The organism is Pseudomonas typographi, assembly GCF_014694385.1.
Classification (GTDB): Bacteria; Pseudomonadota; Gammaproteobacteria; order Pseudomonadales; family Pseudomonadaceae; genus Aquipseudomonas; species Aquipseudomonas typographi.
The window spans coordinates 55,872-112,570 of sequence record NZ_JAAOCA010000007.1; the positions used below are offsets into that span (position 1 = coordinate 55,872).

Sequence of the window (56,699 nt, forward strand, 5' to 3'; positions counted from 1 at the left end):
CAGGGTGCCGAACACGACATTGCTGCCGAGGTGGATCGGCTGTGCCGACAGCATCAGGCCGGTGAGAAACAGCCCCACGCCCGCCGTCGCGCTGGTCATGGGCCCGAGCGCGGTGCCGACGATAGCCGGCAGCGAAATGCCCGAGAGCGCGACCACCAGGCCCAGTACCGGGCCGATGAATATGGGCTTTTGCACCGAATGGCCCAGCGCCACGATGAACTGCCGGGCGGCGGAGGCGGGTTGCCCGTGCTGGTTTTCCTGGGCGCGGTGCATTTCGATCAGCGCCAGGGTCAGGGGCGAAATGGTGATCGACCCCACGGCGATCGCGATCGCCACGGGCAACGCCGCGCTTTGCCCGAAAATCGGAATCAACAGCGGCAACCCGATCGAGGCGAAATTGGGAAAGGCGATGGTCAGGGTTTGTACGGCCGAGTCGCCCAACGACAGTCTGTAGACGCGCCGCTGCACATAAAAAACCGCCAGATATACGATCAGCAACCCACCCGCGAGCACCAAGGCCAAGGGGCCGTTTTCGATAATCACCCGTTGCGGTGTGCGGGCAATGGATACGAAAAGCGTGAGCGGTAAGGCGAACTGCATCAACAACACATTCAGGCTCGCCACGTTCTGGTTGTCCACCAGGTGGCGCTTGCCCGCAAAGAAACCGAGCGCCAGCCCTATATAAACCGGGAGTAGCGCAGTAATTATCAACGTGACCATTTCAAGCCTCAATATGCCGAAGTTTTAACGAAGCATCAGGCGGAGCGTGCGGGGATAAGTCGGTTCGGGGTGTCAAGCGTCCTCGATATGTTTTGAAAGCCATTGTTCCACCCCTTCTAGCGAGCGAAACTCATCGAGGCTGCGCGCGGCGGTGTCGGGGTATGCCCGGGTAACCATGTTGGCCAGTGCGCGGCCTGGGCCAAGCTCCAGGAAAACCCGCGCACCCCGCTCATAAGCGCATTGCAAGCAATCTTTCCAATGCAAGGTATGGCCGATCTCATCGGCTAGCGCCTGGCTGGCTTGCGGCACCGAAAACACCGGTTGTGCATTAAGCGCACTCAACAACACGATATTCGCCGGCGGCGGCACTGGCGCGGCGGCCTGCAAGGCGGCGAAAAACTCAGGCACCACCTTGGCCAGGCACGAGGTGTGCGAAGCGACCCGAACGGCAAGGGGGTCGGCCCGCAGGGCGCCGGCCGCAAGGGCGGCTGAACATATCGCCTGCAGCGCGTTGCGCTGGCCGCCCACTACCGTGACGTCATCGGGGTTGATAATCGCGACATCCACACCGTGATCGCTGGCCAATCGTTGTACGGCCTCCAACGGCAAACCGCGAATAAAGGCCAGCCCATCGTCGGGTCCGCTGCCCTGGCTCATCAGGTCGCCACGGGCCTTGGCCACGCGCAGGGTGCCCTCTGGCGTCAGCAAGCCGGCGATGCCCCAGGCGGAAAGCTCACCCACACTGTATCCGGCCACGATCAAGCGGCGCGGCAACAGAGGGCCTATGGCCAGGTAGGCGGCCAGCGCCTGCGCTACACAAAGAATCTGCGCGGCGCGGTTATCGAACATCTGCTCACCGGCGTGCTGTACATAGGTGCGAGGGTCTTCGCCCAACAGTTCGCCAGCAGTTTGAAACAGCGGCTGCGCGGCGGGAGCCTGGCCGCTCAGGTCGAACATGCCGGGGTGCTGAGCGCCTTGCCCGGGGCAAAGGATCGCTAACATGGTTCACCTACTTGGCGGCGACCGGTCAGGTTTTTGGGCGGCGCGGCGAAGCGGCGCTCCTCTGCATCGATGAACAGCGTAATGCCAAGTAAATCGGCGGCGCCGCCTGGGCTGAGGTTGCGCGCCACAAAGCGGCGATGTATCTCGCAGGCCTGTTCCCGCCACGTGGCCATGGCGACCCCACCACCGCACAAAAAGCCGGCGGCCTCGGCCTGGGCAAAGTGCAACCCGCCCCGGCCGGCGCGGTACAGCAGGTTGGTATCGTCCAATACGGCAACTAACGCAAAACACGCCTGCACCCGGGCTGCCTGTTCATCGCCACGGGCCAGTTGGCGGCCGGCTCGCAACGCGACCAACCCGGTGCCGTAGGCGGCGGGGAAACCCCGTGCTGCTTCCTCTCGGGCGCCGCCCACCGCATAACGGCGGGTAACCAGGGCGCCGTGAGAATGCCCAGGTGCCGGGCCATTCAGAATCGACGGCCCCCAGCGCTCGGCCACGATACGCCCTAGGGGGGCCTTGGTGGGCAGGGCCGACCGCAAGCCCGCCGCCGCCACTAGCATGCCCAGCCCAAAAATAGCGCCGCGGTGTGTATTCACACCCTGGGTGATACCCAGCATATGTGCCTCTGCGGCGATACCGATTTGGCGAAGTTGCTCCATCTCGGCGTTCCTGGCGCCAGCGAGGGCCAACTGAACAAAGTAGGGCGCCAGCCCCTCGGCGCTGCGGTGTAGCAGGCTGGCATCCATATCACGGTGTGCGCCATTATCGACATGGCTGACCAAGCCCGGTTTAGGGTAGGTATCGACCTCCACATGCAAGCACTCCACGGCCAGTTCGCTCAGCTCGTGGGCCAGCGACATCGTAGACTCGGTGTACTCTGCGTGCGCGGCACAACGGGCTGTCATGGGCCTGTCTCCATAAAGTGTGGGCAGTTGGTGTACATATTCATAAGCGCTCGGCAAGCGGCGCGGCCTCCCCGCGCAGGAAGGCGGCACGGGGTTGCATAAGCGGCGGGCCAAAGCGCTTGACCAATACTTCAGGTGCTTCGTCGGCCAACTCTTGCCAATTCACCGCCCAGCCGTCTTGGCGCACGCACTCGCCATCGATGCGCATCGGCGCGGCTGCCGCGACCTTGCCCACGCGCCGCAAGCGGTCGAGCAGCCCCTCGCTATCGGCACCCAACTCGAATAGCAGGTCGAGGTCCGAGGTAGGGCTCAGGTAAGGCAAGCCGGTCAAGGCCGACCAAGCCAAGCTGCCGAAGGCCCGCACCTGAGGCGCCACCGCGAGGATTTCCGCGATAGCCGTACGCCACGAAGCTGGCGCGTGTTCCTGTGCATCGGCCAGCAATGGCGGGGGTTGCACCGCCACGATAGCGCGCGGTGGCAGGGTCAATACCAGGCGTTTTTTGCCAAGCGAAGGCGGCAATGGCAAGCCCAGCGGCACCTCACCAGTAGGGTCTTGCAGCAGTGGGCGCCGGACGATAACCGGCCGCCCGGCCTGCGCCCATTGCTCAGGGTAGGCCCCCGGGTTTCGCTCGCACAGGTGCCGCCACGCCGCGGGCTCAACCCACACCAGCGTGTGCCGGCGGCCCTGCCAGTGGCTGAGCATCACTGCCCTGCCAGGGCCAGAACCTGGTCGATGATGCGCTGCGCTGCCGGCCGCCCACCCCGCGCCAGGCCTAACTGCGCGCGGGTATCCTCGGCCGGCCATTGCGACAGCACGGTTTCTAACTGTTCGGCCAAGGGTTTGGCCGGGTCCCAGATTTGGTGCACAGCGCCGGTGGGAAAGAGGTAGTCCAGGCCCGGTGCGAACACTGGGTTGGTTTTGGCTTTTTCTTTCAACACGTCAATCGACAACTTGGTCACCCGCGAAACCGAGGGCAGGTCCATCACTTCAGGGGTGGCGCCCGGCAGCCCTACCAACACGGTGGCGGCGAGGGCCGTGGCGATGAAGGCACCGGCGGCCGTATGGCCATACAGCAGCCCGATCGAGCGGTGGCCGTGGAGTTCGGCCACGAACAACGCTTTGGCCAAGTGGGATAAGTATTCGTTCAGCCCCAATAGCTCATCATGCCGGCTCATGCGCTGGCTACTTGAGTCGATTACCAGCAGGATCGGCGCATCCCCCGGCGTGCGGGCGATGTCCAGCACCTGGCTTGCCAATTGGGCCGCATCCTCGATGCCGAGGGGCGTATCGTCGATGACGCCGAGAATATGCACATCCGTGCCGTTGCCTCGTTTGCCACTGCCGGACAGCAGCCCCTGCCTGGGCGTGGCTGAATAACCGGCGGGGAAAAGGGATTGAAGAATTTCATCGAGCTTCATCTGCACACTCCCGGACCGTTTGCGAAGCGGCAAGAAACGCTTCTGTAGGTAAGCTGGAAATCGACTCCGGCGCCTCTACGCCCAGCGCTTTCCAAATTTGCAAGCTGTCGGTCAGGCTGCCCAAGCGCTGTAGGCGCGTGGCCAGGCGCTGTTGTTCGGCCTGAACCAGCGCCAGGTCGAACCGGGCCTGTTTTGCCAAAGCCGTGCGTGCGGCGGCGCGGAAGGCGGCAATGTCATCCTCGACAAAGGCATCTACCGCGCCGATCAGGTACCGGTGCTTGCCACCCATGGTGCGCCAAACGAAAGCGCGGTCCTTGGAGTCGAACTCCTCCACACCATGGTTGGTTTCGATCACTTCGGGGCCGGAAACACTTAACCGCCCCTGCTCGGAAATCACCAGGCTCGAACAGCAGTTCGCGATCAAGCCACCGCCGCCATAACAACCCGCACGGCCGCCCAGCAGGCCAATAACCCGCACGCCATCGGCGCGGGCCAACAGGATGGCGCGGATGATCTCGGCGATCGATACCTCGCCAGCGTTGGCCTCTTGCAGGCGCACCCCACCGGTATCGAAGCTTATGAGTACATCCCGTTTGTGCTTGCGCGCTGCCCGGATCAGCCCGATCAATTTAGCCCCATGCACTTCGCCAAAGGCGCCGCCCATGAACCGCCCCTCTTGGGCCGCGGCATACACCCGCTGGCCTTCGAGCTGGCCTTCGCCAATCACGATGCCGTCGTCGAATTGCTTGGGCAGGTCGAAGAGGTCCAGGTGCGGGCTCATTTCGCGTTGCTCGGGGCCGATATATTCAGTGAAGCTGCCGCGATCCAACAGGCCGGCTATGCGCTGGCGCGCGGTGGATTCGTACCAACTGGTAATGGGCCGTAATGCATCGCTCATTGTGCGTTCTCCTCGATGAGCCTTACGCCTTGGGCGAGGCGCAAGGCCACGGTGTCTGGGCGTGCACCGCCATCATTGATGGAAATGCGCAGGCCACCCGCCGCCCGGCGGGCCACGAACTCTTCGACAACGGCTTGCCATACCGGCGCGAAGCCATGGGCGGCGGTCGCAATATTCACTTCGCACACGTTGGGTTCGCGTACGCGTTCTACCAACACCTCGAGATTTCCCGAGGCGACGACACCGGTGAGCGCCTGCTTTTGCGTGCCAGTGGCGGCTTTCGGCGCCTTAAGCGTAAAGGTTAGGTTTTCCATGGGAGCGGCCTCTTACCAATTGCGGAATTTGCTGGGCGGGTTATACAGCCCGCCCGAGGCGACCATGAGGTCTTTGACGGAGCGTGCGGCCAGCCAACGGCGGTCGGCGTCGAGCAGGTCGATGCCCAGGTCTTCCGGCCGTTGGATCACCCGGCGCTGGCGCAACTGGTCGACCAGGGCGGCGTCGCGGCCCCGGCCTAACTCGGTATAGCCCGCTACCCCACGTATCGCCTGTTCGCGCTCGGCGCTGCTACGGCACAGCAACAGGTTGGCGATGCCTTCTTCGGTGACGATGTGCGTCACGTCGTCGGCGTAGATCATCACCGGTGCCAGCTCCAGCTTCAGCTTGTCGGCGAGCAAGATGGCATCGAGGTTTTCCACGAACAGCGAGGTATTTTTGTCGCCGAAGGTTTCGCCAATCTGCACCACCAGCTTTCTGCCACGCCGTAGCGCTGGCGCCATGTCGGGGTTCGCTTCCTCGCCGGCCTTCAGCCACGGGGTGCTGGGGTGCCGGCGCCCGTGGGGGTCGGAACCCATGTTGGGCGCGCCACCGAAGCCGGCCGTGCGGGTAGCGGTAACGGTCGAGCTGTTGCCTTGAAGGTCGATCTGCAAGGTCGAGCCGATGAAAATATCGCAGGCGTACAGCCCGGCGGTCTGGCAAAACGCCCGGTTCGAGCGCAGCGAGCCATCCGCGCCGGTGAAATAGACATCGGGGCGGGCGGCCATGTAGTTTTCCATGCCCACTTCCGAACCGAAGCTATGGATTTGCTGCACCCAGCCGGCTTCTATCGCCGGTATCAAAGTGGGGTGCGGGTTCAACGCCCAATGTGTACATATTTTGCCCTTAAGCCCAAGCGCTTCGCCATAGGTGGGCAACAGCAACTCGATCGCTGCCGTGCTGAAGCCGATACCATGGTTGATGCGTTGAACCTGATAGGGCGCATAGATGCCTTTGATGGCCAGCATCGCGCACAGAATCTGAGTCTCCGTGATCAAGGCGGGGTCGCGGGTGAACAGCGGCTCGACGTAAAACGGCTTGCCGGTTTCCACCACAAAATGAACCCTGTCGCCGGGTATATCGACACGCGGCACGCTGTCGACGATTTTTTCGACTTGGGCGATGACCAAGCCCCCCTTGAACGCCGTGGCTTCGACGATGGTGGGGGTGTCTTCGGTATTGGGGCCGGTATACAGGTTACCGTGCTTGTCGGCGCAAACCGCAGCGATCAAGGCGATATTCGGTGTCAGGTCGATAAAGTAACGCGCGAACAACTCAAGGTAGGTGTGCACGGCCCCCAGTTCGATCTTGCCGTCGGCCAGCATGGTGGTGATACGCCGGGATTGCGGCCCGGAATAGGAATAGTCCAGTTTGCGGGCGATGCCGCGCTCGTAAAGGTCCAGGTGCTCTGGCAATACGATCCCTGATTGCACCATATGCAGGTCATGAACCTTCTGCGGGTCCACACCTACCAACCCCTGCGCAAGCACCTGTGCTTGTTTTTGGTTATCGCCTTCCAGGCAAACGCGGTCGCCTGGATGGATAACGGCTTCTAAAAATGACGTCAGCTTATCTACCGCTACTGCCTTGCCTTGCGCGAACTGGCCGCCCGCGGCAAGCCGCCGTTGTCGTGCGTCATTCTGTGTGGTCCAGCTACCCATCGAAATGACTCCGTTGGTGGGTTCAGGAATCGACGTTTTCAGGCGGGGTGTTTCAACCCCACCCGACACCGCCGGGCCTTCATGCTCATTAATTAGTTAGCAACGTATCGAATTGGTTTAGGCAGGATGCTGACCTGCGTCAACTTTGGAACGAATTAAAAAAATATAAAGAACCGCTCAAGGGCGCGGGTTTTGGCCGTTTTGCGACGGTGGGGATGGTGGCGGGACGCCAGGTTTCACCTGCAACCTGAAGGTAGGCTGGAGTATTCCCTCGGAGAGGGCAGGCTGCCAGCCCTGCCGACAGTTGCCTATACCATGCACACCGCGGGCGAAACTCATGAGGCTACGGATAGCCGTGAGCCCTGCTGCCGTGTTTAATAAAACATACAATAACGGGGTTATTGTGGCTAAAGTGTCAAATATATTGATAACCATTTGTCCGTGCATTAGGGTAGATCGACTAAGCTGTGTCAGCTCACCACCGACACGGTTCGCATCTACACGAGGAGACACGCCCAATGACCACTTTGACCCGCGCCGATTGGGAACAACGCGCCAGCAGCCTTGAAATCGAAGGCCGCGCGTTTATCGATGGGCAGTACACCGACGCTGCTGCCAGCGCGGTGTTCGATTGCCTGAGCCCCGTCGATGGGCGTTTGCTGGCCTCCGTGGCCAGTTGCGGCGAGGCCGACGCGAACCGGGCCGTGGCCAACGCCCGCCAAGTGTTCGAAGCGGGCAGTTGGTCTCGCCTGGCCCCAGCCAAGCGCAAAGCCACGTTGCTGCGCTTCGCCGGCCTGATCCGGCAGCATGCCGAAGAACTGGCCTTGCTCGAAACCCTCGACATGGGCAAACCGATCAGTGACGCATTGAATATCGACGTAGCCGCCTCGGCCAACGCCATCGCCTGGTGCGGCGAGGCCATCGACAAGCTGTACGACGAAGTGGCCGCTACGCCCCACGACCAGCTTGGCTTGGTGACTCGCGAGCCGGTGGGGGTGGTCGCCGCCATCGTACCTTGGAACTTCCCGCTGATGATGGCCTGCTGGAAGCTTGGCCCGGCATTGGCCACCGGTAACTCGGTGGTCCTCAAGCCTTCGGAAAAGTCCCCGTTGACGGCCATTCGCGTCGCCCAGTTGGCCGTGGAGGCCGGCCTTCCCAAGGGCGTGCTCAACGTGCTGCCCGGCTATGGCCACAGCGTGGGCAAGGCGCTGGCCTTGCACATGGATGTGGACACCGTGGTGTTCACAGGCTCCACCAAGGTCGCCCGGCAGTTGATGGTTTACGCCGGTGAATCGAACATGAAGCGGGTATGGCTCGAAGCCGGGGGCAAGAGCCCGAACATCGTTTTTGCCGACGCCCCCGACCTGCAAGCGGCCGCCGAGGCAGCGGCCAGCGCAATCGCCTTCAACCAAGGCGAAGTGTGCACGGCGGGCTCGCGGCTGCTGGTGGAGCGCTCGATCAAAGCGCGCTTTTTGCCGATGGTGGTCGAAGCGCTGAAACAGTGGAAACCCGGCAACCCGCTGGACCCGAATACCAATGTGGGTGCGTTGGTCGATACCCAGCAGATGAACACGGTGCTGTCGTATATCGAAGCCGGCCACCAGGAAGGCGCCACGCTGCTGGTCGGTGGCAAGCGTACCCTTGAAGACACCGGCGGCACCTATGTGGAACCGACGATCTTCGACGGGGTAAGCAATGCCATGCGCATCGCCAAGGAAGAGATTTTCGGCCCGGTGCTGTCGGTACTCGAATTCGACACGGCCGAGCAAGCCATCGCCATCGCCAACGATACCCCCTATGGCTTGGCCGCGGCCGTGTGGAGTTCGGATATCTCCAAGGCCCACCTGACCGCCAAGGCGCTACGCGCCGGCAGCGTATGGGTGAACCAATACGACGGCGGCGACATGACCGCGCCATTCGGTGGTTTCAAGCAGTCGGGCAACGGCCGGGACAAGTCGCTGCATGCCTTCGACAAATACACCGAACTCAAGGCCACTTGGATCAAACTGTGATACCAAGCCGCCGGCTTTGCTGATCACCGGAGCGTTTCATGCGTTGGGGTACCTATTTCGCCGTGCTGGCATCGGTGTTGAGCGTTGGCTTGGCACTGGGCATGAGCATGCCGCTGGTCTCCCTGCGCCTGGAAGGCTGGGGCTACGGCGCCTTCGCAATCGGGGTGATGGCGGCTATGCCCGCGGTGGGTGTGCTGCTCGGGGCTGGCATGGCCAGCCGGCTGGCCGCGCGTTTCGGTACTGCGGCGCTGATGCGCGGTTGCTTGGCCGGCGGCGCGTTGGCCATCGGCCTGTTGGCGCTGTTGCCCAGTTACCCGGTGTGGGTAGCCCTGCGGCTGGTGATCGGCAGTATCCTCACCATTCTTTTCGTGCTGGGCGAAAGCTGGATCAACCAGCTTGCGGTAGACCGCTGGCGCGGCCGGCTGGTGGCGCTCTATGGCAGCAGCTACGCCTTGAGCCAACTGGCCGGGCCGCTGCTGCTCGGGGTGCTGGGCACGGAACGTGATTACGGCTTCTGGCTGGCAACGGCGCTGTTGCTGGCGGCCCCACTGTTACTGCTGGGCCGTACCGGGGCGCCGGCAGCCGAAGCGTCGCGGGTGACCTTCAGTGCGCTGTTTGGCTTCTGCCGGCAATTGCCGATGATCGCCTGGGCGATTGCCTTGTTCGCGGGCTTCGAGGCACTGATTCTTACACTGTTGCCGGTGTATTGCCTGCAGCAGGGGTTTTCCACCTCGGTGGCGTTGTACATGGTCAGCACCGTAGTGGTGGGCGACGCGCTGCTGCAACTGCCCATTGGCGCGCTGGCCGACCGGGTTTCACGCCATGGCTTGTTCCTCGGCTGTGCGATCAGCTTGATGGTGGTCAGCTTGTTAGTTCCGCTGGTTATCCACAGTGTGCTGATCTGGCCACTGTGGGTATTGTTCGGCGCCAGTGCCGGCGGCTTGTTTACCCTCTCGCTGGTGCTGATCGGCGAGCGCTTTCGCGACGACGAGCTGGTGCGTGCCAACGCCCACGTTGCGCAACTGTGGGGCGCCGGTTGCCTGATTGGGCCGCTGCTGGCCGGTGCCGGTAGCCAGTGGGTGAGCGGCCATGCCTTGCCCTGGATGATGGCGGCCGGCGCCTTCGTGCTGGTGCTGTTGGCGCGGGCCAGGCCGGCCGCCTGCGCGGTGGCGGATTAAAGCAGCCGCTCCAGCCCAATGGCCTGGCTTACCCAGGCATTGAGCCGGCGCCACCAGCCACCGGGCTCCCGGGTGAGCCTGTGCAGGCGGCCGTTGTCTTCGGTGGCCCAGGTCAACTGCTCGCCCTGCAACTCAACCTGATAACTCAGCGCCGGCGACATCCCCTGCAGCGCCAATTGCCGGGTCGCCTGGGCCAGCTCGGGGCTGTCGACCAATACGCCCACTTCGGTGTTCCACAGCACCGAGCGCGGGTCGAAATTGAACGAGCCGAGGAACACTTTGCGCCGGTCGAACACCATGGCTTTGCTGTGCAGGCTGGAGTCCGAGCTGCCATGCAGGGGGTAATGGAATGCGTTATCTTCGCCGGGCTGGCGGCGTAGTTCGAACAGTTTTACGCCGTGTTCGAGCAGCGCCTTGCGGTAGGGCGCGTAGCCGCCGTGCACGGCGGGCACGTCGGTGGCCTCCAGGGAATTGGTCAGTAGACTGACCTGCACGCCGGTATCAGCGGCGCCGGTGAGGTAAAGCAACCCGGTTTCGCGGGGTACGAAATACGCTGAAACCAATATCAGCTCTTGGTTCACCGCCAGCAGTTCAGGTGCCAGTTGGGTGGTCAACAGCAGGTGCGGGTCCGGCGCGCCTTGGGAAAGAATCTTGCTAGGGGCGTCCCACAGTACCTTGCTGGGTGCCCAGATCAGTTGCTGGCGCCAGTTGTCGAGTTGCGGGTGCTGGCGGTAGCTCATCAAGCGGTCGTAGAGTTTTTTGCGCTTGGCGCTGGCCTCGGCGAGCGAGCGTTCCAGGTCGCGCCGCAGGCCGGCCAGTGCATCGTTGCGGGCGGCGCCGTAAACCTCGCCGATCGGCCGGCTGAGCGCGCTGTTCCAGTATTGGTCGAAGCTGTCGCCCAGTTCCCGCGCGACCGGGCCCATGCCGAGCAAGTCGATGTCAGTGAAATTAAGGTTCGGTTCGGCGTCGAAATACTCATCGCCAATATTGCGCCCGCCAACGATAGCGGCGCTGTCGTCGGCCAGCCACAGCTTGTTGTGCATGCGCCGGTGCTGCTGGCTCAAGTTCATCAATCGCCCCAGCCCACGGGTTACGCCGGTCGCGCGGCCCAGGTGCAGCGGGTTGAATAGCCGTACCTGAATATTCGGGTGGCTGGCGAGCGCGGCAAGCACGTCGTCGAGGCCATCGCTGGTGGTGTCGTCGAGCAGCATGCGCACCCGCACTCCACGGTCGGCGGCCTTGATCAATTCATCGAGCAAGGCCCGAGTGCTCAGACCGTCCTGGACGATGTAGTACTGCAGGTCGATGCTCGACTTGGCGTTGCGAACCAGCTCGGCACGTGCCCGGAACGCCGCGCTGTTGCCAGGCAACAGGTAAAAACCGGAGAGGCCGGCATGGGTGGCGGACTGCGCGAAGATCGGGCGCCCCAGGCTCGACTGCCCGGCTGGGAGCATTTCACTGTGCTGCCGGTGGCTGGGTGGGCTAGCGCAGCCGGCTGCCAGCAACAGTGTGAACAACAGCATCAGGTGCTTCACGCAAAGAGGGTCCGCTCAGGCAAGTGGGCATGTGACACCGAAACGCCAGGCAAGTTAGCCCGCGGCCAGCAACTGCGCGGCGGTTTGCCCCACCTTGCGCACGGCGTCTTCTATCTGCGCGGTGGGGCGTGCCGCGAAGTTCATCCGCAAGCAATGGCGGTATTTGCCCGAGGCCGAGAAAATACTGCCCACGGCAATTTGCACGCCCTGGCCCTTCAGCGCTTGGTTCAGCGCCACCGAATCGAAGCGTTCAGGCAGCTCCAGCCACAGCATGAAACCGCCGCGCGGGCGGCTGACCCGGGTGCCGGCAGGGAAGTAGCGCCGCACCCAGGCGGTCATTTCGTCGCGGCTTTGCTGGTATTGGCCACGCATGCGCCTTACATGGGGCTCATAATGGCCGCCGGCGATGAAGTCGGCGATCGCCAACTGCGGCTGTGTGGCGGTGCAGCCGCTGCCGATGTACTTCATGTGCGCGACTTGCTCCTGGTAGCGCCCCGGCGCCACCCAGCCCATGCGCAGCCCCGGCGCGAGGGTTTTGGAAAACGAACTGCACAGCAGCACCCGGCCGTCGGTGTCGAACGACTTGATCGTGCGCGCGCGTGGGTACTCGTAAGCGAGGTCGCCGTATACATCATCTTCGATGATCGCCACGTCGTAGCGCTGCGCCAGGCTGAGCAGGGCGCGCTTATTGGCCTCGGGCATGATGTAGCCGAACGGGTTGTTGCAGTTGGGGTTAAGTTGGATCACCTTGACCGGCCACTGCTCCAGTGCCAATTCCAGGGCCGGTAGGCTAATGCCAGTGAGTGGGTCGGTGGGGATCTCTAACGCCTTCATGCCGAGCCCTTGCAGGGTTTGCATCGAGCCGAAGAAGCTGGGCGAGTCTACGGCCACGATATCGCCCGGTTGGCACAGCGCCCGCACGCTGCACGACAACGCCTCGTGGCAACCGGCGGTGATCAGTATGTCATCGGCGCCCAGCCGGCAGCCGGAGTTCACCAGCAGGCGGGCGATCTGTTCACGCAGCGCCGGCGTGCCAGGTAACGTGTCGTAATACAGCCCCGGCATGTCCAGGCGCCGGCTCAAGCGGGCGAGGCTGCGCAGTAAGGGCTTGAGGGTGGGGCTGGTGATGTCTGGCATGCCGCAGCCGAGCGCGACTGTATGTTTGCTCGGGCCTTCGCGGACCATCTCGACCACCTGGTCCCACTGGGAAATATCCACTGGCCGTTGAGTCGCACGGCTCACGGCCGGTAGCGCGGGCAAGGTGGCGCCCGCGGTGGCGAAAAACCCCGATTTTGGCCGGGGCGCGGCCAGGCCAGAATCTTCCAGCACCCGGTAGGCCTGCTGTACGGTGCTCAGGCTGACCCCATGCTCGGCGCTCAGTGCCCGCACAGACGGCAAGCGATCACCGGGCCGGTACAACCCTTGTTCGATGCGTTCACCCAGCAATTGGGCCAAATGGAGGTAGAGCGTCATTCACCGGATACCCATACAGATGAGGAATTTTGACGCCATACAGGGCCCGGCTGGCGTTATCTGTATGGTAAATATCCCGAGGTGCTGAGTCTGTATTTAAATAGGCATTAAATCCATTATTTTCTTCCATACAGATAAGCTTTGGAAGGAACAGTACATGGAGCAGATCCGCGGTGTACCCCTGCGGCTTTACCCCACCGAACCTGAACGCCAATGCTGCGTTGCGGCCACCCATGAGGTGGGCGGCCCTGCTGGGCTCGGCTGGCTGGGGGTGTACATTCACCGCTGGCGCACCCGCCAGCAACTGCTGGCGTTGGACCTTGCGCAGCTCAAGGATTTGGGCCTGAGCCGCGCCGATGCGCAGCGCGAAGGGTGCAAACCTTTTTGGAAGGGCTAGCGTGCTGTGTTGAACCCGAAACGGCTATAAGGGCGTGCGCCGCGCAAAGGCGGCGCGCGGTCAGTCTGGCACCGGCAAGTTGAGGCTTTCCTTTACCTCTTCCATCACGATGTAGCTTTTCGATTCACGCACATGGGGCAGCTTCAGCAAGATGTCGCCCAGCAGCTTGCGGTATGAAGCCATCTCGGAAATCCGCGCTTTTACCAGGTAATCGAAGTCGCCCGACACCAAGTGGCACTCCAGCACGTGGGGTAGCCGCAGCACCGCCCGGCGGAAATCGTCGAAGGTGTCGCCCGATTTATAGTCCAGGCTGATTTCGACGAACACCAACAGGCTACCCTTAAGATACTGTGGGTTAAGCCGGGCGTAGTAGCCCATAATGATCCCTTCGCGTTCCAAACGGCGCACTCGCTCCGTGCATGGGGTGGTCGACAAGCCCACTCGCTCACCCAATTCGGTGAATGACAGTCGCCCGTCGGCCTGCAACAGGCGCAGGATGTTGCGGTCGATTTTGTCGAGTTCGCGTTTGCTCTGGTGCTGGGTTCGCATAGGCAATGCCACTCCAAGGGAGCTGTTTCAGCCGGGAATTATCGCCAAATATAGCTTTTTATATAGTGAAAAGCACTGCTTTGCCCTTTCTATACTGCCGCCATCGAAACGTTCTCAAGCATTTTTCGCGCGCTAGGCCGTGCAAGGGGTGAACATGCGTGTGCTGGTACTTGGCGGTGGTGTCATCGGCACCACCAGTGCGTATTACCTGGCCCGCCAGGGCTTCGAGGTGGTGGTGGTCGAGCGCCAGGGCGGCGTGGCGCTGGAAACCAGTTTCGCCAATGCCGGCCAGGTGTCCCCCGGGTATGCCTCGCCCTGGGCCGCGCCAGGTGTACCGCTCAAAGCCATCAAATGGCTGTTGCAACGCCACGCGCCCTTGGCGATCAAGGCCACCGGCGACTTCGACCAGTACCTGTGGATGGCGCAGATGCTGCGTAACTGCACCGCCCACCGCTACGCGATCAACAAAGAGCGCATGGTGCGCTTGTCGGGGTACAGCCGCGATTGCCTCGATGAGCTGCGAGCCGAAACCGGCATCCGCTACGAAGGCCGCGCCCTGGGCACTACCCAGTTGTTCCGCACCCAGGCACAACTGGATAACGCCGCCAAAGACATCGCCGTGCTTGAGCGTGAAGGGGTGCCCTTCGAACTGCTCGACCGTGCCGGCATCGCTCGCGTGGAGCCCGCCCTGGCCGACACCGGCGACCTGCTCGTCGGTGCCTTGCGCCTGCCCGACGACCAGACCGGCGACTGCCAGATGTTCACCACACGCCTGGCCGAGCTGTGCGTGGGGCTGGGGGTGCAGTTCCGTTTTGGCCAGCAGGTGCAGCGCCTGGACTTCGCTGGCGACCGCATCAACGGGGTAATCATCGACGGTAAGCTGGAAACCGCCGACCGCTACGTGCTGGCTTTGGGCAGTTATTCGCCGGCCTTGCTCAAGCCATTGGGCGTAAAGGCCCCGGTGTACCCGCTCAAGGGCTACTCGATGACCATCCCGATCGTCGACGCGGCCATGGCACCGGCCTCGACCATTCTCGACGAAACCTACAAGGTGGCGATCACGCGGTTCGACAACCGTATCCGCGTGGGCGGCATGGCCGAGATCGCAGGTTTTGACCTGTCGCTGAACCCACGGCGCCGTGAAACGCTGGAGATGATCGTCAACGACCTTTATCCTCGCGGCGGGAACCTGCAAGAAGCAAGCTTCTGGACCGGCTTGCGGCCGACCACCCCCGATGGCACGCCCATCGTTGGGGCTACGCCCTACCGCAACCTGTTCCTCAACACCGGCCATGGCACCCTGGGTTGGACCATGGCCTGCGGCTCCGGCCGGCTGCTCGCCGACCTGATGGCGCGTAAAAACCCCCAGATCAGTGCCGAGGGCTTGGATATTTCCCGCTACGGCAAACACCCGGAGATTGCAAAGCATGCCCATACAGCGCCAGCACACCAATGAGCGCATGAGTGAAATCGTGACCCACAACGGCACGGTGTACCTTGCCGGCCAAGTGAGCAACGACGAAAGCGTTGGTATCGAAGAACAAACCCGGCAAACCCTGGCCAATATCGAGCGCTTGCTCGAAGCCGCCGGTACCGACAAAACCAAGCTGTTGTCGGTGACCATTTACCTGCGCGACATCGACCGCCACTTCGCCGGCATGAACAGCGTTTGGGACCAATGGCTGCCCCAGGGCGTGGCCCCGGCCAGGGCTACGGTGCAAGCCAAGCTCTGTGAGCCGTGGATCCTGGTGGAAATGTCGGTGACCGCCGCTACCAACTGAATGCGCCCCACGCCCGGCCCGCTTGGCGCGCGGCCGGGTTTTCTTTGCCCGTAACCCGAATTGACAGAAGACCGCCATGCGCCCAGCCCGTGCCCTGATCGACCTGCAAGCCCTGCGTGACAACTACCGCTTCGCCCGTAAGCTTGCCGGCAGCCGAGCCTTGGCGGTGATCAAGGCAGACGCCTACGGCCATGGCGCGGTGCGCTGCGCGCAGGCCCTGCATGCCGAGGCCGACGGTTTTGCCGTGGCCTGTATCGAAGAAGCGCTTGAGCTGCGTGCCGCCGGGGTGCAGGCGCCGGTGTTGTTGCTCGAAGGTTTTTTCGAGGCCACCGAGCTTGCGCTGATCGCGGAACACCGGCTGTGGTGCGTGGTGCATTCGCTGTGGCAACTGCAAGCCATCGAACAGGCCAGCCTCAGCCAGCCGATCCAGGTATGGCTCAAGCTCGACACGGGGATGCACCGTGTTGGCCTGCAACCCGGCGACTATGCCGCGGCGTACCGGCGCCTGCAGGCCAGTGGTAAGGTCAGCAAGGTGGTGATGATGAGCCACTTTGCTCGGGCCGACGAACTGGGCAGCCCTGCCAGCAACGACCAAACCGCGGTGTTCCGGGCCGCCACCCAGGGCCTGGGCGCGGAAACCAGCTTACGCAACTCACCGGCGTTGCTCGGCTGGCCCCAACTGCCCAGCGACTGGGTGCGCCCCGGCATCATGCTGTATGGCGCCAGCCCGTTCGAAGAGGCCCAGGCCAATGCTTCGCGGCTCAAGCCGGTAATGACGCTGGAATCGAAAGTGATAGGCGTGCAGCAACTGGGCCCCGGTGAGCCGGTGGGCTACGGCGCACAATTCGTGACCGACAAGCCCATGCGCGTGGGCGTGGTCGCCATGGGTTACGCTGACGGCTACCCGCGCCACGCGCCCACCGGCACCCCGGTGTGGGTAGCCGGCCAGCGCAGCCGGCTACTGGGGCGGGTGTCGATGGACATGCTGAGCATCGACCTTACCGAAGTACCGGCCGCGACCGTGGGCAGCCCGGTAGAGCTGTGGGGGCGCAATGTACTCGCCAACGACGTCGCCAGTGCCGCCGGCACCATCGCCTACCAACTATTTTGTAATGTGCGGCGCGTGCCGCTCGTTTATCAAGGTTGACCGCGTTGAAGGGCGGGCCGTGTTGTAAATACTGAACAGGGTTGCCATGATACCTGTCCGAACCACAACGGCCGCGCCTTCACAAGGAACCCCCCATTGGACGTCGGTGAACGACTTCAAGCCATTCGCAAGCTCAAGGGCTTGTCTCAGCGCGAACTCGCCAAACGCGCGGGGGTGACCAACAGCACCATCTCGATGATCGAAAAAAACAGCGTGAGCCCCTCGATCAGCTCGTTGCGCAAGGTGTTGAGCGGCATCCCCATGTCCATGGTCGAATTCTTTTCCGAAGAGCTAGAAGCGCAAAACCCTACCCAAATCGTGTACAAAGCCCACGAACTGATCGACATCTCCGACGGCGAAGTGACCATGAAGCTGGTCGGCAAGGCCCACACCGGCCGCGCCATTTCGTTCCTGACCGAAACCTACCCGCCAGGCGCCGACACCGGCACCGACATGCTCGCCCACGATGGCGAGGAAACCGGCATCCTCATTGAAGGGCGGCTTGAATTGACCGTGGGGTTGGAAACCTTCGTGCTCGAGGTGGGCGATAGCTACTACTTCGAAAGCAGCCGGCCGCACCGCTTTCGCAACCCCTTCGACGTGCCGGCACGGTTGGTCAGCGCGGCGACGCCTGCAAATTTCTAGGTTTCAGCGGGGCCGTCGCAATGGCCTCCCAGGCCGGCTTTTCTTGCGTGGCCTGATGGCCCCTCTGCAACCCGTTATGCCTGCCCAAAAATAGGTGGCGCGCACCGGCGCGATTACCCACTGAACATTGCCCCACGCCCCCCGGTCCAACCACCATTCCCACCCCCCGAACGGAGGCGACGCCGGTGGAATATTGTTCGATCGACCGAGCGGTGGACGCGGCGCTGGAGCGCCTGCCGGCCCATATCCACATGGGCCTGCCGCTGGGCCTGGGCAAGCCCAATCGCTTCGTCAACGCCCTGTATGCGCGTATCAAGGCCCTGCCCGGGCGCCCACTCACGATTTACACGGCGTTAGTGCTGGGCCGGCCGGCGTTGGGCGATGGGCTGCAAAAGCGCTTGCTCGAGCCGTTCGTGGAGGCGGTGTACGGTGACTACCCGGAGCTTGAATTCCTCGCGGACCTACGCAGCGGTAACTTGCCGGCCCACGTGAGCGTGGAGCAGTTCTTCATGCAGCCGGGCGCATTGGTCGATTGCGCGCTGGCGCAACAGAGCTACGTGAGCAGCAACTACAGCCACGCCGCGCGTGACATCGACGCGCGCGGTTTGAACCTTGTGGCGCAGTTGGTGGCGCAGCACCCGGCGCGCCCCGGGCGTTTGAGCCTGAGCTGCAACCCGGACCTCACCCTGGACCTGTTGCCGCGCCTGGCCAAACGCCGCGAAGCGGGGGAGGCGATTATGCTGTTGGCGCAGGTCCATGAGCACTTGCCTTACATGCCCGGCTCGGCCGAATTGGACGAGGGCACGTTCGACCTGTTGCTCGATGAGCCGGAGCGCAGCACGTTGTTTTCCACGCCGAACATGCCGGTGGGCACCCAAGACCATTTCATCGGCCTGCTTACCAGCGCGCTGATCCGTGACGGCGGTACGTTGCAGGTCGGCATCGGTTCAATGGGCGATGCCCTCACCGCCGCCCTGCTCGCGCGCCAGGCCAATAACAGCGCGTACCAAGCGTTGTTGGGCGAACTGGACCTTACCGCCATTCAGCCAACCCTGGACCGAGAAGGCGGCACCGCGCCATTCGCCAAGGGCCTGTACGGTTGCAGCGAAATGTTCGTCAATGGCTTGCTGGTATTGGCCGAGGCCGGCGTGCTGCGCCGACGGGTGCACGCCGATGCCGAGCAGCAGGCGCGGGCCAATGCCGGGGCGAACGAGCCCGGCGGGGTGCTGGCCCATGGCGGGTTTTTCCTGGGCCCGCAGCGCTTTTACGAACGGCTGCGCGACTTGCCACTGGAGGTGCGCGCGCAGTTCGACATGACAGCCATCAGCTACATCAACGAGTTGTACGGCGACGAAACGCTCAAGCGCCTGCAACGCGTGGATGCGCGCTTCGTCAACACGGCGGTAAAGGTCACCTTGCTGGGCGCGGCGGTGTCGGACCAACTCGACAACGGGCAGGTGCTCAGCGGTGTAGGCGGGCAGTACAACTTCGTGGTGCAAGGCCATGCCCTGGAAGGCGCACGTTCGGTGCTGGTGTTGCGCAGTTGGCGCGAAAGCGGCGGGGCGGTGAGTTCGAACATCGTTTGGGATTACGGGCACTGCACCATCCCGCGGCACCTGCGTGACATCGTGGTGACCGAGTACGGCATCGCCGACCTGCGCGGCAAAACCGACGCCCAGGTGATCGAAGCGTTGGTGAACATCGCCGACTCGCGCTTTCAACCCACCTTGATCGACCAGGCACAAATGGCCGGTAAGCTGCCACGGGATTTTCGGCTGGCCCCGGGTTATGCCGTGAACACCTTGGAGCGCCTGGAAGCGATTCGCGCGCGGCATCCACAGTTGTTCCCCGAGTACCCACTGGGCTGCGATTTCAGCCGGGTGGAGCGCGACTTGCTGCGGGCGCTGAACTGGCTCAAAAGCAAGTATCACCTCACCGAGCTGTTCGACTTGGGCAGGGCTGCCCTGGACGCCCCGGAGCCGAGCCTGTACCCGGAGCACCTGCAGCGCATGCAACTGGCCGAGCCCCACGGGTTGCGCGAAGACGTCCAGCAGCGCCTGCTGCTGGCCGCCCTGCAGGCTACCCGCCCGCCCGAGCCGCTGGGGTTGCTGGCGCCCTGATCAGTCGAGGAAGGTCACGCGACCGCTGGCCAGGGAACTCACCCGGGCCAATGACTCGACCCGGTACCCTTGGGCGTCCAGTTCGGCGCGGCCGGCCTGAAATGACTTTTCGATAACGATACCCAGGCCGGCGAGGGTTGCCCCGGCTTGCTGGATGATCGAAATCAGCGCCTGGGCCGCGCGGCCGTTGGCCAGGAAATCATCGATGATCAGCACGTGGTCATCAGCGCCCAGATGGCGGGGTGAGATGGCCACCATGCTGTTGTGTTGCTTGGTGAACGAATACACCTCGGCCACCAGCAGGTGTTCGGTCAGGGTGAGCGAGGCGTGTTTGCGTGCGAAAATCACTGGCACGCCCATTATTAGCCCGGTCATCACCGCCGGGGCAATGCCGGAGGCTTCCAGGGTCACGATCTTGGTCACGCCCGTGCCCTCGAAGCGGCGGGCGAACTCAGCGCCGATGGCGTGCATCAGCTGTGGGTCGATCTGGTGGTTAAGGAAGGCGTCTACCTTCAGTACCTGCTCGGAGAGCACGATGCCTTCTTCGCGAATTTTTTGCTGCAGTGCGTGCACGGTGAGTCCTCGGTTCAGCGCTTGAGCATGGCACGGATGTCGGCCAATGCGTGGTTGCCGCGGGCGGCCTTGACCTCGACGGGGGCGTCTTCCTGGCCCTCCCAGGTGAGGTCGTCGGGGGGCAGTTCGTCGAGAAAACGGCTGGGCAGGCAGTCGATCACTTCGCCGTATTGCTTGCGCTTGGCCGCAAAGGTAAAGGCCAGGGTTTGCCGCGCGCGGGTGATACCCACGTAGGCCAGGCGGCGCTCTTCTTCGATGGTGTCTGCCTCGATGCTGGAACGGTGCGGGAGGATTTCCTCTTCCATGCCCAGGATGAACACGTAGGGGAATTCTAGGCCCTTGGACGCATGCAGGGTCATCATCTGCACGCCGTCGGCCCCTTCTTCTTCCTCCTGCTGGCGTTCGAGCATGTCGCGCAGTACCAGTTTGCCGATGGCATCCTCGATGGTCATGTCGCCGTCTTCGTCTTTTTCCAGGGTGTTCTTCAGCGCGTCGATCAAGAACCACACATTGCTGATGCGATAGTCGGCGGCTTTGTCGCTGGAGCTGTTCTGGCGAATCCAGTTTTCGTAGTCGATGTCGGTGACCATGCTGCGCAGCGCCTGGATCGGCTCGCTCAGTGCCACCTGCTGGCGCACGTTGTCCATCCAGCGCTTGAAGCGCTGCAAGCGGTCGACGAACCGCGCGTCCAGATGCTGGGCCAAGCCCAACTCGTCACAGGCGCCATACATCGACACCTCGCGCTCGGTGGCATAGTTGCCAAGTTTCTCCAGCGTGGCCGAGCCGATTTCCCGCCGTGGTACGTTGATCACCCGCAAAAAGGCATTGTCGTCATCGGGGTTCACCAGCAGGCGTAGGTAAGACATCACGTCTTTCACTTCTTGGCGGGCGAAGAAGCTGGTGCCGCCGGATAACCGGTAAGGCACCTGGTAGTGCTGCAGCTTGAGCTCGATCAGCTTGGCTTGGTAGTTACCCCGGTAAAGGATAGCGAAGTCCTTGTAGGGGCGGTCGGTACGCAGGTGCAAGGTGAGGATCTCCATCGCCACCCGCTCGGCTTCGGCTTCTTCGTTCTTGCAGCGGATCACGCGGATCTCGTCACCATGGCCCATCTCGCTCCACAGCTGCTTTTCGAACGCGTGGGGGTTATTGGCAATCAGCACGTTGGCGCAGCGCAGTATCCGGCTGGTAGAGCGGTAGTTCTGTTCGAGCATCACCACCTTCAGCGAGGGGTAATCGTCTTTGAGCAGCATGAGGTTCTCAGGCCGCGCACCGCGCCAGGCGTAGATCGATTGGTCATCGTCGCCGACCACGGTGAACTGGTGGCGCAGGCCGATCAGCAACTTTACCAGCAGGTACTGGCTGGCGTTGGTGTCTTGGTATTCGTCTACCAGCAGGTAGCGCACACGGTTTTGCCAGCGTTCGAGCACATCGGGCTGTTCCTGGAACAGCTTGACTGGCAGCAATATCAAGTCGTCGAAGTCCACCGCGTTGAACGCCCGCAGGGTGCGTTGGTAATGGGCATACACGATCGCAGCAGTTTGTTCGCGGGGGTTGCGTGCTTCGGCCAGGGCCTGCTCGGGTAGCACCAGGTCGTTCTTCCAGGCGCCGATCATGTGCTTGATCTCGTCAGCGCCGTCGTCGCCGGAGTACTCCTTTTGCATGATGTCGGTCAGCAGGCTTTTGATGTCGGACTCATCGAAAATCGAAAAGCCGGGTTTGTAACCCAGCCGCGCGTGCTCCTTGCGGATGATGTTCAGCCCCAGGTTGTGGAACGTGCACACGGTAAGCCCGCGAGCTTCGCCGGGGCGCAGAAGGGTGCCGACGCGCTCTTTCATCTCGCGCGCGGCCTTGTTGGTAAATGTCATGGCCACGATGTACTGGGCGCGGATGCCGCACTGCTGGATCAGGTGGGCGATCTTGCGGGTAATCACGCTGGTTTTGCCGGAGCCTGCGCCGGCGAGTACCAGCAGCGGGCCGCCGACGTAGTTCACGGCTTCTTGCTGCCGGGGGTTGAGTCGGGACATGGGGGGCATCTAAACCGGTAAAAAGGCCGTGCATTTTAACAGGGTCCGGCCCGGTTGCCGCGGCCACCTGACGTAGCGCAACGGTTGGCGCAACAAAATTTGCCGGATTTGATACTTTGCATCAGGATGCATGCGGAACTTGTTGCTTTTGCCGCTATGGCAAGTCATTAAGATTCGTGTGTTTTCAATTGAGGCCAGCGGCTTCCAGCCCGCCGGTACTGACAATGCTAAGGAGCTCGCGTGGCTACGCCGCTAGAACCTACCCGCCTGCTATTGCTGGCTGAACAGGCGGTTTGGGCTGCAACGTTGCATGAGTGCCTGGCACCGTTTGGCGATGCTTATGTGCTGATCAGCGCGCCGAGCTGGGCGGTGGTCAGCAGCTTGTTCGAACATGACCGCCAGGCCGTGCTGCTGACCACGCCCAAGCTGCAACCGGCAGACCTGGCCTGCCAGATGGCGCAAGTGCTGTTGCTGGAAGCCGAACCTGCCGAGCCGCCGCAAAGCGCCAGCGACTGGTTGGTACGCAGTACCCTCAACCCGGATACGTTGCGCCGTTGCCTGCGCCATGTGCGCGAGCGCACCTCGCTGGAAAGCACGCTGCAGCGCCTGGCCGAGGAAGACCCGCTGACCGGCATCGCTAACCGCCAAGGCTTCCAGACCCTGCTTGCCGGCCGTTTGGCCAGTACCGAAGGCCGCGGCTTGGCACTGGGCCACCTGGACTTGGATAACTTTCGCCACGCCAACGACTCACTGGGCCACCAAGCCGGCGACCGGCTGATTCTGCAAGTGGTCGCGCGGCTCAAGGCGCAATTGGAGCCAGGTGACTACCTGGCGCGCCTGGGCAGCGATGAATTCGCCCTGCTGCTCGACACCCGCGGCGACGCGCAACGCGCCGAGCGCATGGCTGAGCGCATCGTCGAGGCCATGGCCGAACCCTACTGGGTCGATGGCGAAAGCCTGCTGCTCGGCTGTAGCCTGGGCGTGGCCCATGGCCGCGCCAAAGCCGGCGCAGACCCACTGATGTGGCACGCGCACATCGCCATGCAGCAGGCCAAGGGTATCCAAGGCTGCACCTACCATGTGTTCAACGAGCGCATCAACCGCAACGCCCGGAACTTGGCAGACCTCGAAAGCGAGTTGCGCCGGGCTTTGCGGCGGGACGAACTGGAACTGCACTACCAGCCGCGGCTGGACCTCACCAGCGGGCAGGTGGTGGGGCTCGAGGCGTTGGTGCGCTGGCGCCATGCCGAACGTGGCCTGTTACCGCCCAGCGAGTTCGTGCCCCTGGCCGAGCAAAGCGGGTTGATCGTACCCTTGGGCTACTGGGTTATCTCCCGGGCACTGTACGACATGCAGAACCTGCGCGAAGCAGGCGTGGCGCCGCTGCACATGGCGGTTAACCTGTCGTTTCGCCAGTTCCAGGACAGCCAGCTGCTCTCGGCCCTGAGCCGGCTGATCGACGAGCGCGGTATCGATGCCAGATGGTTGGAGTTCGAGCTGACCGAAACCGCCGTAATGCGCCGCAATGAGTTAGTGCGGTACACCATGGACGCGCTGGGCAAGCTAGGGGTGCGTTTTTCGCTGGATGACTTCGGTACCGGGTTCTCCTCGTTCGTGCATTTGAACAGCCTACCCATCGCCCTGCTCAAGGTAGACAAAAGCTTCGTGGAGGGCATGGAGGCGCGCCCCGAGAACCGCCAACTGGTCCACGCCATGGTGAACCTGGCGCATAACCTGAACCTGGAAGTCGTCGCCGAAGGCGTGGAAACCTCGGCGCAAATGGAGTTGTTGCGCAGCTTCGGCTGCGACCAGGTGCAGGGTTATCTGATCAGCAAACCGTTACCGATGGTGGCGTTGCAGGCGTATTTGCAGCAGCGCCAGAGCGCCGCAAGCGGCTGACCCGCCATTCGAAACCCAGGCACAGCGTGGTGGCCGCGCAGCCCAACCCCGCGGCCAGGCCCCACCAGATGCCTTGTGGCCCCCAACCCGCGTGGAACGCCAGCAGCCAGGCGATAGGCGCGCCGATCAACCAATAGCAACACAGGCCGATCAAGAACGTGAGGCGGCTGTCTTTGAGGCCGCGAATGGCCCCCATGGCGATGGTTTGCACGCCATCGAACAGCTCGAACCACGCGGCCACCGCCAACAGGCTGACCGCCAAGCTGAAGACCGCGGCAAAGGCTGGGTCGTTGGCGTCGATGAACAGCCCGATGATGGCCTTGGGCGCTAACCAGAACAGCAGCGAAAAGCCCAACATCACCAGTGCGCCAAAGCCGATGCCGACCCGCCCGGCCTTGCGCGCCAGGTGCAACTCGCCCGCCCCGTGGTGGCGGCTGACCCGTAGCGTGACCGCATACGAAAGCCCCACCGGCACCATGAAGGCGACCGATACCACTTGCAGGGCGATCTGGTGTGCGCCCAATTGGGCGCTGCCCATGGTGCCGATGCACAGCGCCGCAAAGGCGAACAGCCCCACTTCGACGGCGTACGTACCACCAATAGGCAAGCCGAGGCGCCATAGCTCGCCCACACTGCGCCAGTCTGGCCGCCCTAGGCCCCTAAGGATCGCAAATGCGCGATAAGCCGGCGCCGCGCCGATGTACAGCGCCAGCGCCACGGCCATGCCATTGGCAACGATGGCAGTGACCAAACCGATGCCGGCCAAGCCCAACCTTGGCAGGCCGAACCAGCCATCGATCAGCGCCAGATTCAGCAGCGCATTCAGCCCGGCCGCCAGCAGGCTGATAATCATCACCGGCCCGGCCTTGCCCATGGCGCTGGTAAAACCGCGCAACGCCATGAACGTCATGGCGCCGGGCAGGGCCAGCGGTAATATCCGCAAGAATTGCTCGGCGTGGCCGACGTTCTCGGGCGTTTGCCCCAGTAGCGCCAGCAGCGGGCCCAGGTTCCACAATAGCAGCGCCCCTGCCGCGCCCAGCAGCCAGCCCAGCCATAACCCCGCCCGCGCCAGGCGCGCAGCGCCGGCGGCATCGTTGGCACCGTGCCGGTTGGCCACCAGGGTGCCGACCGCCGCAATCACGCCGAAGCAGAAGATCGCCACGAACGAATAGCTCGCCGCGCCCAGCCCGCCACCGGCCAAATCCTCCGGGCTGAGCCGCGCCATCATCAGCGTGTCGGTCAATACCATCAGCATGTGCGCCAACTGCGAAGCGATCAGCGGGCCGGCCAGCTGTAGCAGGGCGGCCAATTCGGAACGGGTGGTGGCGCGGGGCATAGTGAGTTTTTCTAAGCGAACGGGTAGAGAGTGGGGAGGCGGGAGTCTGCGCCTTGCGCTGGCGATGCGCAAAAGGATAATAGCGATGGCTGGCATGAGTTTAACTCATGCTGGAGCCCCCCATTGGCTGCAGCGCATGGGTCTGGCCGAACACGTGCCATTACAGGGCGGGCAGGTATTCGATACGCTGGAGATGGGTATGATCGCCGCCGCCCGCGGCTACGGCGTGTCGATCGGTGACCTGATGATGGTCGCCGAGGATGTCGCCCAAGGCCGCCTCGCGCTGCCCTGGCCCACCGCAGTGCCCAGCGGCGAGCGTTACTACCTGGTGTGGCCGCGGACACGCCCGGGGGGCGATCGGCTGCAGCGGCTCAGCGAATTCTTGCAACAAGAGGTGGCCGCTACCGTACTGCCGCAGGTAACCATCCTTCAGTAATGGCTAATCAATAGCTAATTATGCGCTCAGGTATTTTGAGTGGCTGCCGATATAGGCTGCGAGGGAACAGCCGTTCCATAACACTTTCAACGTTACATCAGGTGCCACGCAGACCGGTTTCAGCCGGCGGCCCAGGAGCTCAACTTGACCCAGCCTCGTGCACGCATCGCCTCGCAGCTAGGCCTCGCCTTGGCGATTATCTTGATCGTCGTCATCAGCCTCAGCACTGCCCTTGCCTTGCGCTCGCTCAGCAGCGCCAACCTGGCCACCCGTGAAGATCACATGGCCAGCGAAGCGCGCTTGCTGGCCGACCAACTCGACACCTTCCAGAACACCTTGCGCATCAGTACCCAGCGCCTGAGCGGGCTGTTCGGGTCCCGTTTCGCCGCCGGGCTGGCGCTGGCCCCCGAGCAACCGGTGATGGTGGCCGGGGCCAACACCCCTGGGCTGTTGCTGGGCGATACGGTATTGAACAACAACACCCATGAGGTAGACGATTTTCGCAAGATGACTGAAGGCGTGGCCACGGTGTTCGTGCGCAGTGGGGATGAATTCGTGCGTATCAGCACCTCATTGACCAAACAAGACGGCAGCCGCGCAATCGGCACCCAGCTCGACCACGCCCACCCTGCTTACCCGCGCCTGCTCGCCGGCCAAGGCTATGTGGGCGCGGCGGTACTGTTCGGGCGCAGTTACATGACCCAGTACACGCCGGTGCGCGATACCAGTGGCAAGGTGATCGCCGTGTTGTTCGTAGGGTTCGACTACACCGAGGCGCAAGCGGCGCAGTTCGAAAAACTGCGCCAGTTTCGCATTGGCAAAACCGGCTCGCTGGCCCTGCTCGATGCACAGAACCATTGGCTGGTGGCGCCGTTTGGCGTGAGCGCCCCCGACCAGGCCGTACAGGCTATCCAGCCAGCACTCGCACCGGCCCACGGCGGTTTTTGGAGCGACGGCCAGCAGGGTTTTTATTCCCTGGCGGTGCCGTTCGCCCCAGGGCCTTGGCGCGTGGTAGCAAGCATGCCCAAGGCCGAGCTGAACGAAGTGACTTGGGCGGTAGGCGAGCAATTGGTGATCGGCAGCCTGTTGGCCACGTTGATCGCCGTAGCGGTGGCGGTGTGGCTGCTGCGCCGGCGCCTGGCCCCGCTCGGTGCGCTGGTGGCACAGGCTGAGGCGTTGGGCGCCGGGGATCTCGGTGCACGCTCGGCGGTGGCCGGGAACGACGAAATCACCCAATTGGCCGCAAGCTTCAACCACATGGGTGAGGCCCTGGCCAGCATGGTGCAGCATATTCGCGATGCCTCCGAGCAGGTGAACCACCGCGCCAAAGCCCTCAACGGGCTCTCCAGTGGCGCTTACGAAGGCATGGAGCAGCAGTCGGACGAGATCACTAGCATGGCGGGGGCCGTGGAACAATTCAGCGCCACTTCCCAGCACATTGCCGAGAACATGAGCAGCACCGAGCGCATGGCCCGCGACAACATGCAGCACACTCAGGTCGGGCGCGCATCAATGGACCAGGCCTCGGCTTCGTTGGAGCAGATCGCCGGCGCGCTGGGCGAAACCGCCAAGGTGATCGATACGTTGGGCCAGCGTTCACAAGAAATCGGTGGCATTGTCAGTGTGATCACCTCGATTGCCGAACAAACCAACTTGCTGGCCCTGAACGCCGCTATCGAAGCGGCCCGGGCAGGCGAGCAGGGCCGTGGCTTTGCCGTGGTGGCCGACGAAGTGCGCAGCCTGGCCTCGCGAACCCGCCAGGCCACGGACGAAATTTCCCAGATGATCGGCAGCATCCAGCAGCAAACCGCCCAGGCCGTGCAAACGATGGAGCAAGGTAACACGCTGATGCGTGAAGGCTTGGAGCGCAACGGCAAGGTCGCCAGCGCGCTGTCGAACATCGACCAGCAAAGCCGCGCCGCGGGCGAGCAGTTCGCGGCCATTGCCACCGCCACCCAACAACAGAGCACCACGGCGACGGTGCTCAGCGGCAACCTGCACAGCATTGCCCAGGTCAATAGCGAGCAGCGCCAGGTGGTCTCCGAGCTGGCGGTAACGGCCCAGGAACTGGACGCGCTAGCCGTTGAACTGCGCCGGGAAGTCGATAGGTTCAGGGTTGCACATTGACCCGCTTGCAACGTTAGGCTCGCAAGCCACACGCGGCGGGCCTAACGCCAGGCAGCCAGGGCCAGCTTCGCCGGCCCCTAACGTTTGCCGCTTACTGCTCCATGTCGATCACGATCCGCCCCTCGATCGTGCCGGCGCGCATCTGGTCGAACACGCCATTGATGTTTTCGAGCTTTTCGGTGGCCACGGTGGCCTTGACCTTGCCTTCAGCGGCGAAGTCCAGCGCCTCTTGCAGGTCTTGCCGGGTGCCGACGATCGAACCACGCACGGTGGTGCCGTTTAACACCATGTCGAAGATCGACATCGGGAAGTCCCCAGGTGGAAGGCCGTTCAGGGTGATGGTGCCGCCACGCCGGGTCATGCCCATCGCCTGCTCGAAGGCCTTGGGCGATACCGCCGTGACCAATGCCCCGTGGGCACCGCCGATCTGTTCCTTCAGGTACTTGGCCGGGTCCAGCTCGCGGGCATTGACCGTGACCGTGGCACCCAGCCGGCGTGCCAGGTCGAGCTTGGCGTCGTCGATATCCACTGCCGCTACGTTCATGCCCATGGCCTTGGCGTATTGCACGGCCATGTGCCCAAGCCCACCGATGCCCGAAATCACTACCCACTGGCCGGGCTTGGTTTCGGTCATCTTCAAGCCCTTGTACACGGTCACACCCGCACACAGTATCGGGGCTATTTCGACGAAGCCGATAGTGTCCGGCAGCTTGCCCACATAGTTGGCATCGGCCAGGGTGTACTCGGCAAAGCCGCCGTTCACCGAGTAACCGGTGTTCTCCTGGGTTTCGCACAGGGTTTCCCAGCCGCCCAGGCAGTGTTCGCAGTGGCCGCAGGCTGAGTACAGCCACGGCACGCCCACGCGGTCGCCTTCCTTCACGTGTGTCACGCCCGCGCCCACCGCCACCACATGCCCCACGCCTTCGTGTCCAGGAATGAACGGCGGGTTGGGTTTGGCCGGCCAGTCGCCTTCGGCAGCGTGCAGGTCGGTGTGGCAAACACCCGAGGCGGCGACCTTGACCAGAAGCTGCCCCGGGCCGGGGGTGGGCACCGGCACTTCGCGTATCGCCAAGGGCTGGCCAAAGGCATGGACGACCGCGGCTTTCATTGTTTTAGTCATGAACCGTTCCTTAATAGTGGAGGCGTGAAGGCGCCGATGTGGGCGCCACCGAAAAGGAGCAAGCCCCGGGCCGCTCACCGGAACGCCTCTACGTCAGGGCTTCGGTGTGTGGTGTGGGCGCGCCTAGTACAATCTTGAAACATTTTAAGTGACAGAGTGTGCCGGCGCCGGCACAGCCGGCATTGACCCACAGCAGCAAAAAGGTTAATCAGCACGGCCACGCGCTATGGAAGCCGAACGTTTAAGGACCCCGCTACATGAACAAAATAGCAACCCTCGGCGCCGCCGTTGTCATCGTGGTTGGTGTCGCGGCCATCGGTGGTGCCTGGTACACCGGCACCCGCATCGAGCCACTGCTCAACGAGCAGGTGGCCAACATCAACCAACAATTGGCGCCCGCCCTGGCCGGGCAGGGCTTAAGTGCCAATGTGGCCCTGGTATCGTTCGAGCGGCATGTGTTCTCCAGTGAGGCGCACTATGTGGTCACGGTGCAAAGCCCGGACCTCAACGGCGGCGCACCGGCCGCCCTGAACGTCGCCGAACACATCGAGCACGGCCCGTTTCCCTGGTCACGGCTCAAAGCGCTGGATGTGCTGCCGGTAATGGCCAGCAGCCAATTCACCTTGCAACGCAGCGGCGAACTGCAACCCTGGTTCGACCTGACCCACGGCGCGGCACCGATCAGCGGCCAGGCCACGTTGGGCTACGACCAAGCGGTGAATGCGAGCCTTCAGGTGTTGCCACTGCGTTGGGCCGACCCCCGCGGCACCCTGGCGTTTTCCGGCCTGAACGCCCATGTCGAGGGCAACGCCGAGGGTAAAAAGCTGCAAGTGACCGCTGCCCTGGACCACCTCGATGCCCTGCTGCACGGCCCGGAGGGCGATGCGCACCTGCAACTTCAAGGGGTCACGCTCAAAAGCGGCGGGCTGAAAGGGCAGTCCGGCTTTTACCTGGGCACCAGCGAAGTGCAAGCCGCCAGCGGCCTATTGGCGCTGCCGAACGAACCGGCCGTGGCGCTGGAAGGCTTTTTGGGCGTAGGCAGCCTTGAAGAAATCGACGGCAAGCTAAAGGGTTCCACTGACTACACCCTGGCCAGCCTGCAGGTGGGCGGCAAGCCTATCGGCAGCTTGCAGATGCGCTGGGTCATCGACCGCTTCGATGCCGCCGCCACCCAGGAGCTGATCACGCTGTATCAAAACAAACTGCAACCCCAGGCGCAGGCCGCCGCCGAGGCGGGCGTACCGTTCACCCCGCAATTGAGCCCCGCCGACCAACTGCTAGTGCAAGCCAGCGCGCTGCGCTTGCTCGCCGGCCAACCGCACATCGCCTTGGAGAATGTCGGGCTCAAAACCGCCAATGGCGAAAGCCACTTCAGCCTTGCCCTGGACCTGGCCAAACCGGCCGACCTGAACCAGCCCGCCGAACAACTGCTGCAGCAGATGATCCAGCGCCTGGATGCGAAGCTGGCCGTGTCGACGCTGAGCCTGAAGGACCTGGCCACCGTCCAGGGCCAACTGCAAGGCCAAACCGACGCCGCCATCCTTGCCCGCAACGCCGAAGGCGCCGCCAACCTCGCCGCGACACTCGCCACTTTGCAGGGTGTAGGCCGGGTCGAAGGCAATGACATTCGCTCAGACCTGCACTATGAAAACGGCGTGGTCGACTTCAACGGGCAGAAGATGACGCCGGAGGCGTTTGTGCAGTTTATGGCGGCAAAGGTGGGCAGGGGGTAAGGGCGCGGCTGATCGAGAGTAGGGTCGGTGGCGGGCGGCCGCTGGCCGCTAAGGGAGCGCCTGGGTTTTCCGTCGCGTTGTAAACCAACAGGTGAACGAACACTTGGAACGGGGGCGGCAGGCGTGCGCGCGATCGATGCTGGCCACGAAAAAAGCACCACAGCGCCAAGGCCTTTACCGATATAGGGTGCGCCAGAAAGGGTTGTGAACATCCTCGGGCTGTACGACCTTGATAAGGTTGTGATCAAGCACTTCGAAGCATGTGAGCACATGCGCAACCGCATCCAGCGCATCGAAGCCGACATGCACTGCCACCTCTAGGATGGCGGTTGAGGGGTTAGCCGATGCGTACACGACGTTACGACCGGGCGAGTTCCAGCGGCCACCCGGCTTGTGGGCCCTCACGCCACTGTACCGAGTGTCCTTGTAGAGCTCGCGATCAAGGCGCCATGTGTACCCTGAGCCAGACCAAGGCAATGGGTTCACTGATGCCGTACTCGATGCGCTCCAGATAATCCTCGAGGGTCTGAAGCGCCACGGGGTTGTCGATAACGTCCAGCGGCACGTCGCCTGCGCCTTTCTCAATCAGCTCGGTCAATGCAATAGTGGGCTTGGTCGCCGCGGTTCTCCTAGTCAGCGTTTTTTTCTTCGCCAACTCATTGTCAGCCAAGAACCACGATGACCAATTTCTTTCGCACAGGGCGCCTTCGGTGGGTTCGGCTACACCATTTCCCAGGACACGATCGGTGCTCAATTCCTGGACCGTTGGATTCGACTTAATTTTTCCCAATTTTCCATTTGTTACGACACCGGATTTGAGATATTTTTTCCTGGATATGCGCCAACTCCCTGATAAAACGGGGCTTTCAAGGCTTGCTTTTAAGATAGTCTGACACCCCTATCAAGATAATTTACCCCATGGCTAAATTTCTCCACCACGACCTAGGTCTGTTGAATCCCTCCTATGACTCGCCGCTTGTCGATGTGCTTGGCGAGCTTGAGCACCTGCGGCGGTTGAGGTTGGAGGGCGACACCCCCGCCCCCGTTTTTTTCCAATTGAAGTCGATTTTCCATGCGCTGGAGAGCCTAGGTTCAGCTCGGATCGAGGGCAACCATACGACCCTTGCCGACTACATCGAAAGCCGGGTTGACGGCACCGCCGATAGCACGGACCAATTGCTGGAGGTCGCGAATATCGAGAGAGCCATGGACTACATTGAACAGGTCATGGCGCACGGAGCTGCTCTTTCTGAGCGCACGATCCGCGAGCTTCATGAAATGACAGTTCAAGGATTGGAACGGGAAGGAGACAGGACGCCAGGAGCTTATCGCAACGGCGTTGTGAAGATTGCGCAGTCCGAACACTTACCTCCCGATGCCATCCAGGTACCGGGCTACATGGAGGAGCTTGTCAGTTTTGTAAATCGAGCCGACCCTTCGAAATACGATCTGATGAAGGTTGCGCTGGCCCACCACAGATTTGGCTGGATTCACCCCTTCGGTAACGGCAATGGGCGGGTGGTGAGATTGCTTACCTATGCGCTTCTGATGAAGTACGGTTTCAATGTAAACACCGGGGGGCGTGTGCTGAACCCCACCGCGGTGTTCTGCAATGATCGGGAAAAGTATTACTCGATGTTGGCACAGGCTGACAAAGGTACACCAGAAGGTCTGGAAGCGTGGTGTGGCTATGTTCTTGAAGGAATCCGAGACGAGCTTGCGAAAGTAGACAAGCTAACGGATTACAGCTACCTAACGAACTCCATCCTTTTCCCAGCCCTCAGTCTCGCCAAGGCCCGGGAATGGATTACCGCGCCGGAAGAACAAATACTGGCTTTGGCTATTAAGTTGAAGGTGGTGAAATCGGCCGATATCGCGAAGGTATTGCCCAAGCTAAACAGTGGGCAGCGGACTTATCAGGTTAGAAGACTGGTAGATCGAGGGATGTTACTGCCTATCTCGGCTGGAGCGCGTCAGTACACCATCGGTTTCTCGAACAACTACCTCATCAGGGGTGTAATCAAAGCGCTGGGGGATGAAGGCTTCATCCCAGAGCCCTTGGGTAAGCTATAGGCGACGAAGCCGGATCGATTGCGGGCGCCCAGCAAAGCGGGTTGCAGGCGCGCGGAAGGCTGCCGGCTAACGATGCCCAACGACACCCGGGCGATGTGCCGTGAGGCAGCGGCTCAGATCCCGCTGGTTAAAGGCGTACCGGCTGTGGCCGCTGGATTAGCCACAACAAAAAACCTCTCGCTAGGAGGGCTTTGTTTGTCCGTTGCGCCCCTGAATCAATAGGGGGGCTAGGCGGCTAACATAAACGCTTGAATTCTATGGTGCACTCGGCGGGATTCGAACCCACGACCCCTGCCTTCGGAGGGCAGTACTCTATCCAGCTGAGCTACGAGTGCAACGCGGGCGCCATGATACCCATCCGATGCGGGCGCGTCCATGCCTGATGGTGTTGCAAGGTTTTGAGCAGGCTATGCTTTATGCCCAACGGCTGTGGCTTTAGTGAAGATACGGTAAGCCAGCCAGGCAGCCCGCTCGGGCTACACCTCGCAGCAGACCTGCTGCCATAGGTGGCCTGTTCTTTTTTTCGAACACCCCTTGTCCTTTATAAGCATAGAACCTAGGATCACGTTTGAGATTCCGAACGTTCTTGTTATCCGCAGCGCATCGCGGGGAATGAATGCGCGCCAGTGGCTTCTAACCACCAAGCCCCTAAACAACCAGCGAGGCGCTACGCTGCACAGCGGCGCCGAAGGACCCCGATATGTCACTCAAAGACGCGAACCTGTTCCGCCAGCAAGCCTACATCGACGGCGCCTGGGCCGATGCCGACAGCGGCCAGACGCTGAAGGTGAATAACCCCGCGACCAATGAAATCCTCGGCACCGTACCGAAAATGGGCAAAGCCGAAACCCGCCGTGCCATCGAGGCGGCCGACAAAGCCCTGCCGGCTTGGCGCGCGTTGACCGCCAAAGAGCGCGCAGCCAAGCTGCGCCGCTGGTATGAATTGATGCTGGAGAACCAAGACGACCTCGGCCGCTTGATGACCCTGGAGCAGGGTAAGCCGCTGGCCGAGGCCAAAGGCGAGATCGTCTATGCCGCCTCGTTCCTCGAGTGGTTCGCCGAAGAAGCCAAGCGCGTATACGGCGACACCATCCCCGGCCACCAGCCGGATAAACGCCTGATCGTGATCAAGCAGCCGATCGGTGTAACCGCCGCCATCACACCGTGGAACTTCCCTGCTGCGATGATTACCCGCAAGGCCGGCCCGGCCTTGGCCGCCGGTTGCACCATGGTGCTCAAGCCTGCCTCGCAAACCCCGTATTCCGCGCTGGCGCTGGCTGAGCTGGCCGAGCGTGCGGGTATCCCCAAAGGCGTGTTCAACGTGATTACCGGCAGCGCCGGCGAAGTGGGTGGCGAACTGACCAGCAACCCGATCGTGCGCAAGCTGTCGTTCACCGGCTCTACCGATATCGGCCGGCAACTGATGGCAGAATGCGCCAAAGACATCAAAAAGGTATCCCTGGAACTGGGCGGCAACGCGCCGTTTATCGTGTTCGACGACGCCGACCTCGACAAGGCCGTAGAGGGCGCGATCATCTCCAAATACCGCAACAACGGCCAAACCTGCGTGTGCGCCAACCGCCTCTATGTGCAGGAGGGCGTGTACGACGCGTTCACCCAAAAGCTCAAGGCGGCGGTGGAAAAACTCAAGATTGGCAACGGCGTGGACGAGGGTGTGACCACCGGCCCGTTGATCGACGAAAAAGCCGTGGCCAAGGTCAAGGAACACATCGAAGACGCCTTGAGCAAAGGTGCCAAGGTGATCAGTGGCGGCAAGGCCCATGCCTTGGGCGGCACCTTCTTCGAGCCGACCATTTTGGCCGACGTGCCCAAGAATGCCTTGGTGTCCAAGGATGAAACCTTCGGCCCGCTGGCGCCGCTGTTCCGCTTCAAGGACGAGGCCGAAGTGATCGCCATGGCCAACGACACCGAGTTCGGCTTGGCCTCGTACTTCTATGCCCGTGACCTGTCGCGCGTGTTCCGCGTGGCCGAAGCGCTGGAGTACGGCATGGTGGGTATCAATACCGGGCTTATTTCCAATGAAGTCGCGCCGTTTGGCGGTGTAAAAGCTTCGGGGCTGGGCCGCGAAGGTTCCAAGTACGGCATCGAGGATTACCTCGAAATCAAGTACCTGTGCATCAGCGTGTGATGCGCATGGGCCGGCGCCAGCCGCCGGCCCGATAACCCAGGCGCCGCGGCCCCAGGGCAGTCGATCATCGTATGCTGCCGTGGCCTTGCCGTTGCGCTCAATCCTTGAGCGTGCCGACGATGAGCGGCAAATGAGGCTTTTCATGAGCAAGACCAACGAATCCTTGATGCAGCGGCGGATGGCCGCCGTTCCCCGTGGCGTGGGGCAGATCCACCCGATCGTTGCCGACCATGCGAAAAACTCAACGGTAACCGACGTCGAAGGTCGCGAATTCATCGACTTCGCCGGCGGTATCGCGGTGCTGAACACCGGCCACCTGCACCCGAAAGTGATCGCGGCGGTCGAAGCGCAATTGCACAAGCTTACCCACACCTGCTTCCAGGTACTGGCTTACGAGCCTTACATCGAGCTGTGTGAAAAAATCAACGCCAAGGTCCCGGGGGCCTTTCCCAAGAAGACCTTGCTGGTGACCACCGGCTCCGAAGCGGTGGAGAACGCCGTGAAGATCGCCCGGGCGGCGACCGGCCGCGCCGGTGTGATCGCCTTTACCGGGGCCTACCATGGCCGCACCATGATGACCTTGGGCCTTACCGGTAAGGTGGCCCCGTACTCGGCCGGCATGGGGCTGATGCCGGGCGGTATCTTCCGCGCGCTGTACCCCTGTGAATTGCACGGCGTGAGCGTGGACGACGCGATCGCCAGCATCGAGCGCATTTTCAAGAACGATGCCGAGCCCAAGGACATCGCGGCAATCATCCTTGAGCCCGTGCAGGGCGAAGGCGGTTTCTACGTAGCGCCCAAGGCGTTCATGCAGCGCTTGCGCGCGCTGTGCGACCAGCACGGCATCCTGTTGATCGCCGATGAAGTGCAAACCGGTGCCGGGCGCACGGGCACCTTTTTCGCCATGGAGCAAATGGGCGTGGTGCCAGACCTGACCACCTTCGCCAAGTCCATCGCCGGGGGCTTCCCACTGGCCGGTGTGTGCGGCAAGGCCGAGATCATGGACGCCGTGGCCCCTGGCGGCCTGGGTGGCACCTATGCCGGTAGCCCGCTGGGCTGCGCGGCGGCATTGGCCGTGCTCGATGTGTTCGAGGAAGAAAAGCTGCTGGAACGTTGCCGCGCGGTGGGTGAGCACTTGACTGGCAAACTGCGTGAGCTGCAAGGTAAATACCCGGTGATCGGGGACGTACGCGGCCTGGGTGCGATGATTGCAGTGGAGTTGTTCGAAAACGGCGACGCCCACAAGCCTAACGCAGCCGCGGTGGCATCGGTGGTGGCCAAGGCGCGTGAGAAGGGGTTGATCCTGCTGTCTTGCGGCACTTACGGTAGCGTGCTGCGCATTCTGGTGCCGCTGACCGCCGAAGATGCGTTGCTGGACAAAGGCCTGGAGATCCTCGACGCCTGTTTTGCGGAGCTATAAGCTGCACACCAAACCCGTGAGCACCACACCTGACAAGGCGTCGGTGCTCAATGGGCAACCCGGCTTGAGGGCGCGGTAGGGGCGGCGGGGCCATTACCTACCCTTCGATGATTTGGTTCTTGCCCTGGCGCTTGGCCTGGTACATGGCGGCGTCGGCACGGGAATAAAGGTTATCCAGCGCCTCGTCGGTATCGAGGATGGTCGTGAGCCCTTGGCTTACCGTAACCCCATACTGCTTGCCGTTGTAATTGAAGCTCAGCCGCTGGATCTCCCGCTGCAGCCGTTCGGCGATCTGCTTGGCCATGTCGGCGGCACAGCCGGGGAATACCGCGGCGAATTCTTCACCACCGATGCGCCCGAATACGTCACCGCGGCGCAGGGTGCCCTTGCCGACTTCGGCGATGTGCTGTAGCACGGTGTCGCCTTCCTGGTGGCCGTAGCTATCGTTGATGATTTTGAAATCGTCGATGTCCAGCAACAGGAACGACATCGGTGAACCTTGCAGGCGCGCCTGTTCGAATTCGCGGTGCGCGCATTCGAAGAAGTGCCGGCGGTTGCTGCTTTGGGTGAGCACGTCGGTGGTGGCCAGGCGTTGCAGTTCGCCCTCCAGGTGCTTTTTTTCCGTAATGTCCTCGGCGATGCCGACCACCACCACTAGCTTGCCGGGCTCCTGCTGCTGGCTGATGAAGCATTTGTCGCTCAGCCAGCGGATTTGCCCATCGGCGCTGATAATGCGGTATTCGCGGTCTTCGATGGAGCCGCGCTCCAGCACTTCGGCCAAGCTGCGTTCGGCGTAGTCGAGGTCATCCGGGTAAATGCTGTTGCGCCATTCGTTGTAGTCAGCCAGCAATAGCCCCGCGGAACGGCCAAAAATGCGTTCGTAGGCTGGGCTTACGTAGATCATTTGCTGGCTTTGCCAGTCGAACGCCCACAGCACAGCGTTGACGCTGGCCAAAAGGGTGCTGAACAACTGTTCACGCTCGCGCAACCGTGCGGCTTCGCCTTGCGCGTGCATCAGGGCCAACAAGGTTTCAGCGGCTTCGGGCATCGTGGCGATAGGCGGCTGCGGCGTCTGTTTGTTGGCCATCATCACGGCTACTCAATCACGGGGTAGGGAAGCCCCACCGGTAGGCGCCACGAACTGGCCCACTGATGTTGCGAAGTACTGGCTAGGAGTAGGTTTTACCCGCGAAGTTCCCGTGTGCGCGCCGTTTCGCGGGGCGTCAGATAAACGGCGTCAAGCCCCCGCGGGGCGCAGGGAATAGGTTTTGAGTTGGGCGGCGAAGTCGTGCAAGGCCTGGATCCCGCTGGTTTCGGCCTCATGCACCCAGGCTTTGATCGCAGCTAGCATATCCTGGCCATTGGAGCGGGTTTCGGCCCAGATTTGCACGAGTGCCAGGCGTTTTTCGTAGATCACCTTTAGCGCCTGGCTGTGTTCGAGCATGCCCTGGATGCGTTGTTGGTGTTGCGCGTCGAGCAAACTGGTTTCCCGCGCCAGCAGCCGTTTGGCACGGCGAAAGCGATGGCGCATCGACTGGTCGGCCCGCGCCAGTTCCAGCCTTACCAGCGGTGCGATCACCTGCCGGCGGTATTGGGCCATGATCTGGAAGCGGTTGTTGAGAATGGCCATGGCCGTGTCCATGTCTAGCGCGGCTTTGCCCTGGACGCGGTGGGCGACGGGTGCCACCCGCTGCACCTTGGCCAGGCGCACCGCGGCGAGCACGCGAATCCAGAACCAACCGATGTCGAATTCCCACTTGCGCGCCGACAACTTGGCCGAGTTAGGGTAGGTATGGTGGTTGTTGTGCAACTCTTCGCCACCAATGAGCACCCCCCACGGCACCAAATTGGTGGCCGCATCGCGGCACTCGAAGTTGCGGTAGCCCACCGCATGGCCCAACCCATTTACCACACCGGCCGCCCACACCGGAATCCACATCATTTGCACCGCCCATACGGTCATGCCGAGCACGCCGAACAGGGCCAGGTCGATGATCGCCATCAAAGTGATACCGCCCAGGGGGTAGCGGGAGTAAACCCTGCGCTCCAGCCAGTCGGTGGGGCAGTTCTTGCCGTAAACCTGCAGTGTCTGCTGGTTTTTCGCTTCTTCGCGATACAGCTCGGCGCCGCGCCGCAGCACTTCGCCCAAGCCCTTGATCACCGGGCTGTGCGGGTCTTCTTCGGTTTCACATTTGGCGTGGTGCTTACGGTGGATGGCCGTCCATTCACGGGTGTTCATGCCAGTGGTCAACCACAGCCAGAAGCGGAAAAAATGCTGGACCGCCGGGTGCAATTCGAGCGCGCGGTGGGCGGAATACCGGTGCAGGTAAATCGTTACGCTAAGGATGGTCACATGGGTGAGTAAAAGCGTGACCCCTGCCACAGCCCAGGGGCTGAGATCGAGCAGGCCGTTGTACCACATAGGCTGAATACCCTCGGTGCAAAAGTGATGGCATGGGTGAATGTATCAGTGGCGTACAAAATAACGCCAGTAGGGCTAAGCGGTGAACCGATAGGGGGGCGCTTACAACCATTGCCCATGGGCGAGCGCAGTGGGTCGCACGTTCCCTACGGCAATGCGTTGTAGGCCGGTATTGCCTGCCGGTGAGCCGCGGGGGGTGCAGCCAATTATTGGACAGCCTATTTTGCAGCAGTGCCCCGATTGTGCACTGGCAATTGGTAAGTGGATATGTCTAGGCGCTTAGCGGGCTGCGATACACATTACTGTGTGTAGATTTTTCGTTATATTAACATTCTTAAACATTATTTTTAAGAATATGCTGGCCCTTCTATAGTGCGCTCGTACCCGCGAACACCGCCCAACCTTTTCCCAAGGAGCATGACCATGAGTGCACCACTGCGTAGCGTCGACGGACAAGACGAAGCCGCCATCCTGCGCGAAATCCAAAGCGCCCTGCGTGACCTGCGCTTCGGCGCGGTGGAAATCACCGTGCACAATGCCCAGGTGGTGCAAATAGAGCGCAAGGAAAAATTCCGCTTGCAGAACCCAAGCAGCAAAGCTCACTAAAATACCGCAAAACCTTACCCGACTGGACCGCCGGAGGGCCTCGAGAATGACCCCAATAAACGCAAGCGTTCGCCCGCCCATGCGGTGTTAACGTGCGATAACGAAAAAAGCCAACGCCACTACCGAATTGCCATTAGGAGCAACACACCATGTCTTTGCGCCGTTATGCACTGGCTGCCGCTATCAGTGCTGTTTTCGCAGGCCCCGCGATTGCCAAGGATTACTCCCTGCTCAATGTGTCTTACGACCCAACGCGCGAACTGTACAAAGCCTACAACGCCGAATTCACCCAGTTCTGGGAAAAGAGCCACCCTGGGGACAAGGTCGAGATCAAGGCTTCCCACGGCGGCTCGGGCGCCCAGGCGTTGTCGGTCATCAATGGGTTGAAGGCGGACGTCGTGACCCTGGCCCTGGCTGGCGACATCGATGCCATCGCGGAAAAAACCAAGACCATTCCGGCCGATTGGCAAAAGAAACTGCCGGATGCCAGCACCCCGTACACCTCCACCATCGTGTTCTTGGTGCGCAAGGGCAACCCCAAGCAAATCCATGACTGGGGTGATCTGGTCAAGCCAGGTGTGGGCGTGATCACGCCGAACCCGAAAACCTCGGGCGGGGCCCGTTGGAACTTCCTGGCCGCCTACGCGTATGGCCTGAAAGCCAACAACGGTGACGAAACCAAGGCCAAAGCCTACCTCAAGGAACTGTTCGAACACGTGCCGGTACTCGACACCGGTGCCCGCGGCGCGACCATTTCCTTCACCCAACGCGGCCAGGGCGATGTGCTATTGGCCTGGGAGAACGAAGCCTTCTTGTCGCTGAACGAAGAAGTGGGCGGCAAACCGGGCAAGGACCAGTTCGATATCGTGGTGCCTAAGTCTTCTATCCTGGCCGAACCGCCGGTTGCCGTGGTAGAGAAGACTGCCGAGAAAAACGGCAATGCCGAGATCGCCGTGGCCTACCTCAAGCACCTCTATGACCCGGCCGGGCAACGCATCGCCGCTGAGAACTTCTACCGCCCGCGCGACCCTGCCGTGGCCAAGGAGTTCGAAAGCAAGTTTCCCAAGGTGGACCTGGTGACCATCGACGACCCGATCTTCGGTGGTTGGGCAAAAGCCCAACCGCACTTCTTCGCCGACGGCGGTGTGTTCGACGAGATTTACACCAACAAGTAATATCCGCCGTACCACCAGAGCCCGGACCCACATCCGGGCTTCGTCCGTGTAGATAAGGACCCTTATGTCGCGTCGCCTCTCTCCTGTCATACCCGGCTTCGGGTTGACGCTGGGTTACACGCTGCTGTACCTCAGTTTGGTCGTGCTGATTCCGTTGGCGACCATGTTCGTTTTCGCCGCCAGGCTCACCTGGCACGACTTTTGGGCGATCATTACCGATGCCCGTGTGCTGGCCGCGTTGCGCCTGAGCTTCAGTACCGCGCTGTTCGCGGCGGTAATCAATGGCGTGATCGGCACGTTACTGGCGTGGGTGCTGGTGCGCTATAGCTTCCCCGGGCGCAAAATCATCGAGGCGATGATCGACCTGCCCTTTGCGCTGCCCACGGCCGTGGCAGGTATCGCGCTCACGGCGCTGTATGCGCCCACCGGCTGGGTCGGCCAATTCGCCACCAGCCTGGGTTTCAAGATCGCCTATACACCGTTGGGCATCACTTTGGCATTGACCTTCGTAACCCTGCCGTTCGTGGTGCGTACCGTGCAGCCCGTGCTGGCGGACTTCCCCCGTGAGGTGGAAGAGGCGGCCGCCTGCCTCGGCGCCAAACCCTGGCAGGTGTTTCGCCACGTATTGGCACCGGCCTTGCTGCCCGCCTGGCTCACCGGCTTTGCGCTGGCGTTTGCCCGCGGGGTGGGTGAATACGGCTCGGTGATTTTCATCGCCGGCAACATGCCGATGAAAACCGAGATATTGCCGCTGTTGATCATGGTCAAGCTCGAGCAGTTCAACTACCCCGGCGCAACGTCGATCGGTGTGCTGATGCTGGTGGTGTCGTTCATCCTGCTGCTGCTGATCAACCTGCTGCAGCGTCGTATCCAGACGCCATGAGGGAATTGCCATGAATCATTCCAATGCCATGTCGGCGAGCGCCGCTCGCCGTGGCAGCCCGGCGGCGCGGTGGCTGCTGATCGCGCTCGGCTGGTTGATGTTCCTGTTGTTTCTGGCGCTACCGTTGGCCATTGTGCTCACCCAGGCACTGGCGCTGGGGGTCGGGCCGTTCCTGGCCGCTATTGTCGAGCCAGATGCACTCAGCGCGTTGCGCCTGACGGTACTGGCGGTGGTGATCGCCGTGCCGCTGAATTTGCTGTTCGGGCTGAGCGCCGCCTGGTGCGTGAGCAAGTACGAGTTTCGCGGCAAGAGCCTGCTGGTCACCCTGATCGACCTGCCGTTTTCGGTGTCGCCGGTGATCGCCGGTTTGATCTACGTGCTGCTTTTCGGCGCGCAAGGCTTGCTCGGCCCTTGGCTGGATGACCACGATATCCAGATCATCTTCGCCTTGCCTGGCATCGTGCTGGCGACGGTGTTCGTTACCGTGCCGTTCGTGGCCCGGGAATTGATCCCGCTGATGCAAGAGCAGGGCAGCCAGGAAGAAGAAGCCGCACGGCTACTGGGCGCCAGTGGTTGGCAGATTTTCTGGCACGTGACCCTGCCCAATATCAAGTGGGGGCTGCTCTATGGGGTGGTGCTCTGTACGGCACGGGCCATGGGGGAGTTCGGCGCGGTGTCGGTGGTGTCTGGCCACATTCGCGGCCAAACCAACACTCTGCCGTTGCACGTTGAGATTCTCTACAACGAGTACAACATTGTGGCGGCGTTCAGCGTGGCCAGCCTGTTGTTGATTCTGGCGCTGTGCATCCTGCTGCTGAAGCAGTGGAGCGAGGCGCACCTTGACCGCCAGCGCAACAGCGCCGCGGAGGAATGAATTCATGTCGATCGAAGTACGTCACGTCAGCAAACGCTTCAACAGCTTCCAGGCCCTGGACAACATCGACCTGGACATCCAAAGCGGCGAATTGGTCGCCCTGCTCGGCCCTTCTGGGTGCGGCAAAACCACCTTGTTGCGGATCATCGCCGGCCTGGAAACGCCTGACCAAGGCAGCATCGTGTTCCATGGCGAAGACGTTTCCGGCACCGATGTGCGCGACCGCAACGTCGGTTTCGTGTTCCAGCACTACGCGTTGTTTCGCCATATGAGCGTGTTCGACAACGTCGCCTTCGGCCTGCGCATGAAGCCAAAGGCCGAGCGCCCGAACGAAGCCCGTATCGCCGAGAAAGTGCATGAATTGTTGAACATGGTGCAACTCGACTGGTTGGCCGACCGCTACCCGGAACAATTGTCTGGCGGGCAACGCCAGCGTATCGCGCTGGCCCGGGCCCTGGCGGTGGAGCCCAAGGTGTTGTTGCTCGACGAGCCTTTCGGGGCGCTGGACGCCAAGGTCCGCAAGGAGTTACGGCGCTGGTTGGCGCGGCTGCACGAAGACATCAACCTGACCTCTGTGTTCGTGACCCACGACCAGGAAGAGGCCATGGAAGTGGCCGACCGAATCGTGGTGATGAACAAGGGCGTGATCGAGCAGATCGGCTCGCCCGGCGAGGTTTACGAAAATCCCGCCAGTGATTTTGTGTATCACTTCCTCGGCGATTCCAACCGCCTGCACTTGGAGCAAGACCACCCTGTGCTGTTCCGCCCCCATGAAGTGTCGTTGTCACGTGGGGAACTTGAAGGCCACCATGCCGCCGAGGTGCGCGACATCCGCCCATTGGGCGCCACCACCCGGGTTACCTTGAAGGTTGCCGGCCAGGAAGAACCGGTGGAAGTGGAAGTGGCCAGGGACCACGACGCGCTGGCAGGGTTGGCCAAGGGGCAGGCGTTGTTTTTCCGGCCAAAAGTGCGATAAGCGCAAGCGCACCCGTATCTAGCCCCCCGCCAATGGACGCCTAAGCGTTCGAACACCCATTGGCGCGTGAATTTCGCTGCTGGGCAATCAACGCCGCCCGGCAGCAAACGGCACCGTCAAAAATGATGCAACCAGGTTTCGCGGCCCTCGCTAGGCCAAGCGGGCGCGGACCAGACACGCCGGCCCTGGATAACCCGGTTTTGGTTATTAATAAATAGCTTCTTATTCCTTAAATAATATATCGCGCCTCCCTATACTGGGCACCATGTACAGCGCAGCAGGCGGAGGTGCCTAAATGCCTAGCGAGGCCATTCGTTACCTGATCGTACCCGGTTGGTACAATTCCGGGGAGGACCATTGGCAAACCCATTGGCAAGCGGTGCTTCCCAACAGCTCGCGGGTCGAGCAGGCCGACTGGGCCAACCCGCAACGGCACGCCTGGGTGGCCCAGCTGGACGCCGCCGTGCGTGACAGTGAGCGGCCGGTGATGCTGATCGCCCACAGCTTGGGCTGCGTGGCGGTGGCACACTGGGCCGCGAACGCCCCAGCGGCCACGCTGCGCCGGGTGCGTGGTGCATTGTTGGTAGCCCCGGCAGATGTCGAGCGGCCCAATTGCCCACCGGCACTGCAAGGTTTTGCGCCTATCCCGCAGCAACGCCTGCCGTTCCCTAGCCAGTTGGTCGCTTCGGACAACGACCCGGCGGCCAGCGCTGCGCGCGCCTTGGAGCTGGCCCGTAGCTGGGGCAGCGAAGCCGGCGTGCTCACGGGCGCCGGGCATATCAACGCGAAAGCCGGTTTCCACCGTTGGGAACAAGGTTTCGCCTACCTCTACCGCTTGCAGACGCGCCTGGCCATGCGCGCCGCTTGAAGCAAACCGTAACGCCCGCCCGCAGGGAGCGGGCGGGAGTTTACCCCCATGACGTTACCCGATACCTCGGGGCAGCCCATGCTGACCTTTCCCGAGGCTGAAAAAAGCCCCCTTTCGATTCGCGCCAAGGCGCTGGTGTTTATCGACCCGCGCTCGCAGCAACTGCGCCAAACCCTTGAGCGCCTGGCGCCGTTGCCCCTGCCGGTGCTGGTTCGCGGCGAAACCGGTACTGGCAAAGAGTTATTGGCCCGGCATATACACAAGGCCAGCGGCCGTGCTGGGCTCTTTGTGTCGGTTAATTGCGGCGCCCTCAGCCCGAACCATGCCGAGGCTGAATTGTTCGGTTACACGGCCGGCACCTATGCCAGCGCCGCAGGCCGCACCGGCTGGTTCGGCTCGGCCAATGGCGGCACGCTGTACCTGGATGAGATCGGCGACCTGCCGCAAAGCCTGCAGGCAAAGTTCCTGGCCGCGTTGGAAAACCACGAGGTCACCCGTGTCGGCGCCGGCCATTCCACGCCCGTGGACGTGCGCTTGGTGGCCGCTTCGAGCATCGACCTGGCCCAAGCGGTCGCCGCGGGAAAGTTCAACGAACGGCTGTACCGTTACCTACGCGAAGGCGACCTGGAGTTACCGGCGCTGCGCGATCGCCCCGGCGATATCCTGCCGTTGGCCGAGTATTTTCTAGGGGTGTACAGCCAGCGCCTGGGCCTCGCCGTGCCGGTGTTCAGCGACCAGGCCCAGGCCAGGCTGGCCGAGCACCCCTGGCCCGGCAATACCCGTGAACTGGAGAACGTCGTGCATTTTGCGCTGCTGGTGAGCCGTGGCGACATCATCGGCCCTGAGCACCTGAATGTGCCCCAGCCCCGTGCACTGCCATTGCGCCAATGCCTGGAGCGCGAGATAGACACCTGCGGCCCGGATGGGCAGGCCGCCTTGCGGCAGTTGATAGAGGAAGCCCTGGCGCGCTTACATTAAAAGTTATAAGCAGATATTGAAATATTATTTTTGTGATATAAGGCTTCCCGGTATCTTCCGCATCAAGCCAGCGGGGCTGGCACTTAACCCAAGGATTTAAAATGAAAAAAACCCTTTTGCTGACAGCGTTCGCTACAGCGCTGTCCCTGGTCGGCTTTGCCCATGGTGCCGAAAAACTGACCGTAGCGGCCACCCCGATTCCCCATGCCGAGATCCTTGAGCTGATCAAGCCCACCCTGGCCAAGGAAGGGGTAGATCTGGACATCAAGGTGTTCACCGACTACGTGCAGCCAAACGTACAGGTCGCCGAGAAGCACCTGGACGCGAATTACTTCCAGACCCTGCCATACCTGGAAAATTTCAACAAAGGCAAAGGCACCAACCTGGTGACGGTGATCGGCGTGCATGTCGAGCCCTTCGGCGGTTACTCGAAGAAGGTTAAAAGCCTGAGCGAACTCAAAGATGGCGCCACCGTCGCGATCCCCAACGAGGGCAGCAACAGCGGCCGCGCCTTGTTGCTGTTGCAAAAGGCCGGTTTGATCACCCTCAAAGACCCAAAAAATGCCCTGGCTACCCCCAAGGACATCGCGGATAACCCGAAAAAGCTCAAGTTCAAGGAACTCGAATCGGCCATGCTGCCCCGTGTGCTAGACCAAGTTGACCTGGACTTGATCAACACCAACTACGCACTCGAAGCCGGCTTGAACCCGGCCAAGGACGCCCTGGTGATCGAAGGCAGCGACTCGCCCTACGTGAATTACCTGGTCGCCCGCCCCGACAACAAAGACAGCGATGCCATCCAGAAGCTGGCCAAAGCGTTGACCAGCCCGGAAGTCAAAGCCTTCATCGAGCAAAAATATAAGGGCGCGGTGCTGCCTGCGTTCTAAGTAGCACCCACATGGAACCGGTTATTCAAGCCGGTCGTGAGCCTGGCCAGGAACCCCCGTTTCGCCGCATAGTCGCATAGACACCAAGTTCTATGATGCAAGGGAGCCTGCATGGCGCGTGTGGTGAGCAAGGGGGCGGCATGGTTGCTGGCCGGGCTGTTGGCGGGGTGCGGCGAGGAAAAAGCCGCCGAGCCGGACACCCCGCGCGTGCAGGTACTGCAGGTGCAACCGGTGGCGTTCAACGCCGACGTGCAGCTCACGGGAGACATCCGTGCGCGGGTGCAAACCGAGCTGTCGTTCCGGGTTAGCGGCAAGATCACCCAGCGCACGGTCGATGTGGGCGACCACGTCAACGCGCGCCAGGTGCTCGCACGCCTGGACCCGAAAGACCTGCAAACCAACGTCGACTCGGCCAACGCCGCCATGCTCGCCGAACAAGCACGCTTGGTGCAGGCCCAGGCGGCGTTCGAGCGGCAGGCCAAGTTGTTGCCCAAAGGCTACACCAGCCGCAGTGAATACGATGCCGCCCAGGCCCAACTGCGCGCCAGCCAAAGCTCGCTGGCTGCTGCCCAAGCACAATTGGCCAATGCGCGCGAACAACGCAGCTACGCTGACCTTGCCGCCGAGGCCCCAGGCATCATCACCGCGCGCCAGGCCGAAGTGGGCCAGGTGGTGCAAGCCACCGTGCCGATCTTCGACCTCGCCCGTGACGGTGAGCGCGATGCGGTGTTCAACGTGTATGAGGGCCTGCTGGCCCAGGCACCACCAGACCAACAGGTGACCGTGAGCCTGCTCGACGACCCTTCCGTAAGCACCACCGGCACGGTGCGTGAAATCACCCCAGCGGTGTCGGCGCAAACCGGCACGCTGCAGGTGAAGGTGGCGCTGCACGACCTGCCAGCCGGCATGCGCTTGGGCTCGGTGGTCGGGGGCAGCATCCAGGTACCGGCCACACCCGCCGTAGAGCTGCCTTGGGCGGCCTTGACCAAAGACCTTCACGACCCTGCCGTGTGGTTGGTGCAGGGTGGTCAGGTGAGCCTGCGCAAAGTCGCCGTGGCGCGTTACCTCACTGGCAAGGTGATCGTCAGCGATGGCCTGAAGGCCGGCGACCAAGTGGTCACTGCCGGGGGGCAACTGTTGCACCCGGGAATGCGGGTGGAAGTGGCCCAGGAGCGCAGCCCATGAAGCGCCTTTACCTGCTCGGCCTGGTGGCCCTGGCCGGCTGCTCCCCGCAAGAGCCCGCCCCCGCCCCGCCGCGGCCAGTGCTGACCGCGCCCGTGGTGGCGCTGGACACCGAGCGCTTCGGGCGCTTTGCGGGCAATATCGAGGCGCGCTACCAAAGCAACATCGGTTTTCGCATCAGCGGCCGCATTGCCCGGCGCTTGGTGGACGTGGGCGATGAAGTCAAGCAAGGCCAGTTGCTGGCGGTACTGGACCCGACCGACCAGCAAAATCGGTTGCGTGCCAGCCAAGGCGACTTGGCGCGGATGCAGGCGCAGTGGATCAATGCCGAGGCCGATGCCCGCCGCCAGCAGGCGCTGTTCGATCACGGCGTGGGCGCCCAAGCCCAGCTCGATATGGCCGTGGCCAACCTGAAAACCGCTACCGCCTCGTTGGACCAAGCCAAGGCAGCGCGCAGCCAAGCCCGTGACCAGGTGGATTACGGTGACCTACGTGCCGACCACGACGCCGTGGTCAATGAATGGCGCGCCGAGGCCGGGCAGGTGGTCAGTGCCGGCCAGGTGGTGGTGGTGCTGGCCCGGCCGGATGTAAAAGAAGCGGTGATCGACCTGCCCGCCGCCTTGGTAGAGCGGTTGCCGCCGGGCACGCTGTTTCAGGTCGAGGCGCAGTTGGCCCCGCAGGTGGTGTCAGCCGCTACCCTGCGTGAAATCGAGCCCCAGGCCGACAGCAGCACCCGCACCCGCCGCGCCCGCCTCAGCTTGGCGCAAACCCCGCCTGGGTTTCGCCTGGGTACGCCGATTCGTGTGAGCCTGAGCAGCGCCATCGCGCCACGCTTGCAGGTGCCGCTGTTGGCGCTGCAAGAGCAGAACGGCAAGGTACAGGTATGGCGGGTGGACGCTGCCAGCAAAACGGTGGTGCCGCAGCCGGTGCAGGTGCTTGAGCGCGCCGACGGCGCTGCCATCGTACAAGGTGGGCTCAACGCGGGTGACCGCGTGGTCACCGCCGGCCTGAACAGCCTACAACCCGGGCAGACCGTGAAACTCGATGAAGGAAACGCCCGATGAAAGGGAATTTCAACCTCTCGGATTGGGCGCTGCGCCACCAATCGTTTGTCTGGTACCTGATGTTCGTGGGTTTGTTGATGGGGGTGATTTCCTACCTGAACCTGGGCCGCGAGGAGGATCCGGCCTTTACCATCAAAACGATGGTGATCCAGACCCGCTGGCCGGGCGCGACGCAGGAAGAAACCCTGCTCCAGGTGACCGACCGCATCGAAAAGAAACTCGAAGAACTCGACTCGCTCGATTACACCAAAAGCTATACAAGGCCCGGCGAGTCGACGGTGTTCGTGTACCTGAAAGACACCACCAACGCCAAAGCCATCCCCGATATCTGGTACCAGGTACGCAAGAAGATCGACGACATCCGCGGGCAGTTCCCCCAAGGGCTGCAAGGGCCATCGTTCAACGATGAGTTCGGCGATGTGTACGGGTCGATCTATGCGTTCACCGGCGACGGCCTGACCATGCGCCAATTGCGCGATTACGTCGAGCAGGTGCGCGCCGAAATCCGCTCGGTGCCCGGGTTGGGCAAGGTCGAGGTAATCGGCGCGCAGGATGAGGCCATCTACCTGAATTTCTCGACGCGCAAGCTGGCTGCCTTGGGTTTGGACCAGCGCCAGGTGGTGCAGGCGCTGCAAGCGCAAAACGCGGTCACCCCCGCCGGGGTGATCGAAGCGGGGCCAGAGCGCATATCCGTGCGCACCAGCGGCCAGTTCAAGTCGGAGCAAGACCTGCGGGCGGTCAACCTCAGGGTCAATGACCGGTTCTTCCGGTTGGCCGACCTTGCCGATATCCAGCGCGGCTATACCGACCCGCCCACCCTGTTGTTCCGCTTCAACGGCCAGCCTGCCATTGGCCTGGGCATCGCCATGCAGGACGGCGGCAATATCCAGACCTTCGGCAAGGCCCTGCACGGGCGGATGACCGACATTACCGGGCAGCTACCGGTGGGCGTGGGCGTGCACGTGGTGTCGGACCAGGCCCAGGTGGTGGAAAAAGCCGTGGGCGGCTTTACCAGCGCGTTGTTCGAGGCGGTGGTGATCGTGCTGGTGGTGAGTTTCATCAGCCTCGGTATGCGCGCCGGGCTGGTGGTGGCGTGTTCGATCCCGCTGGTGCTGGCCATGGTGTTCCTGTTCATGGAGTACAGCGGCATCACCATGCAGCGGATTTCCCTGGGCGCGTTGATCATCGCGTTGGGGCTGTTGGTTGACGACGCCATGATCACCGTGGAGATGATGGTCACGCGCCTGGAGTTGGGCGACAACCGTGCGCAAGCGGCGACCTATGCCTACACCTCCACGGCCTTCCCGATGTTGACCGGCACCTTGGTGACCGTGGCCGGGTTCGTACCCATCGGCCTGAACGCCAGTTCCGCCGGCGAGTACACCTTTACCCTGTTCGCCGTGATTGCCGTGGCGATGTTGGTGTCGTGGGTGGTCGCGGTGTTCTTCGCGCCGGTGATTGGCGTTCATATCTTGAGCGAAAACGTAAAAAAAACCGAAGACCACAAGCCGGGCCGTATCGCCCGTGCCTTCAACGGCGGCCTTACCTTTTGCATGCGCCGCCGCTGGCTGACCATCGGGGCCACGTTGCTGCTATTCGCCGTGGCGCTGTTTTGCATGCGCTTTGTGCAAAACCAGTTTTTTCCGTCGTCAGACCGCCCGGAGTTGCTGGTAGACCTGAACCTGCCGCAGAACGCGTCGATCAACGAAACCCGTAGGGTGGTCGACCGTTTCGAGGCAACCCTCAAGGGCGACCCGGACATCGACCGTTGGAGCACGTACATCGGCCAGGGCGCAATTCGTTTTTACCTGCCGCTGGACCAACAACTGCAAAACCCCTATTACGCGCAGTTGGTCATCGTCAGCAAGGGGCTCGAAGCGCGGGGGGCGTTGATGGCACGCCTGAAAGCACGCCTGCGTGACGATTTCGTGGGCATTGGCACGTATGTGCAACCCCTGGAGATGGGCCCCCCGGTGGGCCGGCCGATTCAGTATCGGGTGAGCGGGCCAGACCTGGACGAGGTGCGCAAACATGCCATGGATTTGGCCAGCATGCTCGATGCCAACCCGCACATTGGCGACATGATCTACGACTGGAATGAGCCGGGCAAAGTGCTGCGCATCGACATTGCCCAAGACCGCGCGCGGCAGTTGGGCTTATCGTCCGAAGACGTGGCCAACCTGATGAACTCAATCACCACCGGCCAATCGGTGACCCAGGTCAACGACAGCATCTACCTGGTCAATGTGATAGGGCGCGCCGAAGATGCCGAGCGCGGTACGCCAGAAACCTTGCAAAACCTGCAGATCGTGACCCCCAGCGGGGTGTCCATTCCGCTGCTGGCCTTCGCCACCGTGCGTTACGAACTCGAACAACCCCTGGTGTGGCGGCGCGACCGCTTGCCGACCATTACCTTGAAAGCCGCGGTGCGAGACGATGTTCAGCCCACCGACCTGGTGAATGACCTGAAGCCTGAAATCGACAAATTCTCGGCCGGCTTGCCGTTGGGCTACAAGGTGGCCACCGGCGGTACCGTCGAGGAGAGTGGCAAGGCCCAAGGACCCATCGCCAGCGTGGTGCCGCTGATGCTGTTTTTGATGGCGACCTTTTTGATGATCCAGCTGCACAGTGTGCAGAAGATGTTCCTGGTCGCCAGCGTGGCGCCATTGGGGCTTATAGGGGTGGTTATCGCGCTGGTACCCACCGGCACGCCGATGGGCTTCGTGGCGATCCTCGGGGTGCTGGCACTGATCGGTATCATCATTCGCAACTCGGTCATCCTGGTCACCCAAATCGACCAGTTCGAGCGCGAAGGCTATGAGCCCTGGGATGCGGTGCAGGAAGCTACCCAGCACCGCCGCCGGCCTATTTTGCTCACCGCCGCGGCGGCCAGCCTGGGCATGATCCCCATCGCCAGGGAAGTGTTCTGGGGCCCGATGGCCTATGCCATGATCGGCGGGATCATCAGCGCCACGCTGTTGACGTTGTTGTTCCTGCCTGCACTGTATGTGGCGTGGTATCGGATCAAAGAGCCGGTGAGGGATTAGCTTCTGGGGCGCCACACTGGGCGCGAGCGCCCCGCCTGAGGCCGGCCAAGCGGGTTGGGGCATTAGGCCCGGGTGGGCTCGCCGCCGCTGTCTACCTCCTCGTCCGTGGGCAGCTCTAATGCCTGGCAGGGTGCCCAGCGCGAATGGTTGCCCACGCGATCGACTGCGCTCCAGGTGACGTCCTGCCATCGGCCGGGGCGCACTTGCCTAAGGGCGGCCAAGGGGATCGTGCCCTGCACCGGTTGGCCTACCTGGCGAGGAAGCAGCGGCGGCAGGTCGAAACGCTCATCGCCCCAGCGTACGGTGATTTCGTCACCGGCTGCCATGTTCGGATAAGCCGGCAGGTAAAACGGCAGGCCACCATGCTGGCGGGCCTGGCGCACGCTCAGCGCCCGTGGAAAACATATGGGCGGCAGGAACTGGTTTTCCTCTTCGCCTTCGTGCAACGGCGCGCCACCCGGGTACTCAAGCTTGGCCAGCAGCAGCGTGACCGGGGAATGCGCACTGTAATGCCCGGCGCGCAGCACCTCATAGCGCAGCCGGACCCTGCCGCTTTGTTGTACGGCATTGCGTACCTGAAAAACCAGCGGCCGGCCAAGGTGTTCTGGCTTCACGATTAGGGCGGTGGCAAAACGGTCGTCGATGAATACTTCGACCAGGTCGCCAGGTTCCAGCAACGCGTCACGGCCAACGCGCAGGCAAAGCTGGCTGGCCGCTTCGGCGCCAATGCCAGCGCGGCAGCGCTGGGGCAATTCGAGTGGCGGTAAGGCGAAGGGTTTATGTGCAGCAGTCATCCGTGATCTCCCATTCGGCAGGCAAGCCGAACGGCAGCCTAGGCAGCCAGGGGATACGGGCAAAGAGGGAAGGCGGCCCGGTCAGCCGCCGCGGAACTTGCTGAGGAACTGGCGCGTGCGGGCCTGTTGTGGGGCCGCGAACAGTGCTTTGGCATCGCCCTGCTCGACAATGCGCCCGTGGTCGAAGAACACCACGGTGTCAGCCACGTCGCGGGCAAAGCTCATTTCATGGGTCACGATGATCATGGTGCGCTTTTCCGCCGCCAGGTCGCCGATAGTGGCCAGTACCTCCCCCACCAACTCGGGGTCCAATGCCGAGGTGGGCTCATCGAACAGAATCACCTGCGGCTCCATCGCCAATGCGCGGGCAATCGCCACCCGTTGCTGCTGGCCGCCAGACAACCGCCGCGGGTAGGCTGCTTCCTTGCCGGCCAAGCCCACCTTGGCCAGCAACTGCGTACCCAGGGCCTCGGCCTGGGGGCGCGGCATGTGCTTGACCACCAGCGGGCCCTCGATCACGTTTTCCAGGGCGGTGCGGTGGGGGAACAGGTTGAAGTTCTGGAACACAAAGCCCACTTGCTGGCGTAACCGCCGCACGAGCGCCTGCTGCTGGCCCAGCGGCCGCAGGGTGTCGATGCTCAAGTCGCCAAGCCGGAGGGTACCGCTGTCGGGTGTTTCCAGCAGGTTCAGGCAGCGCAGGAAGGTGGTTTTACCCGAGCCACTGGGGCCGATGACTGCCACGACCTCGCCGGTGCCCACAGTGAGGTCGATATCGACCAGTACCGGGTTGCCATTGAAGCTTTTGCTCAGTTTTTCCACCACGATCATCGCTCAGGGCTCCAGGTCATAGCGGTTGGCCCGCCGTTCGAGGCGATGCTGCACGTGCGCCAGCACGGTGGCGAGCACCCAGTAAAGCAGGGCCGCGGTCAGGTACATGGCGAATACTTCGAAGGTGCGCGCGGTCACCAATTGTGCCTGGCGAAACAGCTCTGGCACCTGGATGGTCGCCGCCAGGGCGGTATCCTTGACCAACGAAATGAAACTGTTGCCCAACGGTGGCAAGGCGGTACGCGCGGCCTGCGGCAGAATGGTGCGGCGCAAGGCCTGGGCGCGGGTCATGCCCAGGGTGGCGCAGGCTTCCCACTGGCCTCTGTCGATGGCACTGATCGCCGCGCGCAAAATTTCGCAGGTATAGGCGGCCATGTTCAGCGAAAAGCCAATCAGCGCCGCCGGTAGAGGGTCCAGTTCAATGCCCAGTGATGGCAGGCCGTAATAAATCAAGAACAGCTGCACCAGCAACGGCGTGCCGCGAAAGAACGACACATAGACCTGCGCCACCCACCGTACCGGGGGCAGGCGCGACAGCCGCATCAAGGCCAGGCCGAACCCCAGCAGCAGGCCGAAGAACATCCCGCCCAAGCTCAGTACCACCGTGAACCATGCCCCCTGCAGCAGAAACGGCAGGGATTCGTAGGCGACCCTCAGGCTCTCTTGGTTCATTGGGTGACGTCGGCACCGAACCATTTTTGCGAGAGCTGGGCCAGGGTGCCGTCGTCACGCAGTTGGGCAATGGCCTTATCGATGGCCGCCAACAACTGCGGTTCGTCTTTACGCAAGGCAATGCCCGACTCCAGGCGCGAGAACGGCTCGCCGTTGGCCGCGAGTTCGCCATGGGTTTTTTTGACCATTTCCAGGGCTGCCAGGCGGTCTACCAGCGCAGCGTCGATACGCCCGACCCGTAGGTCTTGCATCTTGGTGGGGTCGTCTTCGTAGGTTTTTACGATGGCGGCGGGTACTGTGGCCCGCACCCACTGCTCGTAGTTGCTGCCCAGGCCCACGCCGACTTTTTTGTTCGCCAGGTCCGCAGGGGTGTTGATCGTGAGGTGGTCCGCCGAGCGCGTCAGCGCCTGGATGCCGGACACGGTATAGGGCGTGGAAAAATCATATTTCTTGCGGCGTTCGTCGGAGATGGTCACCTGGTTGATCACCACATCGAGGCGCTTGGATTCCAGCGCCGCCAGCAGGCCGTCCCATTTGGTGGTTTGCAGCTTGGCCTGAATACCCAGTTTTTTGGCCAGCGCTTGGGCGAAGTCGACCTCGAAACCGCTGAGTTTGCCGCTTTCATCGACGAAGCTGAACGGCGGGTAAGTGCCCTCCAGGCCCACGGTCAGGGTGCCTTTTTCACGGGTGTTCAACGGCGTTTCATCCGCCATGGCGGCGGTACTGAAGGCGCTGATTACGGCGAATGCCCCAACGGCGAGGGCGGCGGCGAAGCGGTGAGGCAAAGTGTGCAGCGGCATGGCGGTTCCTTAAGTGTTGTTATTGGCCCGACCAAATGTCGGGGTAGGCGAACAGGCCCGGCGCACCGCCGGTGTGTAAAAATAGCAGTGGCCCCTCGGCGAACCGCTGCCGGGCCACCCCATCGAGCAAACCGGCCATGGCCTTGCCGGTATACACCGGGTCCAGCAACAGGCCCTCCTGGCTTGCCAACAATCTGATTGCCGCCAAGGTCCCGGCGTTTGGCTCGCCGTAGCGTGGCCCGTAGTAATCACCCCACAGCAGCGCGCGGTATGCCGCGGGCACGTCGGTACCGAGTAGCGCCGCGGTGCGTTGCACCAGGGTATCGACCTTGGCCGCTTGGGCCTGGGTCGGGCGGGATACCGTGATGCCGACCACCGGCAGCTGCGGCAAGGCCTCGGCGAGGGCCAGGGCCAGCCCCGCGTGTGTGCCGGCGCTGCCGCTGGCCAACACCAGCGCGGCAAAGTCTACCTTCAGCGCCTTGATTTGCTCGGCCAATTCCAGGCCCGCGCGCACGTAGCCCAAGCTGCCGACCGGGCTGGAGCCGCCCACCGGCACGATGTACGGCTGTTTGCCGGCGCTGCGTAGCCGCGTGGCCAGTGCCTCCAGTTGTTCATCGGCGGTGTCGAGGTGGTCGACCACTTCGACCTGCGCGCCAAACAACTCGAGCAACAAGCGGTTGCCGTTACCCAGGTAAGCGGGGTGCTCGGTTGCGATGGGGTTTTCCAGCAAAGCGAAGCACGCCAGGCCCAAGCGGGCGGCGAGCGCGGCCGTTTGGCGAACATGGTTGGATTGGATCGCCCCGGCGGTGACCAGGCAGTCGGCGCCTTGGGCCTGGGCGTCGGCGGCCAGGTACTCGAGCTTGCGCAGTTTGTTGCCGCCCAGCGCCAGCGGGGTGAGGTCATCACGCTTGGCGTAGATATCCCGGCCTAGCCAGGCCGAGAGGCGTTCGAGTTTTTCCAGCGGTGTGGGCGCCCCTAGCAGCGCCAGGCGGCTGAAACGGCTGAGCTGTGATGGGATCATAGGGTTTGCCTGGCCAGTTAGATGCACGACTATAAGGAGTGGGCGTTAGGCGGGCAACCGCTTCAGCGGGCTTGGAACCCGCCGCCTTGGCTTAGGTTCAGATGAGCTGGAGTGCGGCTGAAACGTTCTTTTGCAACTGCTGTTTTCTGATCTAGAGTATGCGCCCGACGGCGCCCTGCGCCGCCCCACTGCCCAGGAGTGAAACCGTGAACGAGCGTGTACCGGGCCAGGCCCCTTCGGAGCCGTGGCAACTGCAAGAGATCGTGGGCCAATTGCGAGCTGCCCGGCGCCAATGGCGCCAACAGAACGGTCGCAGTTGTGGCCAAAGCGGTGGCCGCCAGTTGCCCTCGCGGGAGGCCATGGCGGTCATCCTCGAGCAGTTGTGCGGGGCGTTGTTCCCCATGCGGCTGGGGCCGGTGGACCTTCGTGAAGAAAGCGAGGACTTTTTCGTCGGGCATACGCTCGACGCGGCGCTCAATGCCTTGCTGCTACAAGCCCGGCTCGAATTGCGCTACGCCCACCGCGAGGGCCCTTGCAACCTTGAGGCGCTCGATGCCACCGCGCTGCACGTGATCCAAGGTTTCGCCGCGGCGCTGCCGGCCCTGCGCAGGGAACTGGACACCGACGTGCTGGCCGCTTACCAAGGCGACCCCGCCGCCCGCAGTGTGGATGAAGTATTGCTGTGCTACCCAGGTGTGCTGGCGATCATCCACCATCGCTTGGCCCACCACTTGTACCAGGCAGGGTTGCCGCTGCTGGCGCGGATTAGTTCGGAGTTGGCGCACTCGGCCACCGGCATCGATATCCACCCCGGGGCGCAAATTGGTTCGAGTTTCTTCATCGACCATGGCACTGGCGTGGTCATCGGTGAAACCGCGATTATCGGGGAGCGCGTGCGTATCTACCAAGCCGTCACCCTGGGCGCCAAGCGCTTCCCGACCGACGCTGACGGCAGCCTGCAAAAGGGCCTGCCGCGCC

Annotated in this window: 49 protein-coding genes, 1 tRNA gene and 2 pseudogenes (2 of these 52 cut by a window edge); 27 read left to right on the top strand and 25 right to left on the bottom strand. The window is 62.5% G+C overall.

The genetic code is table 11. The features are described from left to right. The 8 genes from HAQ05_RS06965 to mdcA form a co-directional block, all read right to left on the bottom strand. Positions 1–720, bottom strand: the 5' portion of a protein-coding gene (locus tag HAQ05_RS06965; RefSeq protein WP_190418794.1) for an AEC family transporter. 240 nt of this gene lie to the left of the window's left edge; 720 of the gene's 960 nt are visible here — the first part of the coding sequence; its start codon is at positions 718–720; its stop codon lies beyond the left edge, outside the window. A 72-nt stretch (positions 721–792) separates the two neighbouring features. Next, the gene (locus HAQ05_RS06970; RefSeq protein ID WP_190418796.1) at positions 793–1,722 is read right to left on the bottom strand and encodes an acyltransferase domain-containing protein; all 930 of its coding nucleotides are present in this window, start codon (positions 1,720–1,722) and stop codon (positions 793–795) included. Next, on the bottom strand, positions 1,716–2,627 hold the full coding sequence (gene mdcB, locus HAQ05_RS06975) for a triphosphoribosyl-dephospho-CoA synthase MdcB (protein ID WP_202988047.1): 912 nt from the start codon (positions 2,625–2,627) through the stop codon (positions 1,716–1,718). Before mdcB ends, HAQ05_RS06970 begins: the two co-directional genes overlap by 7 nt. Positions 2,628–2,667: 40 nt before the next feature. Next, complete coding sequence (mdcG, locus tag HAQ05_RS06980) at positions 2,668–3,330, bottom strand: malonate decarboxylase holo-[acyl-carrier-protein] synthase (RefSeq protein WP_190418798.1); 663 nt, start codon at positions 3,328–3,330, stop codon at positions 2,668–2,670. Beyond that, on the bottom strand, positions 3,330–4,046 hold the full coding sequence (locus HAQ05_RS06985; protein WP_190418800.1) for a biotin-independent malonate decarboxylase subunit gamma: 717 nt from the start codon (positions 4,044–4,046) through the stop codon (positions 3,330–3,332). The genes mdcG and HAQ05_RS06985 overlap by 1 nt, the downstream gene beginning before the upstream one ends. Then, positions 4,033–4,944 carry a biotin-independent malonate decarboxylase subunit beta gene (locus tag HAQ05_RS06990; RefSeq protein WP_190418802.1) on the bottom strand — a complete coding sequence of 304 codons (912 nt, stop codon included), beginning with the start codon at positions 4,942–4,944 and terminating at the stop codon, positions 4,033–4,035. Before HAQ05_RS06990 ends, HAQ05_RS06985 begins: the two co-directional genes overlap by 14 nt. Next, entirely contained in the window at positions 4,941–5,258 is a 318-nt protein-coding gene (gene mdcC / locus HAQ05_RS06995; RefSeq protein WP_190418804.1) for a malonate decarboxylase acyl carrier protein, read from the bottom strand. The genes HAQ05_RS06990 and mdcC overlap by 4 nt, the downstream gene beginning before the upstream one ends. 12 nt (positions 5,259–5,270) lie before the next feature. After that, positions 5,271–6,917 (bottom strand): malonate decarboxylase subunit alpha, encoded by a 1,647-nt coding sequence (mdcA, locus tag HAQ05_RS07000; RefSeq protein ID WP_190418806.1) that lies wholly within the window; start codon positions 6,915–6,917, stop codon positions 5,271–5,273. A gap of 518 nt (positions 6,918–7,435) precedes the next feature. Between mdcA and HAQ05_RS07005 the strand changes: the two genes are divergently transcribed. Both HAQ05_RS07005 and HAQ05_RS07010 read left to right on the top strand, forming a co-directional pair. After that, positions 7,436–8,929, top strand: a complete 1,494-nt coding sequence (locus tag HAQ05_RS07005) for an aldehyde dehydrogenase (protein ID WP_190418808.1) — start codon at positions 7,436–7,438, stop codon at positions 8,927–8,929. A gap of 38 nt (positions 8,930–8,967) precedes the next feature. Beyond that, entirely contained in the window at positions 8,968–10,107 is a 1,140-nt protein-coding gene (locus tag HAQ05_RS07010) for an MFS transporter (protein ID WP_190418809.1), read from the top strand. On the opposite strand, the gene HAQ05_RS07015 is transcribed toward HAQ05_RS07010, so the two are convergent. Together HAQ05_RS07015 and HAQ05_RS07020 are read right to left on the bottom strand one after the other, a co-directional pair. Then, entirely contained in the window at positions 10,104–11,630 is a 1,527-nt protein-coding gene (locus HAQ05_RS07015; RefSeq protein WP_190419057.1) for a phospholipase D family protein, read from the bottom strand. The genes HAQ05_RS07010 and HAQ05_RS07015 overlap by 4 nt on opposite strands. Before the next feature lie 66 nt (positions 11,631–11,696). Further along, a complete protein-coding gene (locus HAQ05_RS07020; protein ID WP_190418811.1) occupies positions 11,697–13,115 on the bottom strand; it encodes an aminotransferase-like domain-containing protein in 1,419 nt (472 codons plus the stop codon). A 157-nt stretch (positions 13,116–13,272) separates the two neighbouring features. On the opposite strand from HAQ05_RS07020, the gene HAQ05_RS07025 reads away from it, so the two are divergent. Next, positions 13,273–13,512 carry a YjiS-like domain-containing protein gene (locus HAQ05_RS07025; protein ID WP_190418812.1) on the top strand — a complete coding sequence of 80 codons (240 nt, stop codon included), beginning with the start codon at positions 13,273–13,275 and terminating at the stop codon, positions 13,510–13,512. A gap of 60 nt (positions 13,513–13,572) precedes the next feature. On the opposite strand, the gene HAQ05_RS07030 is transcribed toward HAQ05_RS07025, so the two are convergent. After that, a complete protein-coding gene (locus HAQ05_RS07030; protein ID WP_190418814.1) occupies positions 13,573–14,061 on the bottom strand; it encodes an Lrp/AsnC ligand binding domain-containing protein in 489 nt (162 codons plus the stop codon). A 154-nt stretch (positions 14,062–14,215) separates the two neighbouring features. Between HAQ05_RS07030 and dadA the strand changes: the two genes are divergently transcribed. From dadA to HAQ05_RS07055, 5 genes are all read left to right on the top strand, one after another. Further along, the gene (gene dadA / locus HAQ05_RS07035) at positions 14,216–15,517 is read left to right on the top strand and encodes a D-amino acid dehydrogenase (RefSeq protein WP_190418816.1); all 1,302 of its coding nucleotides are present in this window, start codon (positions 14,216–14,218) and stop codon (positions 15,515–15,517) included. Further along, positions 15,489–15,842, top strand: a complete 354-nt coding sequence (locus HAQ05_RS07040; protein ID WP_190418818.1) for a RidA family protein — start codon at positions 15,489–15,491, stop codon at positions 15,840–15,842. The genes dadA and HAQ05_RS07040 overlap by 29 nt, the downstream gene beginning before the upstream one ends. A gap of 76 nt (positions 15,843–15,918) precedes the next feature. After that, the gene (gene alr / locus HAQ05_RS07045) at positions 15,919–16,989 is read left to right on the top strand and encodes an alanine racemase (protein WP_190418820.1); all 1,071 of its coding nucleotides are present in this window, start codon (positions 15,919–15,921) and stop codon (positions 16,987–16,989) included. Positions 16,990–17,085: 96 nt separating this feature from the next. Further along, positions 17,086–17,634 (top strand): cupin domain-containing protein, encoded by a 549-nt coding sequence (locus HAQ05_RS07050; RefSeq protein WP_190418821.1) that lies wholly within the window; start codon positions 17,086–17,088, stop codon positions 17,632–17,634. A gap of 251 nt (positions 17,635–17,885) precedes the next feature. Next, a complete protein-coding gene (locus HAQ05_RS07055) occupies positions 17,886–19,754 on the top strand; it encodes an acetyl-CoA hydrolase/transferase C-terminal domain-containing protein (protein WP_190419058.1) in 1,869 nt (622 codons plus the stop codon). Here HAQ05_RS07055 and HAQ05_RS07060 read toward each other — a convergent pair whose 3' ends face one another. Continuing rightward, the gene (locus HAQ05_RS07060) at positions 19,755–20,327 is read right to left on the bottom strand and encodes a xanthine phosphoribosyltransferase (protein WP_190418823.1); all 573 of its coding nucleotides are present in this window, start codon (positions 20,325–20,327) and stop codon (positions 19,755–19,757) included. Positions 20,328–20,341: 14 nt separating this feature from the next. After that, the gene (rep, locus tag HAQ05_RS07065) at positions 20,342–22,351 is read right to left on the bottom strand and encodes a DNA helicase Rep (RefSeq protein WP_190418825.1); all 2,010 of its coding nucleotides are present in this window, start codon (positions 22,349–22,351) and stop codon (positions 20,342–20,344) included. A 240-nt stretch (positions 22,352–22,591) separates the two neighbouring features. Between rep and HAQ05_RS07070 the strand changes: the two genes are divergently transcribed. Beyond that, complete coding sequence (locus HAQ05_RS07070; RefSeq protein ID WP_190418827.1) at positions 22,592–24,250, top strand: EAL domain-containing protein; 1,659 nt, start codon at positions 22,592–22,594, stop codon at positions 24,248–24,250. Here the strand turns inward: HAQ05_RS07070 and HAQ05_RS07075 are convergent. Next, positions 24,180–25,586 (bottom strand): NorM family multidrug efflux MATE transporter, encoded by a 1,407-nt coding sequence (locus HAQ05_RS07075; RefSeq protein ID WP_238936479.1) that lies wholly within the window; start codon positions 25,584–25,586, stop codon positions 24,180–24,182. The two genes, HAQ05_RS07070 and HAQ05_RS07075, sit on opposite strands and share 71 nt — an antisense overlap. A 121-nt stretch (positions 25,587–25,707) precedes the next feature. Between HAQ05_RS07075 and HAQ05_RS07080 the strand changes: the two are divergent. Then, positions 25,708–26,022: pseudogene (locus HAQ05_RS07080) on the top strand (LysR substrate-binding domain-containing protein); the annotation flags it as partial. A 144-nt stretch (positions 26,023–26,166) separates the two neighbouring features. Then, positions 26,167–28,149, top strand: a complete 1,983-nt coding sequence (locus HAQ05_RS29675; protein WP_190418831.1) for a methyl-accepting chemotaxis protein — start codon at positions 26,167–26,169, stop codon at positions 28,147–28,149. Between the two features lie 91 nt (positions 28,150–28,240). On the opposite strand, the gene adhP is transcribed toward HAQ05_RS29675, so the two are convergent. Continuing rightward, a complete protein-coding gene (gene adhP / locus HAQ05_RS07090; RefSeq protein WP_190418833.1) occupies positions 28,241–29,269 on the bottom strand; it encodes an alcohol dehydrogenase AdhP in 1,029 nt (342 codons plus the stop codon). Between the two features lie 257 nt (positions 29,270–29,526). Here adhP and HAQ05_RS07095 point away from each other — a divergent pair, with 257 nt between their 5' ends. Then, on the top strand, positions 29,527–31,002 hold the full coding sequence (locus HAQ05_RS07095; RefSeq protein WP_190418835.1) for a YdgA family protein: 1,476 nt from the start codon (positions 29,527–29,529) through the stop codon (positions 31,000–31,002). 186 nt (positions 31,003–31,188) lie between these two features. Here the strand turns inward: HAQ05_RS07095 and HAQ05_RS07100 are convergent. Continuing rightward, a pseudogene (locus HAQ05_RS07100) lies at positions 31,189–31,488 on the bottom strand (RES family NAD+ phosphorylase); the annotation flags it as partial. Beyond that, entirely contained in the window at positions 31,442–31,756 is a 315-nt protein-coding gene (locus HAQ05_RS29135; protein ID WP_338050148.1) for a hypothetical protein, read from the bottom strand. The gene HAQ05_RS29135 and the pseudogene HAQ05_RS07100, both read right to left, overlap by 47 nt. Positions 31,757–31,920: 164 nt before the next feature. Here HAQ05_RS29135 and HAQ05_RS07110 point away from each other — a divergent pair, with 164 nt between their 5' ends. Next, on the top strand, positions 31,921–33,075 hold the full coding sequence (locus HAQ05_RS07110) for a Fic family protein (protein WP_190418838.1): 1,155 nt from the start codon (positions 31,921–31,923) through the stop codon (positions 33,073–33,075). 258 nt (positions 33,076–33,333) lie between these two features. Here the strand turns inward: HAQ05_RS07110 and HAQ05_RS07115 are convergent. Further along, positions 33,334–33,410: transfer RNA gene (locus HAQ05_RS07115), tRNA-Arg, on the bottom strand. A 365-nt stretch (positions 33,411–33,775) separates the two neighbouring features. On the opposite strand from HAQ05_RS07115, the gene gabD reads away from it, so the two are divergent. Next, complete coding sequence (gabD, locus tag HAQ05_RS07120) at positions 33,776–35,224, top strand: NADP-dependent succinate-semialdehyde dehydrogenase (protein WP_190418840.1); 1,449 nt, start codon at positions 33,776–33,778, stop codon at positions 35,222–35,224. 142 nt (positions 35,225–35,366) lie between these two features. Next, positions 35,367–36,644, top strand: coding sequence for a 4-aminobutyrate--2-oxoglutarate transaminase (gene gabT / locus HAQ05_RS07125; RefSeq protein WP_190418842.1), 1,278 nt, complete (start codon positions 35,367–35,369; stop codon positions 36,642–36,644). Between the two features lie 97 nt (positions 36,645–36,741). Here the strand turns inward: gabT and HAQ05_RS07130 are convergent, their stop codons facing one another. Both HAQ05_RS07130 and desA read right to left on the bottom strand, forming a co-directional pair. Further along, the gene (locus HAQ05_RS07130) at positions 36,742–37,731 is read right to left on the bottom strand and encodes a GGDEF domain-containing protein (protein WP_190419059.1); all 990 of its coding nucleotides are present in this window, start codon (positions 37,729–37,731) and stop codon (positions 36,742–36,744) included. A gap of 150 nt (positions 37,732–37,881) precedes the next feature. Continuing rightward, a complete protein-coding gene (gene desA, locus HAQ05_RS07135; RefSeq protein WP_190418844.1) occupies positions 37,882–39,066 on the bottom strand; it encodes a delta-9 fatty acid desaturase DesA in 1,185 nt (394 codons plus the stop codon). 423 nt (positions 39,067–39,489) lie between these two features. Between desA and oscA the strand changes: the two genes are divergently transcribed. The 11 genes from oscA (at position 39,490) to HAQ05_RS07190 (ending at position 51,606) form a co-directional block, all read left to right on the top strand. After that, on the top strand, positions 39,490–39,672 hold the full coding sequence (gene oscA / locus HAQ05_RS07140; RefSeq protein ID WP_190418846.1) for a sulfur starvation response protein OscA: 183 nt from the start codon (positions 39,490–39,492) through the stop codon (positions 39,670–39,672). A gap of 149 nt (positions 39,673–39,821) precedes the next feature. Then, on the top strand, positions 39,822–40,847 hold the full coding sequence (locus tag HAQ05_RS07145; RefSeq protein ID WP_190418847.1) for a sulfate ABC transporter substrate-binding protein: 1,026 nt from the start codon (positions 39,822–39,824) through the stop codon (positions 40,845–40,847). Between the two features lie 64 nt (positions 40,848–40,911). After that, positions 40,912–41,730 (top strand): sulfate ABC transporter permease subunit CysT, encoded by an 819-nt coding sequence (cysT, locus tag HAQ05_RS07150; RefSeq protein ID WP_190418849.1) that lies wholly within the window; start codon positions 40,912–40,914, stop codon positions 41,728–41,730. A gap of 10 nt (positions 41,731–41,740) precedes the next feature. Beyond that, positions 41,741–42,604: a sulfate ABC transporter permease subunit CysW gene (gene cysW / locus HAQ05_RS07155; protein WP_190418851.1), complete on the top strand. Its 864-nt coding sequence runs from the start codon at positions 41,741–41,743 to the stop codon at positions 42,602–42,604. 4 nt (positions 42,605–42,608) lie between these two features. Further along, entirely contained in the window at positions 42,609–43,580 is a 972-nt protein-coding gene (locus HAQ05_RS07160) for a sulfate/molybdate ABC transporter ATP-binding protein (RefSeq protein ID WP_190418853.1), read from the top strand. A gap of 295 nt (positions 43,581–43,875) precedes the next feature. After that, positions 43,876–44,448 carry an alpha/beta hydrolase gene (locus tag HAQ05_RS07165; RefSeq protein WP_190418869.1) on the top strand — a complete coding sequence of 191 codons (573 nt, stop codon included), beginning with the start codon at positions 43,876–43,878 and terminating at the stop codon, positions 44,446–44,448. Between the two features lie 48 nt (positions 44,449–44,496). Then, positions 44,497–45,426 (top strand): sigma 54-interacting transcriptional regulator, encoded by a 930-nt coding sequence (locus tag HAQ05_RS07170; protein WP_190418871.1) that lies wholly within the window; start codon positions 44,497–44,499, stop codon positions 45,424–45,426. 101 nt (positions 45,427–45,527) lie between these two features. Beyond that, positions 45,528–46,313, top strand: coding sequence for a MetQ/NlpA family ABC transporter substrate-binding protein (locus tag HAQ05_RS07175; protein ID WP_190418873.1), 786 nt, complete (start codon positions 45,528–45,530; stop codon positions 46,311–46,313). A gap of 111 nt (positions 46,314–46,424) precedes the next feature. Further along, positions 46,425–47,498: an efflux RND transporter periplasmic adaptor subunit gene (locus HAQ05_RS07180; protein WP_190418875.1), complete on the top strand. Its 1,074-nt coding sequence runs from the start codon at positions 46,425–46,427 to the stop codon at positions 47,496–47,498. After that, positions 47,495–48,559 (top strand): efflux RND transporter periplasmic adaptor subunit, encoded by a 1,065-nt coding sequence (locus tag HAQ05_RS07185; RefSeq protein ID WP_190418877.1) that lies wholly within the window; start codon positions 47,495–47,497, stop codon positions 48,557–48,559. Before HAQ05_RS07180 ends, HAQ05_RS07185 begins: the two co-directional genes overlap by 4 nt. Beyond that, entirely contained in the window at positions 48,556–51,606 is a 3,051-nt protein-coding gene (locus tag HAQ05_RS07190) for an efflux RND transporter permease subunit (RefSeq protein ID WP_190418878.1), read from the top strand. The genes HAQ05_RS07185 and HAQ05_RS07190 overlap by 4 nt, the downstream gene beginning before the upstream one ends. Before the next feature lie 62 nt (positions 51,607–51,668). On the opposite strand, the gene HAQ05_RS07195 is transcribed toward HAQ05_RS07190, so the two are convergent. From HAQ05_RS07195 to HAQ05_RS07215, 5 genes are all read right to left on the bottom strand, one after another. Beyond that, a complete protein-coding gene (locus HAQ05_RS07195; protein WP_190418880.1) occupies positions 51,669–52,400 on the bottom strand; it encodes a hypothetical protein in 732 nt (243 codons plus the stop codon). A gap of 81 nt (positions 52,401–52,481) precedes the next feature. After that, positions 52,482–53,228, bottom strand: a complete 747-nt coding sequence (gene tcyN, locus HAQ05_RS07200; protein ID WP_190418882.1) for an L-cystine ABC transporter ATP-binding protein TcyN — start codon at positions 53,226–53,228, stop codon at positions 52,482–52,484. A 3-nt stretch (positions 53,229–53,231) separates the two neighbouring features. Then, a complete protein-coding gene (gene tcyL, locus HAQ05_RS07205) occupies positions 53,232–53,900 on the bottom strand; it encodes a cystine ABC transporter permease (protein ID WP_190418884.1) in 669 nt (222 codons plus the stop codon). Continuing rightward, the gene (tcyJ, locus tag HAQ05_RS07210; protein WP_420825755.1) at positions 53,897–54,613 is read right to left on the bottom strand and encodes a cystine ABC transporter substrate-binding protein; all 717 of its coding nucleotides are present in this window, start codon (positions 54,611–54,613) and stop codon (positions 53,897–53,899) included. The genes tcyL and tcyJ overlap by 4 nt, the downstream gene beginning before the upstream one ends. 106 nt (positions 54,614–54,719) lie before the next feature. Next, positions 54,720–55,721, bottom strand: coding sequence for a D-cysteine desulfhydrase (locus HAQ05_RS07215; protein WP_190418888.1), 1,002 nt, complete (start codon positions 55,719–55,721; stop codon positions 54,720–54,722). A 206-nt stretch (positions 55,722–55,927) separates the two neighbouring features. On the opposite strand from HAQ05_RS07215, the gene epsC reads away from it, so the two are divergent. Beyond that, positions 55,928–56,699: the 5' portion of a serine O-acetyltransferase EpsC gene (gene epsC / locus HAQ05_RS07220; protein WP_338050143.1), read on the top strand. The gene runs 173 nt beyond the window's last position; the window shows 772 of its 945 coding nt (coding positions 1–772); its start codon is at positions 55,928–55,930; its stop codon lies off the right edge, out of view.

What these genes read in the sequence shown, in the direction of transcription:
- HAQ05_RS06970 (WP_190418796.1), bottom strand. Translation starts at nt 1,722, where the DNA reads ATGTTAGCGATCCTTTGCCCCGGGCAAGGCGCTCAGCACCCCGGCATG.
- mdcB (WP_202988047.1), bottom strand. Translation starts at nt 2,627, where the DNA reads ATGACAGCCCGTTGTGCCGCGCACGCAGAGTACACCGAGTCTACGATG.
- mdcG (WP_190418798.1), bottom strand. Translation starts at nt 3,330, where the DNA reads ATGCTCAGCCACTGGCAGGGCCGCCGGCACACGCTGGTGTGGGTTGAG.
- HAQ05_RS06985 (WP_190418800.1), bottom strand. Translation starts at nt 4,046, where the DNA reads ATGAAGCTCGATGAAATTCTTCAATCCCTTTTCCCCGCCGGTTATTCA.
- HAQ05_RS06990 (WP_190418802.1), bottom strand. Translation starts at nt 4,944, where the DNA reads ATGAGCGATGCATTACGGCCCATTACCAGTTGGTACGAATCCACCGCG.
- mdcC (WP_190418804.1), bottom strand. Translation starts at nt 5,258, where the DNA reads ATGGAAAACCTAACCTTTACGCTTAAGGCGCCGAAAGCCGCCACTGGC.
- mdcA (WP_190418806.1), bottom strand. Translation starts at nt 6,917, where the DNA reads ATGGGTAGCTGGACCACACAGAATGACGCACGACAACGGCGGCTTGCC.
- HAQ05_RS07005 (WP_190418808.1), top strand. Translation starts at nt 7,436, where the DNA reads ATGACCACTTTGACCCGCGCCGATTGGGAACAACGCGCCAGCAGCCTT.
- HAQ05_RS07010 (WP_190418809.1), top strand. Translation starts at nt 8,968, where the DNA reads ATGCGTTGGGGTACCTATTTCGCCGTGCTGGCATCGGTGTTGAGCGTT.
- HAQ05_RS07015 (WP_190419057.1), bottom strand. Translation starts at nt 11,630, where the DNA reads ATGCTGTTGTTCACACTGTTGCTGGCAGCCGGCTGCGCTAGCCCACCC.
- HAQ05_RS07020 (WP_190418811.1), bottom strand. Translation starts at nt 13,115, where the DNA reads ATGACGCTCTACCTCCATTTGGCCCAATTGCTGGGTGAACGCATCGAA.
- HAQ05_RS07025 (WP_190418812.1), top strand. Translation starts at nt 13,273, where the DNA reads ATGGAGCAGATCCGCGGTGTACCCCTGCGGCTTTACCCCACCGAACCT.
- HAQ05_RS07030 (WP_190418814.1), bottom strand. Translation starts at nt 14,061, where the DNA reads ATGCGAACCCAGCACCAGAGCAAACGCGAACTCGACAAAATCGACCGC.
- dadA (WP_190418816.1), top strand. Translation starts at nt 14,216, where the DNA reads ATGCGTGTGCTGGTACTTGGCGGTGGTGTCATCGGCACCACCAGTGCG.
- HAQ05_RS07040 (WP_190418818.1), top strand. Translation starts at nt 15,489, where the DNA reads ATGCCCATACAGCGCCAGCACACCAATGAGCGCATGAGTGAAATCGTG.
- alr (WP_190418820.1), top strand. Translation starts at nt 15,919, where the DNA reads ATGCGCCCAGCCCGTGCCCTGATCGACCTGCAAGCCCTGCGTGACAAC.
- HAQ05_RS07055 (WP_190419058.1), top strand. Translation starts at nt 17,886, where the DNA reads ATGGGCCTGCCGCTGGGCCTGGGCAAGCCCAATCGCTTCGTCAACGCC.
- rep (WP_190418825.1), bottom strand. Translation starts at nt 22,351, where the DNA reads ATGTCCCGACTCAACCCCCGGCAGCAAGAAGCCGTGAACTACGTCGGC.
- HAQ05_RS07075 (WP_238936479.1), bottom strand. Translation starts at nt 25,586, where the DNA reads ATGCCCCGCGCCACCACCCGTTCCGAATTGGCCGCCCTGCTACAGCTG.
- adhP (WP_190418833.1), bottom strand. Translation starts at nt 29,269, where the DNA reads ATGACTAAAACAATGAAAGCCGCGGTCGTCCATGCCTTTGGCCAGCCC.
- HAQ05_RS07095 (WP_190418835.1), top strand. Translation starts at nt 29,527, where the DNA reads ATGAACAAAATAGCAACCCTCGGCGCCGCCGTTGTCATCGTGGTTGGT.
- HAQ05_RS07110 (WP_190418838.1), top strand. Translation starts at nt 31,921, where the DNA reads ATGGCTAAATTTCTCCACCACGACCTAGGTCTGTTGAATCCCTCCTAT.
- gabD (WP_190418840.1), top strand. Translation starts at nt 33,776, where the DNA reads ATGTCACTCAAAGACGCGAACCTGTTCCGCCAGCAAGCCTACATCGAC.
- gabT (WP_190418842.1), top strand. Translation starts at nt 35,367, where the DNA reads ATGAGCAAGACCAACGAATCCTTGATGCAGCGGCGGATGGCCGCCGTT.
- HAQ05_RS07130 (WP_190419059.1), bottom strand. Translation starts at nt 37,731, where the DNA reads ATGGCCAACAAACAGACGCCGCAGCCGCCTATCGCCACGATGCCCGAA.
- desA (WP_190418844.1), bottom strand. Translation starts at nt 39,066, where the DNA reads ATGTGGTACAACGGCCTGCTCGATCTCAGCCCCTGGGCTGTGGCAGGG.
- oscA (WP_190418846.1), top strand. Translation starts at nt 39,490, where the DNA reads ATGAGTGCACCACTGCGTAGCGTCGACGGACAAGACGAAGCCGCCATC.
- HAQ05_RS07145 (WP_190418847.1), top strand. Translation starts at nt 39,822, where the DNA reads ATGTCTTTGCGCCGTTATGCACTGGCTGCCGCTATCAGTGCTGTTTTC.
- cysT (WP_190418849.1), top strand. Translation starts at nt 40,912, where the DNA reads ATGTCGCGTCGCCTCTCTCCTGTCATACCCGGCTTCGGGTTGACGCTG.
- cysW (WP_190418851.1), top strand. Translation starts at nt 41,741, where the DNA reads ATGAATCATTCCAATGCCATGTCGGCGAGCGCCGCTCGCCGTGGCAGC.
- HAQ05_RS07160 (WP_190418853.1), top strand. Translation starts at nt 42,609, where the DNA reads ATGTCGATCGAAGTACGTCACGTCAGCAAACGCTTCAACAGCTTCCAG.
- HAQ05_RS07165 (WP_190418869.1), top strand. Translation starts at nt 43,876, where the DNA reads ATGCCTAGCGAGGCCATTCGTTACCTGATCGTACCCGGTTGGTACAAT.
- HAQ05_RS07170 (WP_190418871.1), top strand. Translation starts at nt 44,497, where the DNA reads ATGACGTTACCCGATACCTCGGGGCAGCCCATGCTGACCTTTCCCGAG.
- HAQ05_RS07175 (WP_190418873.1), top strand. Translation starts at nt 45,528, where the DNA reads ATGAAAAAAACCCTTTTGCTGACAGCGTTCGCTACAGCGCTGTCCCTG.
- HAQ05_RS07180 (WP_190418875.1), top strand. Translation starts at nt 46,425, where the DNA reads ATGGCGCGTGTGGTGAGCAAGGGGGCGGCATGGTTGCTGGCCGGGCTG.
- HAQ05_RS07185 (WP_190418877.1), top strand. Translation starts at nt 47,495, where the DNA reads ATGAAGCGCCTTTACCTGCTCGGCCTGGTGGCCCTGGCCGGCTGCTCC.
- HAQ05_RS07190 (WP_190418878.1), top strand. Translation starts at nt 48,556, where the DNA reads ATGAAAGGGAATTTCAACCTCTCGGATTGGGCGCTGCGCCACCAATCG.
- HAQ05_RS07195 (WP_190418880.1), bottom strand. Translation starts at nt 52,400, where the DNA reads ATGACTGCTGCACATAAACCCTTCGCCTTACCGCCACTCGAATTGCCC.
- tcyN (WP_190418882.1), bottom strand. Translation starts at nt 53,228, where the DNA reads ATGATCGTGGTGGAAAAACTGAGCAAAAGCTTCAATGGCAACCCGGTA.
- tcyL (WP_190418884.1), bottom strand. Translation starts at nt 53,900, where the DNA reads ATGAACCAAGAGAGCCTGAGGGTCGCCTACGAATCCCTGCCGTTTCTG.
- tcyJ (WP_420825755.1), bottom strand. Translation starts at nt 54,613, where the DNA reads ATGGCGGATGAAACGCCGTTGAACACCCGTGAAAAAGGCACCCTGACC.
- HAQ05_RS07215 (WP_190418888.1), bottom strand. Translation starts at nt 55,721, where the DNA reads ATGATCCCATCACAGCTCAGCCGTTTCAGCCGCCTGGCGCTGCTAGGG.